The following is a 57,671-nucleotide window of genomic DNA, read 5'->3' on the forward strand; positions in this document are numbered from 1 at the left end:
AGATTAATTTGATTCCCTCAGTTATCTATTAAAAATAATTTTTTATTTAAAACAGCTCTCTTAAATAGCCTTAGAAGTTTTATATCTAATAATCAGATCTTATATTATTAAAATTAATACCCTCCCTAATTACACCTATTAGAAGCTCATTAAATTTTGTTTTGATGAAAAAAAGCTAATAATCCAGCTATCAGTAAGATGAAAGCAATATTTTCAACTTACATATGAATTCAGTAGCACTACTTTTTTAATAATGAATTTTAAGCTTATAGAAATGGCGCCATAAAAAGCTCCAAAACAAAATGATTGACAAATTTTAAAACATTTTGTTTTATATAGTCAATCATTTTGTTTCACACAAGATGTTTTTAATTTGAGAAAATTCTACTAATTGTTTTATGGTTGTTTTGTTATGAGTGATAAAAAGCTACACCCAACTATGCAGCGCATTTATGATGAAACAGGGTTAAATGCCAATTCATTAGCCTCATTACTCGATGTAGATTCACAAAAAGTTTATAATTGGGACAAGCGTGGTATTTCAAAACAAGGTGGGCTGCAGGTCGCTCAAAAATTGAAATTAGACTATGCATGGATACTTACAGGTGAAGGTCAGTCTAAAATTGAAAAAATTTATAATGAGAAAAATTTAAAAACATATTCAAAATCAGGAGGCTGGATTCCTGTGAAATCTTATTCAAAGATGGGCTATGACGGTTATTATACTGAGATGGGATATGGCGGCAATAGTGGCGATGGTTATGTCCCCTCTTTAACCGCAGGTATTCATGCTTATGCTGTTAAAGGTACAGGCGATTCAATGTACCCAGCAATTCGTAATGGTTGGTATATCGTATGTGATCCAGATGCAACACCTACCGCAACAGAATTTGTGGAGGTCCAATTAAAAGATGGCCGAAGAACTGTTAAAGAGTTTATTGGGATTGTAAATGATGTTTTACATCTACTTGCTGTTAATGGTGAAAAAAGAACTACCTTTGACATGGATGAAGTTGAAGCTATTGTAGCTGTAACTGATATTGTCCCTCCAAGTCGCCATGTTCAAGAGTATCCGACTATTCCATTACAAGATGTCCATTATGACTAATTCAAAAACAATGCTGTCGTTAAGCACTCTTACCAACAAAACATTATGTTTTAATACAAAGGTATTAACAATAAACATTTTGTTTAAAAATTTAACATAAAACAAATCTATATGAAATTAAAATTGATTATTTAAGAACTTTATCAACAGACTGAAGACACTCACTGATTCAAATTATCTGAGTCTAATCAAACCTCTAAGTAATGTCCTTTTTTACCAATTAAAAGTATAATGTCCTGTCAGCAGAAAATTTCCGAAGTTGTTCTGAATTCCTTATTTTAGGAACCTCAATTTCAAACTTAATTTCTGATTTGATCAAAACCCGTAGAAATTCTAGGCATTTTAAGTTTTATGGCATGTATAGGTTTGAAAAAATATTTTAATTTTATAAATCAATATCTTAAAAGCAATCTCAAACATAGAGTGACTATCAACTACTCAGTTGTCTCATACATTTACCCCAATTTCATAAAATTCCGACTATTTTACTTGGTTTATTGATCATTATCGCTCAAAATATACCCCTCTTTCATAATGTGAGAATTTCATGACTGATGCTTTGGTATTAAAAGATTTGTCCAAAACATATCGTAATGGTTTTCAGGCGTTAAAAGGTATTCACCTCACTGTGCCTGAAGGTGAATTTTATGCGTTGTTAGGCCCAAATGGTGCCGGCAAATCAACAACCATTGGTATTATCAGCTCCCTCACAAAAAAGACCTCAGGAACAGTTGAGATTTTTGGGCATAATCTCGATACACACCCGTCCTTGGCAAAACAACAGCTTGGCGTCGTTCCTCAAGAATTTAATTTTGGCCAGTTCGAAAAAGCATTCGATATTTTAGTCACTCAAGCTGGCTATTACGGCATTCACAAAAAGATTGCCGAAAAACGTGCCGAACATTATTTAGAAAAACTTGGCTTGTGGGAAAAACGCAATATACAAGCACGTATGCTGTCTGGTGGTATGAAGCGCCGTCTAATGATTGCCCGCGCCATGATGCATGAGCCTAAACTTCTTATTTTAGATGAACCTACTGCGGGTGTAGATATTGAATTACGCCGTTCTATGTGGGATTTTCTAACCGAAATGAACGAAAGTGGCACTTCTATTATTTTAACGACACACTATTTAGAAGAAGCGGAAATGCTCTGTCGCCAAATTGCCATCATTGACCGTGGCGTTATTAAAGAAGACACCAGCATGAAAAGTTTCTTAAACCAGTTGAGTGAAGAATCTTTTATTTTTGATTTAGCAGAACCAATTGCCCCACTCCAGTTAAATATTATTGGTGTGAAATTCAACTTAATTGATAGCAGCACTTTAGAAGTAACAATGGATAAGGCTCATACATTAAATGACTTATTCCAACTTTTAGAGTCACAAGGTATTCGTGTCCGTAGTATGCGTAACAAATCAAATCGCCTTGAAGAGTTATTTGTCAAAATGGTTGAGAAAAATCTTGAAGGAGAGGCAAAATGAACTTTAACCAACTGCAAATTGCCCTCTGGACTTTAGTTCGTAAAGAAGTACGCCGATTTCTTCGCATTTGGCCCCAAACCTTATTACCACCTGCAATTACCATGAGCTTGTATTTTGTCATTTTTGGTAATTTGGTTGGCTCACGTATTGGGCAAATGGGCGGTGTAAGCTACATGCAGTTTATTGTGCCCGGCCTAATCATGATGGCTGTTATTACCAACAGTTATGCAAACGTCTCTTCCAGTTTCTTTAGTGTGAAATTCCAAAAAAGTATTGAAGAACTTATTATGAGCCCTGTGCCATTACATATTATTTTATGGGGCTATGTCATTGGTGGTATCTGTCGTGGTGTATTAGTGGGTGCCATTGTTACTGCGATGAGTATGTTCTTTACTGACCTTTTTATACATAACTGGTTCGTAACTATATATACAGTATTAATTACATCTGTTTTATTTTCCTTAGGTGGCTTCATTAATGCAGTCTATGCGAAATCATTTGATGATATTTCTATTATTCCAACATTTGTACTTACTCCTCTCACCTACTTAGGTGGTGTGTTTTATGCCATTAGTGCACTTGGTCCTTTTTGGCAAAAACTTTCTTTAATTAATCCTATTGTGTATATGGTTAATGCTTTCCGTTTCGGCATTTTAGGTCATAGTGACGTGAACGTTACGTTCTCTTTAATCGTTGTGACATTATGTTGTGTTGTACTTTACGGAGTTGCTTACTATTTACTTGCTCGTGGTTCAGGAATGCGTGAATGAGTGTCGAACAGTCTTTATTGGGTAAAGAAACCCAGTATCCAACTAGCTATCAACCCGATGTGTTATTTCCAATCGCTCGTGCTCAATCTCGTGAAAACTATTCACATATTGAAGGCATTACCCAAGGTAAAGATTGGTGGCATGTTTTTGAAATATCTTGGTTAAACTCGCACGGTATTCCGCAGGTTGCTATTGGCAGAATTACATTGCCAGCTTCTTCACCAAATTTGATTGAATCAAAGTCATTAAAACTTTACTTCAATAGTCTTAATTTCACTCAGTTTGACTCTAAAGCGTTATTCATTGAAACAGTTGAAAAAGATTTATCTGCTGCAGCAGGTGCAAAAGTTGAGCTAACGCTATTTCAAGTAGATGATCTCGATATTTCCAAGCCACAAGGCATTTGTATTGATGATCTAACACCTGAACGTTTAGAACAACATCCCGATGCATCGCTTTTAAAATTGGATGAGTCTGGTGAAGAAGTTGAAATTGAGCTGTATTCTCATCTTTTGAGAAGTAACTGCCCAGTCACGGGACAACCGGATTGGGGTACAGTTTTTATCCGTTTTAAGGGTAAAAAACCTTGTTATCGTAGTCTTTTAGCTTATATTATCTCGTACCGTCAGCATAACGGTTTCCACGAACAGTGTGTTGAGCAAATCTTTGCAGATGTTTGGCAAAATTTGCAGCCTGAAAAGCTGATGGTTTATGCAACTTATACTCGCCGCGGTGGACTTGATATCAATCCTTGCCGAGTATCGGATCTATCATGGATGCCAAAACCGATTCGATTGGCACGACAATAAAACGAATAATTTGAGGATACATCATGCCGTTTTTTGGTTTTACCCCTTCTGAAGGCTTATTGAACGATATGCAGACTGGAATTGCGAATAAAAATTCTAGTGAACCGCTATATCCACTTCGAGACAAAATTGCTTTACAACTCAATGAAGAAATTATTGATAATGTACTGATTCAGTTAGTACAACATTTCCCAGCGAGTGAAAAAAGAGATACTGCCGAAAAACTTGCTGGTTATGTCAAATCTACAGTTGCCGTACTTTTAAAGCAATTACTCAGTAAAGCACAAAATGACGTTGTTAAACAGTCAGTTGAGTTTTCAGAGAAAAGCTTATTTAAAGATCCACAAGGTCAATATAAAGTTGGCGTAGCTTTAGATGCGGGCTTAGTGACTAATTTGAAGCATAATTTTGCTGAGCTTCAAGCAGGTAATGACATTAATAAAGCAGCATTAGCTGAACTCTATAAACAGTTTGGCGATGCTATGGTTAGACACTTTATGTCTGATTTTAACAAGACATTAGATTTAGGCATGATTAAGCGTAAAGCAGCCGATATTGGTGCTGCTGCTGTGACTAAAGCGGTTCATATCGCGATTGATAAACTCATTCCAAGTTTAAATCGCACTGAACTAAAAGCGATGGCTGAATATCATGATGGTCTATTCTTTAACTAACAGAAAATAGACTATCGGAAACCTGGCGAGAGCCAGGTTTTTTTATTGCAAAATATTGATATACATTGCCATAAATCAGGTTTATGTTAGCATGCGCCAAGCACTGATTGACCTAGTTAAAGCCGCATGTCTCCTAGTCCACAATATAAATTTTTACGCCAAGCTCCTCGAGATGGTCTTAGTACTGCCATGCAACCATCACGCTGGCAGCAACTTCATATTGACCCTTGGTTATGCCTATTTTTATTCCTAAATGCTCTGTTAGGTTTAACGGTACTATATAGTGCATCTGCACAAGATGTAGGCTTAGTCAGTAAACAGGCCATGAGCTTTGGTATTGGCTTTTTAGTCATGATTGGTCTGGCTCAAATTCCCCCTAAGGTTTATCAAGCTTTTTCACCCTACTTTTATTTATTTGCACTATTTTCCTTAATTGGGGTTATGGTCTTTGGTGAAGTTCGTATGGGGGCTAAACGCTGGATTGATATTCCGGGTTTCGGAAGTGTGCAACCCAGTGAGTTCATGAAAATTGGTATGCCAATGATGATTTCATGGTTTTTAGCACGCAAACCACTTCCTCCCAGCTTTTCTCAAGTTGTTTTATCATTAATGTTAATTGGTGTTCCTTTTTTACTCATTGCGGAACAACCTGATTTAGGAACATCCCTACTCGTATTAGCGAGTGGTATTTTCGTACTATTTTTAAGTGGTCTATCTTGGCGTATGATCGGCGCAGCAGCAGCCTGTGCTGCTATTGTTATTCCAATTGCATGGGAATTCCTTTTACACGACTATCAACGTCAACGGGTTCTAACGCTACTTGACCCAGAAGCAGATGCATTAGGAACAGGCTGGAACATTATTCAATCTAAAACAGCTATTGGTTCTGGTGGTTTCTCAGGTAAAGGTTTTCTTGAAGGGACACAGTCACATTTACACTTTTTACCAGAAGGTCATACTGACTTTATTATTGCGGCTTATTCCGAAGAATTTGGCCTGATTGGCGTACTTATATTAGTTATTCTTTATTCAGCTATTATTTTTAGAACATTCCAAATTGGTTTACAAAGCTTTCATAATTATGGCCGCTTGGTTGCTGGCGCCTTTGGTTTGTCTTTTTTTGTTTATGTATTTGTAAACGCAGGAATGGTCAGTGGTATTTTACCTGTAGTGGGTGTTCCTTTGCCTTTTATGAGTTATGGCGGTACCGCTATTATTACTTTAATGGCCACTTTTGGTTTAGTCATGTCTATTCATACACATCGATAATTTGGAATTTAAAAAAGATATGTTGTCTCAATTTGTTAATAAAACTTTAAAAGTACTCGCTTTGTGTACTGGTCTAGTGAGCACAAGTCATTTTGCTCAGGCCAATGATTTTGTAAATGATCCTAATTATTTAAATTTTAAACAAAAAGCCATGAATACTTATGGTTTAAGCAGTGTACAAGTCGATGCCGCGATGAGCGGTGCAAAAAATTTACCAAACATTATAAATATTATGACTCGCCCAGGTGAAAGTAAGCCTTGGTACGACTATCGCTCTATGTTTTTGGTTGAAGGTACTATTCAGCGTGGTGTCCGCTTTAAAAACCAATATGCAGATGCACTTAACCGAGCTGAGCAGCAATTTGGTGTCTCTCAAGCTGTCATTTTAGGTATTTTAGGTGTTGAAACAGGATATGGAGCCAATAAAGGTTCTTTCATCACTCGTGACGCGCTTGCGACATTAGCATTTGGTTACCCGCGCCGTGCTGATTATTTCAGTGATGAGTTAGCTGCTCTGATTGCATGGACCTATAAAGAAGGCTATCCAACCAATAGTATTGTTGGCTCTTATGCTGGAGCAATTGGCTACCCACAGTTTATGCCAAGCAATATCAGTAAATATGGAGTCGATTTTGACGGTAATGGGCACATTGATCTTCGTAACTCTGCGGAAGATGCAATTGGTTCAATCGCAAACTACTTAGCAAAACAAGGATGGCAACGCGATCAACCGATTGGCTTCATGGCTCGTTATGTTGGCTCAAATCCAGAAAATATCATTGCCAAAGACCTAACTCAGCCCTCTCCATATGGCGTACTCAAAACTCAAGGGATTTCACCATTAAATCCTTTAGTTAAAATTGATGATCTAGATATGGTAAATGTTATTCAATTACAAGACTATAACGGTCCAATTTACTATTTAACCTATCCGAATTTTCAAGTAATTACGACTTATAATAAAAGCCGAATGTATGCGACTGCTGTATGGTTGTTAGGCACAGAAGTAGCTAGCCGATAGGCTAGCTTTTTGATGAGTTTATGTAAAAGTCAATAAATATTTTTGTTAAATCGATCACAATACACACATTTTAAATACCTTGTTACATATTTGGTTATTTTTTAATCTAAAACTGTAAGTTTTTGCCCTTTTTGTAACTATTTCTCGTTAAAGACTAGACACTCTCCGTAAGCGATGAATATTATCCACCCCAATCAAGCAATTGCAAAAGTGAATAATTAGGCATGTTCACTTCAATTTTTAGCCTGCCGGCTAAAAGAAAAAGAGCATGTTCTCAGGAGTTTATATAAATGCAGTTATCGCTGAAATACATTCTTGCACTGACGGCTAGTTTAAGTATGGCCCCGCTGCACGCTGAAATGATGCAGTCATCGTCATTAAACAGTGATGTAGATGGTCTAAATGCTAATTTAGCTGCCCGTGTGTTGAGTAAAGATACTCAAAGCTTTAATTCTCGTTTTTCTAACATTAACAGTCTTTCAATCACTGAACGTTCTGGCGATCAAATTCGTCGTCAAGCTATCGCAGCTAAAATTGAAATCCCTGAAGATGAGCCTTCAGTGATTGAAAAACTTAACACAGTAGCTTCAAATACTGTTCGTAAGTTTAGCCAAACTGGCATGGCATCTTGGTATGGTCGTCAATTTCACGGTCGTAAAACTGCAAGTGGTGAAACATTCGACATGAATGCACTTACTGCTGCTCACCGTAGTCTGCCATTGAACTGTTATATCCGTGTTACAAACAAAGACAATGGTAAAAGTGTGGTTGTAAAAGTAAACGACCGTGGTCCATTCCATGCAAATCGTGTACTTGATTTATCATACGGTGCAGCAAAACGCCTTGGTATTACCAATGCTGGTACTGCTAAAGTAAGTATTGAACGTGTAGACGGTCCTACTTCATAAGCGATTACTCCTAGAGTTCATGAAAAAGCCACAATTTAATTTGTGGCTTTTTTAATTTTTGGAGTTCACGATAAAAAAATTATGTTCAAAAATTTTATGTTTCTACTCATTTTCCAATTACAAAATTGATTATTTTTTAACCCAAAAACACATCATTTTCTTACCCATCTTTTTTTGCTTATATTTTTCGATTACAGCTATTTTAAAAAAATTACGCTACCCTAGTACCACTTTAGTCTAAAAAGAGCTATTTATCGCGTTTTAAGACAAGTTGAGTTGAGTCTTTTTCTATTATTTTCCCACTTCTCATAAAAAAGTGCTTTTCTGAGTCATTTCCTCACTTCAAAATCCAAAAATAACTAACCTGATTTTCCTTAAATAAATCTCGCTCTTTTTTAAGTCCAACTTTGAACTTTTTCCCTCCTGTTTTTCCAAACAATGAGTCATTAAATTTTTAAAGATACATAAATGAACGATAAGGAAGATTTGCGACTTTCTTGTCTACCCACCTAACAACAGGATAAAATATAGACATAAAAAGAATGACTCAAAATTAGACACGGAGAACAAGATCTATGAAATCTATTGGTGAATGGTTTGATGAATATAGTGAAAGTCATCAAAATCCAACAAATAAAAAAATCCACTGGGTATGCGTTCCCGCTATTTTATTTTCTATTATCGGAATCATTGCCCACTTTAGCGCCTTACTCACTGCTTTACTCATTGTACTGACTCTAATTTTCTATGCTCGACTCGATCTCGTACTTGCAGTAGCAATGGCTGCACTTCTCGTTGTGATGGCTTGGCTTATTTATGTCTTACCTGTAGGCGTGGGATTTTATATTGCTCTTTTTGTAATTGCTTGGATTGGACAATTTTACGGACATAAAGTTGAAGGGAAAAAACCTTCCTTCTTTAAAGATTTACAATTTTTATTGATTGGTCCAGTCTGGTGTATGGATGCCTATCTTGCAAAAATATTACCTAAGTGGAAAAGTCGGCAGAACAAACTGATTACTCAATAATTTTTAAAAAGCTGAATCTTTTTTTAGATTCAGCTTAAATTTACTGATTTATTAGAAAATTTATAAAATAGAAAAATGCTAGGCTGAGCAGAACACTGGGCAAAACTTTTTTGAAATAGAAAGCAATTACAATACAAAATACTGTCGCATATAAATATGGATTAACTAAAGTCCCTCTCAATTCATTTCTTTCAAAAAAGATTACCGGTATACAAATAGCACTCAATAAACAAGGCGCTGAATAATTCAGCATTTTATTCATCAGTGCTGGTAATTTTACTTTTACAGTAGGTTCTAAAAAATAATAACGATTAAAAAAGACAATTACTGCCACACCTAAAATCATGAACCATGACATTTCATGTTTCTCCTACTCTATTTTCCACAATAACGGCAATAAGCATTCCCAATAAACCAGAAATCAGAATGGCGCCTTCAATGTGAAAAAATTTGAGAACAAAACCACTAACACAAGTTGTTAAAACTCCTGCTATGACAGGTTTTCCTTTACACATAGGAACAATCATGGCCACAAAAATAGCAACAATCGAAAAGTCTAAGTGATAAGACAATAAATTAGGAATCGCCGTAGCCAACAAAATTCCAACTAGACTAAAAACTACCCAGAATAAATAAAAACTTATACCGGCCCCTAATAAATAGTGGGGGTGTCTTTTTTCGTTCGGAGCACTTAGCGCAAATAATTCATCTGTTAATAGAAAGCCTAAACTTAATCGTTTGGGTAAAGACAAAATAGAAATATCATTTCTTAAAGTTAATGCATAAATAAAATGCTGTGCAGTAAGAAAGAAAATCGTGACATAGATCGTTAATAATGATGCACCTTCCATCACCATACTCAAACTGACCAATTGTGCAGCACCAGCAAATACAATTCCTGACATTGCTAATGCTTTATAAAATGATAAACCTGCATGAATTGCCATTGAACCAGCCAAAATAGCCCACGGAATAACCGAAATAGACAATGGCAATATATCTACCGCCCCTCGAAAAAAAAGATACGAAGGTTGGTTTTTAGAAAATCTAATAGATTGATTTAAACGAGTATTCATCTCTAGACATCTATAACATTAAATATTTATAGATTTTCTTATATGCAGGTTAGCTTCTCTTGAACAAAATTGCGTTTAGAAATGAAAATAAATCTTAGAGATTAAGACTAGCTACATACTGGGTAGGTGTAACGCCCATCGCCTTTTTAAAGTGGCGGTTAAAATGACTTTGATCAGAAAATCCGCATTGCTGTGCAACCATTACAATTTGAATACCCTGTTTTAATAACTGCCTCGCCTTTTGCAAACGTGCCTGCACTAGCCAAGCATGTGGTGGTAAACCCACATGTTTTTTAAATTGTCTTAAAAAATGCCAAGCACTTAATCCAACCATGTCAGCCAATTCCTGCAAAGAAAAATTATTTTCAGGTATATCTGCCAACAAATCTTTAACTTTTAAGATTTTCGAATAAGCTTCTGGTAGCTCGCAAAAGGCGTGCCGTGATTTACCATGACGCATCATCAAACATGCTAATGTTGATAAATACATGGTTTCTTTAAGCAGAAAATTATCTTTTTGTTCTAATAAATCAAATAATAAGCAAAGTTATTGAGATAATCCCAAATCTTGAATAACTGCTTGAGGGAACCAAGGCGCACCATGAAAATTTTCAAAAAAATCCTGACTCACCTCAGCGAGCATTTCAGGTGTAGGATAAATTGCCCGATAGCGCCAACCAGATTCGACAGCAGATGAACCTGTGTGAATTTCATCTGCGTTCACCAAAATAATGTCACCTTTAGGAGCAACGTGTAGTTGACCCGTCCTAAAAAAAGACTGTGCACCTTCTTCAATCACACCAATACAATACCCTTCATGGGTATGCTTTGAAAATTGCGTTTGGTGATAATGTGCTTTTAATAGTTCTAAACCGCCTAACTCTCGCAAATGCACGTAGTCAGCCTGTTCCCGGTGCATATATACATCTCATCTATTTATCTGAAAAAAAACATACCATGTTTTAAAAAGATGCATAGAACAAAATTGCTGTTGGGCCGAAATGAATACCCCTTTTTCTATTGGTAAATACGTCCATTATGTTTCAACCAGCCATTCTCATGACGGTTTTGTGGGTCATGATGCGTCCAATGCAATACACCACCTTTCTCGTTATATTCATATTCACCATTAAATTCGACTATATCCCCTTTATGCAAATCGTCAATTTTTGGTGCTAAATCAATATTATGAGCCACTAAAATTGAAAGGCCATTTTTTAATACAAGAATAAATTTCTGATGTTTTGTCCCATCATTATCTTCTTTTAAAATTGCTTTTACTCGACCACTTCCCTGCACTTGAACATTACTTTGTCTGCGGTCATAGGCAGTTTTTATAGTATCTATCCCATCATTTGAAAACGTAGTTTCAGTATGCTGAGTTACAGGACTTGATGATGGCGATTGATTTTTTTTATGCCCAGATAAATCTAGACCGAAATATGCAGCAATCAATAAAACAATAATGCCGCCAATACTCAGATTTTTTTTATTTGTCATCTTTATATTCCGATTTCAATAGGGATAAAAAAAGCCCCATAGGGGCTTTTTTTATTGTGATACGAATTACTTCGCAGCAGCTTGAGCAGCAGCAACTTCTTCAGCGAAGCTCATTTCTGCTTTTTTCTCAATACCTTCACCAACTTCGAAACGTACGAAGTTAGCAACAGTTGTACCAGTCGCTTTTAATACGTCAGCAACTTTTTTGTCGTTGTCGATAACGTACATTTGACGATCAAGAGCAACTTCGTTTAAGTATTTCTCAACAGAACCAGTTACCATTTTCTCAACGATGTTCGCTGGCTTACCAGATTCTAACGCTTTCGCTTCAGCAATTTCTTTCTCTTTAGCGATAAGGTCAGCTGGAACAGCTTCAGCACTTACTGCTACTGGGTTGAATGCAGCAACGTGCATTGCAATACCTTTACCAGTCTCAGCATCACCTGTGTAAGAAACTACAACACCGATTTTTAAACCGTGTTTATAGATAGCCAAGTTTTCGCCTTCAACGATTTTCGCGCGACGAACCTGGATGTTTTCACCGATTTTTTGAACAAGCGCAATACGAGCTTCTTCAACTGATTGGCCATCAGCCAATTTTAATTCAGCGATTTTAGCAGCATCAGTTTCGCCAGCAGCTAAAGCAGCAGCAGCAACTGCGTGTGCAAAGTTAGAGAAGTTTTCGTCTTTAGCAACGAAGTCAGTTTGACAGTTTACTTCAACTAAGATCGCTTTATTACCGTCTTGAACGATAGTGATTGCACCGTCAGCAGCAATGTTGCCAGCTTTTTTAGCAGCTTTAGCTTGACCAGATTTACGAAGGTTATCAATAGCAAGTTCGATGTCACCGTTCGCTTCTGTTAATGCTTTTTTGCATTCCATCATTGCAAGACCAGTACGGTCACGTAATTCTTTTACCATGCTTGCAGTAATTGCAGTCATGTTGATCTCCTAAAATCGGTAGAAAATAAATCTGTTCAACAAAAACGGCCCAAAGAAACTCTGGGCCGTTTGCACTCTCGACGCTTAATTTGCCACCATTACATGTCGCAAAAATGACAAGCCTGCGTCAAAAAACGCATTAAGCCTCAGAAGCGTCTTTCGCAGCGTCATCGCCTTTTGCTTGAGCGTTCGCTTGAGATTGAGCGTATTCTTTACCAGCAAGAATTGCGTCAGCCATAGCTGAAGCATATAAAGTTACTGCACGGATCGCATCATCGTTACCAGGAATAACGTAATCAACGTTGTCTGGGTTAGAGTTTGTATCAACGATACCGATAACTGGAATACCTAAGTTCTTAGCTTCTTTAATTGCAATCGCTTCGTGATCAACGTCGATTACAAATAATGCGTCAGGTAAACCACCCATGTTTTTAACGCCGCCTAAAGAGCGCTCAAGTTTTTCCATCTCACGAGTACGTTCTAAAGCTTCACGTTTAGTAAGCTTAGCAAAAGTACCGTCTTGAGATTGAGTTTGAAGATCTTTTAAACGGTTGATAGATTGGCGAAGTGTTTTCCAGTTCGTCAACATACCACCTAACCAACGGTGGTCTACATATGGTTGACCAGCGCGTTGAGCTTGTTCACGGATGATGTTAGAAGCAGCACGTTTTGTACCAACGAACAAAACTTTGTTCTTTTTGCTTGCTAATTGGTTAGCGAAGTTCAAAGCATCATTTAACGCAGGAACAGTGTGCTCAAGGTTGATGATGTGAATTTTGTTGCGCGCGCCAAAAATGTATTGACGCATTTTTGGGTTCCAGAAACGAGTTTGGTGACCAAAGTGCGCACCTGCTTGAAGAAGGTCGCGCATGCTTACGTTGTAATCTGCCATTTTCTTTACCTTAAAAGTTGGGTTAGGCCTCCATATATCCGCATTCTCCACCTTTTTACGGGCACCCAGAGTAATGTGACGATATATGTGCGGATTTTTTACTCCATCTATCAATATTCTTCGTAAAAGATATTCACGAAAAGCATTTGATAAAATGGGCGGCTATTTATACCATATACACTTATAAATTACCAAAAGTTTTTAGAGATCATGAACAGTACTTATACAGCTCCACGTCGATTAATCAAAACTCCAGATGAAATTGAAAAAATGCGCATTGCAGGACGACTGGCGGCTGAAGTTCTAGAGATGATCAAGCCGTATATTAAGGCCGGTGTAAGCACACTCGAGCTTGATACGATTTGTCGTAATCATATTGAAAATGTACAGCATGCTATTCCGGCTTGCGTAGGTTACGGTGGTGCTCCAGGACGCCCTGCTTTTCAACACTCTATCTGTACTTCGGTTAACCATGTCGTGTGTCATGGTATTCCTTCTGAAAATAAAATCTTAAAAAACGGCGATATCCTTAACATTGATGTGACCGTAATTAAAGATGGTTATCACGGTGACACCAACATGATGTATGTCGTAGGAGGTGAAACTTCTATTTTGGCAAACCGTTTATGTAAAGTTGCTCAAGAAGCAATGTATCGTGGAATGGCTACAGTTAAAGATGGTTCATATTTAGGTGACATTGGCCACGCCATTCAAAAATATGTTGAGTCAGAACGTTTTAGCGTAGTACGTGAATATTGCGGTCACGGTATTGGTACTGTGTTCCATGATGAACCTCAAGTATTGCACTATGGACAACCTGGTACTGGTATGCGCTTAGAAGCCGGGATGACTTTTACGATTGAACCAATGGTCAATGCTGGTGTTTGGCAAACTAAATTGCTTGGTGACAAATGGACTGTTGTAACCAAAGACCATAAACTCTCAGCTCAATATGAACATACTATTTTGGTCACTCAAACAGGTATTGAAGTGTTAACCGCTCGTCCTGAAGAGGACCTTTCTCGCTTCAATTAATAATTTAATCAAATTTAATAAAAGGCTACTTTATGTAGCCTTTTATTTTTTATTTTGTACTTTTTATTAATAATTTTTTCTAAATATAAACAAATATTTCAAAAAAATTACAATTATTAATTTTTATTACACAATCATTTTAATAAAACGCGTTATGGTGGGCTCAATAAAAATCAGTAAACAAATGTCCGGACATGGAGTCCTTTATGATGAAAAAGTCATTATTTTGTATGACAGCTGCCTTTTTTGCTCTGCCTACAGTCACTTTCGCTGCTTCACCCTATTTTAGTTTAAAAGATGGTGATGGTTTCAAACGTTTTTCGGTCTCGGCTGGTTGGCTCCATGCTATGCCTCAAGGCTCAGGAAATCCTGTTAATATCAATACTAGCGTTGCAGAAGGTACAACATCTAAAGTTGGAGATGTATCTACAAAAGCCGTTTTAGATGCAATCGATCAAAGTAAAACTTCAGGAAAATTCTGGTATAGCACTATTAGCCTTCTTGATAAGTTTACAGACACTCTTCCCTCATCACTTGCAGGTACAGCAGAAGTTAATGGTCTTTCTCAATGGCAACAACAAGGTTCTGGCTTAGAAGCTGCTGATGTTGATACTGTTGGCCTTATGTTTAACTACAACTTTACGGACAATTTATCTTTAGAAATTAAAGGCGGTATTCCTCCTAAAGTAGATATTAATGGAAAAGGTAATATTTACGCTCCCCTTTCTGGAAAAGCGACTCCACTAAAAGATGGATCTTCAATTGGAGAAATCATAGGGGGTGGAATTTCCGGGGCGGGTGGAGATATTCCTTTAAAACAAGATCTTCATATTACTGATCTTTCTCAAGGTGGTAAGGCTGCGACTGCACGTGCATGGTTACCAGCAGTTGAACTACACTATCAATTTGGTAAATCTGGGGTAAATAAATTCCGCCCATATGTAGGTGCTGGGGTCATGTATGCCTATTTTAATGATTTAAAAATGAATTCTGGTATTGAAGCAGATTTAATTCAAGCGGGACACATGATCCAGAATATCCATGATAATAAGGCAGGTGCAGCATTAGATCGCAAAACATCTTCAGCAAATCCTATTGTGAAACTAGAAGCGACTGATACTTTTGCACCTATTGTTACTGTCGGTGCAACTTATGACTTTAACCCAAACTGGTTTGCTGTCGGTTCCGTTTCTTATTCAAAAATGAATAGTGAAGCAAAAATTTATGTTACTGACCAAAATACAGGTAAAGAGCTCATTAAAGCGAATACCAAAATTGATATTGATCCACTCATTACCTATGTAGGTGTAGGTTACCGCTTCTAATTTTTAAAAGAACCTAAGCTATAAAAGCTTTACTGAAGCTTTTATAGCTTTTTTATTAAGCAGACTAAGCCTGCTTCTTTTTAAACCAATATGCTAAAAAAATGAGCACTTTTTATGAATGCTCTAGCAAAATTTAGCTTCTATCATTCTTATGAACATTTTTCATTTCATGCTTATTTTATGATTCATTTTCTTAGCCTCTAACTAATTTAATAAAATTAAAAACTAAGGTTTTCCTTTTAGTAAAAATTATTTTTTGGCACGTCGTTTGCTTTATTTATATCATGATGAATCAATGGCGATTCAATGGATAAACCAAGACGGCCAAAGATGTCCGCTCTGATCGGTATGCAAATAGACAATTCATTTTGTCGTGCAAATTAAAATTTCGTTCAGTTCAGGGGGACCGCGTATGTCTTCAAATATTAATTTAGATGCAAAAAAAGCGACTGAAATTAAATTATTCAGTTTTTCAACTCCAGCCATGCGTGCTTTCCACATGACTTGGCTTGCGTTCTTTGTCTGCTTCTTCGCATGGTTTGCTTGCGCTCCATTAATGCCCGTTATTAAAGGTGAGTTCGGTTTAACCAAAGATCAAATTGCCAATATTAATATTGCCGCCGTTGCAATTACAATTTTAGTGCGGCTTGCTGTCGGACCACTTTGTGATAAATATGGTCCGCGTATTACTTACACCACCCTTCTCTTACTTGGCAGTATTCCTGTATTTGGTGTTGCCGCTGCCAACAGCTATGAATCTTTTCTTTTCTTCCGTTTACTCATCGGTGCAATTGGAGCAAGCTTTGTCATTACGCAATATCATACCAGTATCATGTTTGCGCCAAATGTCGTAGGCACAGCAAATGCAGCTGCTGCGGGTTGGGGTAATGCTGGCGGTGGTGCAACACAAGCTCTAATGCCTTTATTACTCGGTGCAATTGTCATGTTCGGTGTCGAGCAAACTATGGGTTGGCGCGTTGCATTAATCGTACCAGGCGTAATGATGGTAATTGTTGGGGTTCTTTACTGGAAACTCACCCAAGACTGTCCTCAAGGAAACTTTAAAGAAGTTCGTGCACAAGGTATTGAGGTGGGTAGTGGTAAAAAAGGTGGCATGGCAATCTTAATGCAAGCGGCTCGTAACTACCGTGTCTGGATTTTATTCCTCGCTTATGGTGCTTGCTTTGGTATTGAAATTTTCATCCATAATGTTGCCGCAATGTACTATGTTGACCAATTCAAAATGGATTTAAAAACAGCAGGGTTAACCGCAGGTATATTTGGACTTCTTGCCTTATTTGCACGTGCATTGGGCGGTATTATTTCCGATAAAGTCGCACTCAAAAAAGGTTTAGACGGACGTACTAAAGTACTTGTACTGATGATTTTAGGCGAAGGTTTATTCTTAATACTCTTCTCTCAAATGAACGTTGTAGCTCTTGCAATTATTTCCATGACAATTTTTGCATTGTTTACCCATATGGCTTGCGGAGCAACATATGCACTGGTCCCTTTTATTGACCGAAATGCATTAGGCGGTGTTGCTGGAATTATTGGTGCAGGTGGTAATGCAGGTGCAGTTGCAGCAGGATTCTTGTTAAAAGGTGTACTTGATGTTCAAACCTGTCTATTTATTTTAGGTGGACTGGTTATGGTTGCAGGTTGTAGCGTAATTTTGATTCGCTTCACAACCGAGCATAAAGAAAAGGAAAAAGTACTTTTTGAACAGGCTTTACTTGAACGTAATTCCGCAGCTTAATTTCCATAAGAAGCAGAAATCAAAATGATGTCTGCTTCTTTAATTTTCTTCTCATAAAATACGATTCTTAAGAACTTTTTAATTCTTCTTAAATATTTTTATAGATATATCGATATTATTCGATATATCTTCTACAATGACTCATCATATTCTTATAACTTTCCACTCACAATGACTAAAACAAGCAACCAGTTTTCTCAATCACTTATTTATATGCTCATTGGCAGTGCCATTATTTTGGCCCTTTCATTAGGTGTCCGTCATGGTTTCGGTCTCTACCTTGTACCCATGAGCCATGAATTTGGCTGGGGACAGCATGTTTTTAGTCTTGCAATCGCCATGCAGAACCTGATCTGGGGTGCGGTTCAACCTTTTACTGGTGCAATCGCAGATAAATATGGCAGTAAAATTGTGGTTACTGTTGGCGGATTGCTTTACGCCCTTGGTTTACTGTTAATGGCTTTTAGCTCAAGTGTACTCATTTTGAATTTAAGCTTAGGATTGATTATTGGTTTAGCTTTATCAGCAACTTCTTTCACAGTTTTACTTAGTGCAGTAGGCAGAGCTGCTCCACCAGAAAAAAGAAGTATGGCAATGGGCATTGCCAGTGCAGCTGGTTCTTTTGGCCAATTTATTATGCTGCCTTCCACCCTTCTCTTACTTAAAACAGTGGGATGGTCTTCAGCTTTAATGGTAAGTGCGCTGTTAATCTCTCTTATTATTCCTCTAGCATGGATGTTAAAAGGGCCAAGCAACCAAACACCAAAAGCTATTGCACAACCTCAGCTCACCTTTAAACAAGTACTAAATATTGCTAGAAAACACAAGCCGTTCTGGTGGTTAGCTTTAGGTTTTTTAGTGTGCGGATTCCAGGTTGTTTTCTTAGGTGTACATTTACCAGGCTATTTAATCGATCACGGCTTTGATGCAGCCACAGGTACAGTATTTCTTGCTTTGGTCGGGTTATTTAATATTGTAGGAACTTACGGTGCAGGTTGGTTGGGAGACCGTTTCTCGAAACCTAAATTATTAATGGCACTTTACGGAAGCCGTGGCATCGCAATCATTGCCTTTCTATTATTACCTTTAAGCACTTATACGGTATATGCTTTTGGCATCATTATGGGGCTACTATGGCTCTCTACTGTTCCACTTACCAATGGTATTGTCGCGAATATGTTTGGTGTTAAATATCTTTCAATGTTAAGCGGTATTGTATTTTTCACCCATCAAGTTGGTTCTTTCTTTGGCGGTTGGCTTGGCGGTGTTAACCATGACTTAACAGGTAATTACAATGCGATTTGGCTATGTTCAATAGCTTTGAGTATATTAGGGGTAATTGTACATTTCTTTGTAAATGAGGAGGCTGTTATTCATGACGCATAATGCCTTACTTTTGAAAACAATTATGACTTTCTTCATTGTAGCTCTTCTGGTTCTTTCTATCGTTTTATGGAAACAGACACCTGATTTATTTGAATATTTTAATCAAGCATTTTGTGCACACTAGAGATATGAGGCGCTAAAATCACTCTGTACATTGTCATAAAAATATAAAAATCGTATGGTCTAATGAAAATAAAAAAGCCCGCAAGTTTGCGGGCTTTTTTATGAAAAAATTATTTAAAATCAAAACAAGCGATTCATACCATTCAGTGCAGCTACACGGTAAGCTTCAGCCATGGTTGGATAGTTAAACGTTGTTTCGACAAAATATTTCAAGGTATTGTTTGGGCTGTGCATAACTGCTTGCCCAATGTGGATAATTTCGGCAGCGTTATTGCCAAAACAGTGAATACCTAAAATTTCTAAAGTGTCGCGGTGGAAAAGAATCTTCAATTCACCCACTGTATCACCCGTAATTTGTGCACGAGCCAAATGACGGAAAGAAGCTTGACCTACTTCATACGGAATTTTCTCTTCCGTTAATTCCTGTTCATTTTTACCAATTGATGAGATTTCCGGAATGGTATAAATACCCGTTGGGATATCACGTACTGGCTTCGCATCTTCACCACTCATGTTTGCGCCAGCACAGCGCCCTTGGTCATAAGCAGCAGAAGCAAGGGATGGCCAACCAATCACGTCACCAGCAGCATAGATATTTTCAACTTCAGTTTGGTATTGATCATTTACAGAAAGCTGACCGCGGTTGTTTGGAACTAGCCCAACGTTCTCAAGACCTAAGCCTTCTGTGTTACCTGAACGGCCATTACACCAAAGAATGGCATCAGCTTTAATCTTTTTACCACTTTGTAAATGTAGTACAACGTGGTCATCAAACGTTTCAAGATGATCCATTTGTTCGTTGTGACGAATTAGCACGCCCTGTTCACGTAAGTGATAAGACAAAGCATCGGCGATTTCATCATCTAAATAGCTTAAGAGTTTTTGCTGAGTATTAATCAAGTCAACTTTATGGTCTAAACCAATAAAGATCGAAGCATATTCACAGCCAATAACGCCTGCGCCGTAAATAATGATTTTTTGAATTGAGTAATCAAGATCAAGAATTTTGTCCGAATCAAATACACGAGGATGGTCAAAGTCGAGACCTTGTGGATGATAAGGACGACTACCTGTCGCAATCACGATTTGCTTACAGATGATTGTTTCTTTAATGCCTTCATGGCTAAAAACTAAAACTGTATTTTTATCTTGAATATATGCACGGCCATGAAATACGCCGATTTTGTTGCGGTCATAAAAGCGTGTATGCGTATCAACCTGTTGTTGAATCACTTTGTGAGCATTACGCAACACCTGTTTCATGGTGAACTGTTTCCATTCACCTACTTTTTGAAACATTGGATCACGTTGATAGCGAATAATACTAGAAACTGTTTGACGCAATGCTTTACTTGGAATCGTTCCTACGTGGGCACAGTTACCACCGAGTTGATCACGTACATCTACAATTGCAACACGCTTACCCGCTTTTGCAAGCTTCATTGCCGCGCCTTCACCTGCAGGTCCAGAACCGAGAACTACCGCATCGTACTTAACGAAATTCCCACTAACGACCTCTTTTTTACGTGGCATTGAAAGCTCCTTCCTCTCTTGAATGACCATATTTTATAATAGATTATGACTAATATGCGGTGAATTTATGTATTTCTCAACCCTATATTTCTGAATAACCACATTTATTATATGAATAGTTATTTTCCGCTATTAACCAAAGAACTCCGCTATAATACAATGTCAATGTCTCTATAAACGAGTGGAAAAGTTAAATATGTCAGAACACCGTAAACCTGAACAGGGTGTAAAACTTCGTGGCGCAGAAAAAGTCGCAAGAATTCCTGTAAAAGTTGTACCTACGGTTGAAGTGCCGCGTAAACCTGACTGGATTCGTGTCAAGATGACGGCACCAGAAGAAGTTCAGCGTATTAAAACCACTTTACGTACTCAAAAACTCCATACCGTTTGTGAAGAAGCAGCTTGCCCTAACCTACCAGAATGTTTTGGTGGTGGTACAGCAACATTTATGATTATGGGTGATATTTGTACACGTCGTTGCCCGTTCTGTGATGTAGCACATGGTCGTCCAAATGCGTTAGACCCTGATGAACCTCGTCACATGGCAGAGACCATTGCCAATCTTAAACTCAAATACGCAGTAATTACTTCGGTTGACCGTGACGACCTGCTTGACGGCGGTGCACAACATTTTGTGGATTGTATTAAAGAAGCTCGTGCGCTTAGTCCAAATACATTACTCGAAATTTTAGTGCCAGACTTCCGTGGACGTATGGATATTGCTTTACGCATTATGACTGAATGTCCACCAGATGTTTTCAACCACAATATTGAGACTGTACCTCGTCTATATAAAGCGATGCGTCCAGGTTCAGATTACCAACATTCTTTAAACTTATTGAAAATGTTTAAAGAATACTGCCCTGACATCCCAACCAAATGTGGTTTGATGGTCGGTATTGGTGAAACTGAAGAAGAAGTGATTGCATTACTTGATGACTTACGTGCTCACGATGTTGACTATGTGACGATTGGTCAATACTTGCAACCTTCTAAACAACACGCGCCAATTGACCGTTTTGTAACGCCAGAAGAGTTTGAACGTTATGCAGAGCATGGCCGTAAACTTGGCTTTAGAAATATCTGGTCTGCGCCAATGGTTCGTTCAAGTTACTTTGCTGATCGTCAATATCACGGTGAGCCAGTTCCAGAAGTTCGTCGTAAAGTAGATCCTGCTAAAAAAATCGCGGTTCAGGTCGTCGAAGCCTAATAAAATGAATATCTCTAAAAGCCCTCTAATACAGAGGGCTTTTTATTTGTATAAGAAAATCAATAACATTTCTTGACAAATCGATAAAACAAGCCATTACACATTCATTGAAAAATATCTTATATCTAAAAGCACGATATATCCCTGCTCTAGCATATACATCAATTGCGACATAAAAAATTAAATTTAAACAGCATTAAAAAATTAGCTAGTTAAGCCTTAAATCTCTCCTCGCTTTTTTGTAACTTCCAACTTGAGGGCTTATCTAGCAAGGAGCAAGTATGATTTTCCTACTCTTTGTTTTAAGTATTGTGATTCAGCTCGCTGCAATATGGGCAATTTTCTTTTTTAACCTAAACAGAGTCATTGGTAGCATTCTTATGATTGCGGTAGCCATACTTACCGCAATCATTTTAACGCCATGGTCACTGCTTTTAGGGATTCCTCTTATTGCTCTTAGCATTATTATTTTGTTTAAGCCTTTACGGTTTAGCTTAATTACAAAACCTGCTTATAAAACTCTGGCAAATTCAATGCCAAGTATCAGTACAACCGAACAAGAAGCATTGGAAGCAGGAACAAGCTGGTGGGAAAAAGAATTATTTATGGGAGCACCAGATTGGTCGCAATTTGAAAAGTATCCTTATCCTACACTTTCATCAGAAGAACAAAGTTTTATCGATAATGAAGTTGAAGTGCTATGCAGCATGCTAAATGAATGGGAAATTCACCATCACTTAAAAGACCTTCCACCTGAAGTTTGGCAGTTCATTAAAGATAAAGGTTTCTTAGGCCTGATTATCCCCAAGTCCTTTGGCGGTAAAGAATTTAGCTCATTTGCTCAAAGCCGTATTATGAGCAAAATTGCGTCACGCTCATTAACTGCAGCAGTAAGTTGTATGGTTCCGAACTCTTTAGGACCTGGTGAACTACTCATGCACTACGGTACTGATGCGCAAAAGCAACAATACTTACCGGGTCTTGCCAAAGGTGAAGAAATTCCATGTTTTGGTTTAACCAGTCCTGAAGCTGGTTCAGATGCGGGTGCCATTCCAGATTCCGGTGTGGTGTGTTACGGCGAATATGAAGGCGCTCAAGTCCTTGGCCTACGCATGAATTTCTCTAAACGCTGGATTACGCTTGCTCCAATTGCCACAGTAGTTGGCCTAGCATTTAAGCTTTATGACCCTGAAGGTCTACTCGGCGATAAAAATAAAACCGAATACGGTATTACCTGTGCCCTCATTCCTGCAAGCCATGCAGGTGTAAAAATTGGAGCACGCCATTATCCCGGCTCTCCATTTATGAATGGAACAGTAGAGGGTGAAGATGTTTTCATTCCTATCGACTGGATTATTGGCGGGCAAGAAAATGCTGGTAAAGGCTGGCGTATGCTCATGGAGTGTTTAGGTGTTGGGCGTGGTATTTCACTTCCAGCATTAGCTACAGCCGCAGGCGAAATGAGCTATTTAACTGTAGGGGCTTTTGCGAGAATTCGTCAACAGTTCAATATTTCTGTTGGTAAATTTGAAGGTGTGCAAGAAGCAAGTAGTGAAATTGCCAGTGATGCCTATATGCTTGAAGCATTTCGTTATTTAGTCACATGTGGCCTAAATCAAGGCGGAACTCCTGCCGTGATGACCGCCATGGCAAAATACTATGCAACTGAAACCATGCGCAAAGTGATTAATCACGGCATGGATATTGCCGGTGGACGTGGTATTCAGCTTGGACCTCGTAACTTCCTTGCACTCACCTATCAAGCCATCCCGATTGCAATTACCGTCGAAGGTGCAAACATTTTAACCCGCTCACTCATGATTTTTGGTCAGGGTTCAATGCGCTGTCACCCTTATCTTTTTGAAGAGCTACAATTACTTCAGTCTGAAGACAAAGCCAATGCAGTTCAAAAATTCGATGATCTGTTATTTAAACACTTAGCCTATACCTTTAATCGCGGTGCAAAATCATTTGCTTATGGCTGGACAGGTGGCTCAAGCGATGCACCGCAATCATCAGATCAGTTCACTGCAAGTTACTATAAAACGATTAACCGTTTTAGTGCTAACTTCGCGCTTGTGTCTGATATGTCACTAGGTTTACTTGCAGGCGATTTAAAACGCAAAGAAATGCTATCAGGACGTTTAGCTGATATACATGCAAACTTATTTATTTCTACTGCGATTTTAAAATTTTATGAGGCTGGGCAAAAAACTGAAGCTGAACAATTGCACGCAAAACTAGCACTACAAAAAGCGTTCTTAAATATTCAGGAAGCATTTTGGGGGCTATTTGACAACTTCCCAGCCAAGCTTCCAGCAGCATTTGTAAAATGGATATGTTTCCCGCTAGGTCGTGTGATTTCAAAACCTGACGATGAGTTAAAACAGCAAGTTGCTGAACTCATGATGGAAGAACATCCGTTTAGAGAGCAGCTCAAACGCCATGTGTACTATTCAACTGAACCTAATGATGTTACTGGCCGTCTAGAGCATACATTCCAGATTTTAAGAACCATTGAACCGCTTTGGGATAAGTTTAAGAAAGCTGAATCCAAAGGCAAGTTTACGGGTCTTACTTTTGAAGAGAATATTACACAAGCGATAAAAGAAGGTTTTATTTCTGAAAGCGAAGCTCAACAATTATTGCAATACAACGCAATTCGATTTGACAGCATGCTTACCGATGTTTTTGATGAAAAACTCGATAAGGACCTACCTTTGTCAAACCCTCATCAAATAGTGTGACTGGTGCCTCCACCAATTCACTATTGCAATCATTTTTGATTCGCATTAATTAATAAATAGCCATAAAAGCGTCACTCGACGCTTTTATTTTAGGAGAAATTAATGTCTAAGCAAGATTACGAAAATGGATTAAAAGTACGCACAGAAGTGATGGGAGAAGCTTTTGTAAAACGTGCCCAAGAAAATACCGTACCCTTTACCCAACCTTTACAAGATTGGATTAATGAACATGCATGGGGATCAACTTGGCAACGTGAAGGTGTGCTTCCACGTAAATATCGCTCATTAATTACTTTGGCTATGCTAACCGCACTTAAATCGCCAACTGAACTTAAAGGCCATGTCCGTGGTGCACTCAACAATGGTTGTACAGTCGAAGAGATTCAAGAAACTTTATTGCATAGTCTGCCATATTGCGGCGCTCCCGCTACTCAAGAAGCTTTTCGTGCTGCTTTAGAAGTGATTCAAGAATATCAACAACAATAACTTCAATCTGAGCCAGAACTCTACTGGCTCACTTTGACCTAATTTAATGTAGTCGAATAAATATTTAAATTACGATCACCAATTACAATAGCCTGTCGACAAATTCCTTCTGCTTTACGCTGATTCTCAAAAACTGCAGCTGACATTGGTTCGAAACTATCAAAAAAGCAAATTTCATTTGAATCTATAGAATAAACAAGAGACTGATTACCGACCCCATCTAAAGTGTCGTAGTACACGATTACCATTTGCCCATTTTGAATTGCGACTTGAGTGTCTTGATAGCTCAGTGCTGGCCCCGTTGGTATTTTTAATACCTTTGCTTCTTTATAACTCATGCGTTCACTGGGGCTAATGTTAGGGTCTTTATCTGAGTGAAATGAAACATCAAAACCAAACTTTTTTAAAGCAACAGCTAAAGCAATGGTATAGGTACCATCTTGCTCATATCGGCAAACTTTAATCAATTCAGCAACATCAACCTGAACCCCATAATGCTTTAGCACCATCCAAACTGCAAAAACACCACTGTTTGCCTCGAGGTTTGCCAAAGATTCGGGAATGTTTAAGGCCATAATTTAAATCTAAAGTCGTAATTAAGCAGATAATAAACAAAACTGGATTGGCACTAAAAGCTTTTCCAAGTACAATGTTTCGCTAGTCGAGGGATGCTGCGACAAATGATCGGCACTAAAGATCATTTTGCCAGGCTCGACGATCGGTTAAACACTCGTTTTAACCAACAACGGCATCCGCGAACAGAATGATCAATACTATTTTTTTCCTAGGAGATCCTGATGAACGCGGTTAATGCTTCATTTACAGATTACAAAGTTGCTGACATCTCACTTGCTGACTACGGTCGTAAAGAAATCAAACTTGCTGAAGCAGAAATGCCAGCTTTGATTGGCTTACGTAAACGCTATGCAGCATCTAAACCACTTGCTGGCGCAAAAATTCTTGGTTGTATTCACATGACCATTCAAACAGCGGTTCTAATTGAAACGCTTGTTGAATTAGGTGCTGAAGTTCGCTGGACATCATGTAACATTTTCTCAACTCAAGACCACGCTGCTGCTGCAATTGCTGCTCGCGGTATTCCAGTTTTTGCTTGGAAAGGTGAAACTGAAGAAGAATATGTATGGTGCCTAGAGCAACAAATCAATGTAAATGGTCAACCTTGGGATGCCAACATGATTTTGGACGATGGCGGTGACTTAACTGCTCTTGTTCATGAAAAATATCCTGCTCTTTTAGAGCGCATTCACGGTATTACCGAAGAAACCACAACAGGTGTTCAACGTCTTATCGAAATGTGGAAAGACGGCACTTTAAAAGTACCGGCAATCAACGTAAATGACTCTGTTACTAAGTCTAAAAACGACAACAAATATGGTTGCCGTCACTCATTAAATGACGCAATCAAACGTGCAACAGATATGCTTTTATCTGGCCGCCGTGCGCTTGTGATCGGTTACGGTGACGTAGGTAAAGGTTCTGCTCAATCTTTACGTCAAGAAGGCATGATCGTTCGTGTAACTGAAGTCGACCCAATTTGTGCAATGCAAGCATGTATGGACGGCTATGAAGTTGTATCTCCATACAAAAACGGCGTACAAACAGGCAAAAAAGAAGATATTAACCACGACCTTCTTGGCAACACTGACCTTGTTGTAACAACAACCGGTAACTACCACGTGTGTGATGCAGCAATGTTAGACAGCTTAAAAGCTGGTGCAGTTGTATGTAATATCGGTCACTTCGATACAGAAATCGACACTGCGTATTTACGTGGTTACAAGTGGGTTGAAGTTAAGCCACAAGTTCACCAAGTTTATCGTTCAGAAGACGAAAACAACTACCTTATCCTTCTTTCTGAAGGTCGCCTTGTAAACCTAGGTAATGCAACTGGTCACCCATCACGTGTAATGGATGGTTCTTTTGCTAACCAAGTTTTAGGTCAAATTCACTTATTCCAAGAGAAATTTGCTGACCTTCCTGCAAGTGAAAAAGCTGCAAAAATTCGTGTAGAAGTTCTTCCTAAGAAACTTGACGAAGAAGTTGCTGCGGCAATGGTTGCAGGTTTCGGTGGTGTACTTACTCAGTTAACTCAAGAGCAAGCCGATTACTTAGGTGTTGCTGTTGAGGGACCATTCAAGTCTGACGCTTACAAATACTAAGAATTTAAGGGCAGACGGTGAACCGACTGCCCTTTTTTCTAAATAATGTTTCGCTGTTTACAAGGATTTGACATGACTAAACGTACACCTATTTCTTTTGAGTTTTTCCCGCCAAAAACTGATGCTGGTGCTGAAAAACTTCGTATTGTTCATCAAGAATTACAGCTATTAAACCCTGAGTTTTTCTCAATTACTTATGGTGCTGGTGGTTCTACTCGTGAGCGTACGCTTGCTGCCATTGATGATTTCAACGGTAAAGGCACGCCTGTTGCTCCTCACCTCTCTTGTATTGGCGATGATAAGACACGTATTGCTGAACTACTCGATTTGTACAAGGCACAAGGCATTGACCGTATTGTCGCTTTACGTGGCGACTTACCATCTGGTCAGGTTGGACTTGGCGAGCTTCCTTATGCTCAAGATTTAGTACGTTTTATTCGTGAGCACTCAGGTGATCATTTTCATATTGAAGTTGCAGCTTATCCAGAAATGCATCCTCAAGCTGAAAATCTTGATTCAGATATTCAACGTTTTATTGAAAAAGTACAAGCTGGCGCTAATGCAGGAATTACCCAATTCTTTTTTAATCCAGATTCGTACTTTTACTTTATAGAGCGCTTGGAGAGTGCAGGAATTAACATTCCGGTAGCTCCTGGTATCATGCCAATTACCAATGCAAGTAACTTAATTCGCTTTGCAGATGGTACTGGTGCTGAAATTCCTCGTTGGATTCGTAAGCAATTACAAGCCTACGGCGATGACAGTGAAAGTATTAAAGCTTTCGGTCATGAAGTTGTTGTTAAGCTATGCGAGCGCCTGATTGCAGGTGGTGCACCAAGCTTACACTTCTATTCAATGAATCAAGTCGAACCAACCCGTCAACTTGTTGTTGATCTTGGTTTAAATTAATTTTGTAAGGCGTACCCAATGAATCGTTTTTTTATCGAAACTGAACTTACAGTTGGCTCAACAATTCAACTGACTGAATCGGTATTCCATCATTGGGTACGTGTTTTACGCGCAAAACTACAAGAACAAGCGACGCTATTTAATGGGCAAGGTGGTGAATATCTCGCGACACTCACCGAAATTAATAAAAAAAATGCATTTGTCACCATTGAGAATTTTAATCCTGCAAACCGTGATGCCCCTTTTAAAGCTGTTCTTGGTCAGGTCATGAGTAAAGGTGACCGAATGGATTACGCCATTCAGAAAGCCACCGAACTTGGTGTAAGCAAAATTCAGCTTTTAACCAGTGAACGTTGTGAAATGCGTTTAAAATATGACAGAGATCAAAAAAAATTAGAGCACTGGCAAGCCGTTGCAATTGCAGCATGCGAACAATGTGGGCTTAACTTAGTCCCAGAAGTTTTAGCGCCAGTTTCTCTTCATGAATGGTTAAGTTCTTCTGATCTTCCTGCATCTAAATTTATTTTAGCTCCTGAAAAAGAACAAAAAGATGTATTGGCAGGGATCCAACCCGAACTTGCTCTCTTAATTGGTCCAGAGGGTGGTTTAAGTGAAAATGAAATTACGCAAGCCAATCAAGCAGGTTTCATGAACTGGTGCATTGGAGACCGTGTATTACGCACTGAAACTGCCCCAGTTGTTGCATTATCTATTTTAAATTATCGGTTTTTATCCATATAAACTAATTGAACATTGATTAAATCAACAATTAAAGTTAACTTACTTTTACTGTATGAATATTAATTTAAATTTTTTTCCACTGATAAATCAGATTCTTTCTGTATAAATGTAAAAAAATAGGATAGAAAAATCTTATGTCTGGCCTTCAGGAAGAATATTTACAGCATCAAACCAAAATTGAACAGCTCCGGCTCTCAATTCAATATATTCGCTGGTATCTGATTAGCTTAATATTACTTTGTCTGATTTCAGCCATTATTTTCTCTTGTTACTTTATTTCTTACATTACTAAATTTATTTGGTCAATTGGCTTTACTGTTTTAACTTTTACTTGTCTATTATTTATTCCAAAACTTTTAACCCAGTATCGTGATATTAATTTTATTAAGAAAACTGATTTAACGCTGCAAGGTATTTGTTTGCTCTCTGGAATTTTAATGGGAATAAATATAATTGTTCTTCATTTTTCGCTTCCAGCTACATTAATATCCGTCTCTGATGTTCATATCCTCATTGCCCTATTTATTACCTCAGCACACATTATTGGCCTGACTTTTCTGACTCAGCAGCCCCGATATTTTTATTTGCTGTTTATTCCAAGTACAGTTCCACTCATTATTAGTCAATTTACCCATTCTCAAATCACGCAACTTCCTTTTTACTTTGCTTATAACTTAGCCTTTGTAGCAACTTTGCTTTGTGCTTATGCAACTCAACGTAACTATCAAAAAATCTCTCAACTACTATTTAAAAATAAACAACTCGTACAAGTCGCAGAACAGCATACACAATGGGCTGAAGAATTATGTGTACAGCTTCAGCAAGAAGTAAATAAATCCAAAGATATCGAGGCACAGCTTCAATTTAATAATCATTTACTCGAACAAAAAGTACGTGAAAGAACATATGACTTAACTAAAATGAATGAGAGGCTTGAAAGCAATCATCATAATTTAGCATTTGCTCATGAAACCGCAGGTATTCGACCGTGGGACTGGGATATTGAAAAACAAAAACTAGAAATCACTTTCTTTGATCAGCAAAAACAAACGCAAAATACCTCTTTACATCTCAAGACCATATTAGAGCGTATCCATCCCAATGACCGACAATTATTTGATGAGCGTTTAAAAGAACACTTGGAAGGAAAATCTGATCATTTCAATATTACTTTCCGTATCTTACGTCGTAATGGCTCTTGGCGTTGGATTCATGATGTAGGCCGTGTCATTAGCCGTGATCCTAAAACCAATAAAGCTTTACGCATGGTCGGAATGACCAGAGATATTCATCAGGAAAAAAAAGATCAAGAGCATCTAAGACTCTGCGCTATTGTGCTTGAACAAGCTGCTGAAGGAATTTTTATTCTAGATGAAAAACTTAATTATATTGATGTTAACCCCTATTATGAAAAATTAACTGGTTTTTCAAAGTCTGAATTATTAAATCAGCAGCTATTTAACATCGCAATAAATCAGAAATTACAGCAACAACAGTTTCATGACTCAATTACTCAACAACTTCTAAAAACTGGCGAATATATGGGCCAATTTGATGAAAAGTTTGCATCGGGTAAGAGTGTTTATTTATGGCTTCATATTAATGCAGTGAAAGATGAACACAGCCAAGTTATTAATTATATTGGTTTTGCACGTGATTTAACTGAGCAAAAGCGCCAAGAGCAACATTTATCTTATTTAAAAAATTATGATAGTTTAACTCATCTTCCTAACCGTTTTTATTATTACAATCAATTACATCAGTATTTAGTCAATCCCTCTTATAGTTTTAAAAATTTGGCATTAATACGTATTAATATTGATAGATTTAGAGCATTTAATGAATTTCTAAATAATGATAGTGGTGATGAACTGCTAAAACAATTTGCACAACGTCTACGACTTACCAATATTAATGCCATTTTAGTTGCTTATTTAAATGGGGATGATTTTGCAATCATTTATGAAATATCACCGATTCACCCAAATATTGAGCAATATTGCCAAAATATATTACAAGCATTAAATGCCCCTTTTTATATTGATCAGCAAGAATATTTTATTACAGCCTCTATTGGAGTTGCTTGTTTTCCTGAGCACGGCAGACAAATTGACCATCTCAACAACCACGCAGAACAAGCATTGTCCGAAGCAAAACGTTTGGGCGGCAATACTATTAGCTACTATTGTAATAAAACAACGAATCCCTATAAGACAGCAGATTTAGAACAAGAGCTACGTAAAGCCATTCAAAATGATGAATTTGTGGTTTATTACCAACCGAAAATTAATTTAAATGATAAATCGGTTAAGGGCTTTGAAGCTTTAATTCGCTGGCAGCATCCTGAAAAAGGACTAGTTATGCCAAATATGTTCATTCCTTTTGCCGAGCGTAGTAGTCTTATTTCTGATATTGGTAAAGTTGTTTTAGATAAAGTCGGCAAACAATTACAAGAATGGAAAAATGCAGGTTATACAGATATTCAAGTATCGGTAAATATTGTTGCCCAACAAATTCATCGAGGCCTATTACTTAATGATTTAGATGAATTCTTAGAGCAATATCAGCTAGATGGTTCAAATATAGAACTAGAAATTACTGAATCAGCTTTATTGGACAATACCGATAATGTGAAGAAACTATTACACTCAATTAAAGAACGCAATATTTCCATTGCACTCGATGATTTTGGTACTGGCTATTCATCTTTAGCTTATCTAACCGAATACCCAATTGATGTTTTGAAAATTGATCGAGCCTTTATTTCGAAAATCGGTGATCAAAAACAAGAAGCTATCGTCAATGCCATGATTGCAATGGGCAAAAGTATGGGGCTTAAACTGGTTGCTGAAGGTGTTGAAACTGAAGAACAAGTTATTTATCTACAAAAACAACAATGTGATTTTTTACAAGGCTATTTCTTTAGTCGCCCGCTTCATCCAAATCAGATTATTCAATATCTACAATCAAATACGTATGTTTCATAATTGTTTTAACAGTCTATTTTACATGCGCTGGTTTTTCCAAAAATGAGCGTTTTTGACTGTGAGAAATAAAGAAGTAGTGTTATATTCTTTAGCATTTAGCTCACTACGGGGCTATTGGCAATTCGTCTACTATTCTCTTAATTGGTAAAAATTAAAGCATAGTAAAAGAACTGAGTTGCCTCCCCCTAAATGAGTGATTTGACTAGTTTGCTTTTTTGTATCAAATAGAGACTCAGATGGACGATCAATCTTTAAAACAGGCCGCTTTAAATTACCACGAATATCCAAATCCAGGGAAAATCAGCGTCACGCCTAGTAAGCAACTCGTCAACCAACGAGATTTGGCTCTAGCTTATTCACCAGGGGTTGCTGCTCCATGTTTAGAGATTGAACGTGATCCTTCAGCTGCTGCAAAATACACTGCACGTGGCAACTTAGTGGCTGTTGTAAGTAACGGTACTGCGGTTCTTGGTTTAGGTAACATCGGTCCATTAGCTTCTAAACCAGTAATGGAAGGTAAAGGCGTTCTGTTCAAAAAGTTCGCTGGTGTTGACGTATTTGATATTGAAATTGCTGAAAACGATCCAGATAAAATCGTTGATATTGTTGCTTCATTAGAACCAACTTTCGGCGGTATTAACCTTGAAGATATCAAAGCGCCAGAATGTTTCTATATCGAGAAGAAACTTCGTGAACGCATGAAAATTCCTGTGTTCCATGATGACCAACACGGTACAAGTATTATTGTAGGTTCAGCATTATTAAATGCTCTACAACTAGTTAACAAGAAAATTGAAGAAATCAAAATTGTTGCTTCAGGCGCAGGTGCTGCTGCCCTTTCTTGTTTAGATTTACTTTGCGCTCTAGGCGTAAATAAAGAAAATATCATTGTTGCCGACTCTCGTGGTCTACTTACGACTTCACGTGAAGGCTTAGATGAATCTAAAAAACGTTATGTACAAGACATTAAAGCGACGCAATTACATGAAGTAATGGCTGATGCAGATATGTTCTTGGGGCTTTCAGCTGCGGGTATTCTCACCAAAGATATGGTGAAACAAATGGCTGAAAATCCAATTATCTTTGCTTTGGCAAACCCAGATCCAGAAATTCTGCCTGAACACGCACATGAAGTACGTCCTGATGTCATTATGGCAACTGGTCGTTCGGACTACCCGAACCAAGTAAACAACGCTTTATGTTTCCCTTATATCTTCCGTGGTGCACTTGACGTAGGTGCGACAACTATTAACGAAGATATGAAAATTGCATGTGTACACGCAATTGCACGTATGGCTCATGTAGAAGCTGATGCAGCAACTTATGGTGAAAAATCTGCTTCATTTGGTCGTGACTACTTAATTCCACGCCCACTTGACCAACGCTTGATTTTAGAAATTGCACCTGCTGTTGCTAAAGCTGCAATGGACTCAGGTGTTGCAACTCGTCCTATCGAAGATTTCTCTGCATATCGTCAAAAACTTTCTGAGTTTGTTTATAACTCAGCATTCTTGATGAAACCAATCTTTGCTCAAGCAAAAACTGATCCTAAACGTATTGCATACGCTGAAGGTGAAGATGAGCGCGTATTACGTGCTGTTCAAATTGCAGTTGATGAAGATTTAGCTAAACCAATTTTAGTTGGTCGTACTGCAGTCATTGAAGCAAACATCAAAAAATTGGGTCTACGCTTACAACATGGCGTGAACATTGAGATTGTAGATCAAGAACAAAACCCGATGTATGAAGAGTTTTGGAAAGACTACTATCAAACAATGCAACGTAAAGGCATTACTGTTGAATATGCTCAACGTGAAGCTCGCCGTCGTTCAACTTTAATCGCATCTCTTCTGGTTAAATTTGGTAAAGCAGACGGTATGTTATGTGGTACTTACAGTAGCTATAACATTCACCTTGATTTCGTACGTAACGTTATTGGCCTTAAAGAAGGTATGAACAACTTCTTCACGCTCAATGCATTAATGCTTGAAGATCGTAATTTGTTTATTGCTGATACGTATGTAAACACTAACCCGACTGCTGAACAACTTGCTGAAATGACAATTTTAGCAGCTGAAGAAGTACGTCGCTTTGGTATTACACCACGTGTAGCTTTACTTTCTCACTCAAGTTTCGGTAGCGACCAGACTGATTCAAGCGCTCAAAAAATGCGTGAAGTTTATCGTATTTTATCTGAGCAAGCTCCTGAGCTTGAAGTTGAAGGTGAAATGCATGGTGATGCAGCATTAGACGAAAGCATTCGTCAATATGCTTTCCCAGGTTCACGTTTTAAAGGTTCTGCAAACTTGCTTATTATGCCGAACCTAGATGCAGCAAACATTTCATTTAACTTGTTAAAAGCAACTTCTGGTAACAACGTTACAATTGGTCCAATTTTGCTAGGTGCTGCTAAACCAGTTCATATTTTGACACCTACAGCGACAACTCGCCGTCTTATCAATATGACTGCTTTAACAGTTGCTGAGATTCAACAACAAGAAAAGTAATTTAGAAACCGCTTTTTACGAAAAGCCTTTCTAATGACTTGAGAAAACCTCTATTCTGTAGCATGATTGCTTGAAGAATAGAGGTTTTTTCATGCAAGTGTATTTAGTAGGCGGTGCTGTTCGAGATTATTTACTTGGGCATCCCTATCAAGAAAAAGACTATGTTGTGGTCGGTGCAACGCCGGAACACATGCTCGCCCAAGGTTTCCAACCTGTAGGCAAAGATTTCCCTGTGTTTCTTCATCCCCAAACCAAAGAAGAATATGCACTTGCACGAACCGAACGAAAGTCTGGTCAGGGATACCACGGATTTCAATTTTTTACTGATACAACTGTAAGTTTAGAAGACGACTTAATTCGTCGTGACTTAACTATTAATGCAATAGCCATGGATCAAGACGGCAAAATATACGATCCATATGGTGGCCAAAGCGACTTAGAAAATAAAATTTTGCGTCATGTTTCGGAAGCATTTGCTGAAGATCCTTTACGGGTTTTACGTGTCGCTCGTTTTGCAGCTCGATATTTCCCATATGGTTTTCAAATTGCTCCTGAGACCTTGCAGCTTATGCACACCATGGCAGAGTCAGGTGAACTAGATGCATTAACACCAGAGCGTGTATGGAAAGAAACTTCTCGCGCTTTAATGGAAACTCATGCTGATATTTACTTCCAAACTTTGCGTGATTGCGGCGCATTAAAACATCTTTTCCCAGAGATTGATGCTTTATTCGGTGTACCTCAACGTCCTGAATATCATCCTGAGGTAGATTGTGGCGTTCATACCCTTATGTCTCTGCAACAAGCTTGTAAATCTAATTATTCACTCGATGTACGTTTTGCTGTTTTAGTACATGATTTGGGTAAAGCGCTTACTCCAGCCGATGAGCTTCCTCGTCATATCATGCATGAAGAACGTGGAATTAAACCGGTTACTCAATTATGTGAGCGTTTAAGAGTTCCAACACAAACTAAGCAATTGGCATTATCAGTGTGTAAAGAACATTTAAAATGCCACCAGATTATGTCATTAAAACCAGGCACTTTATGGCGTCTATTACAACGCCTAGATGTTTTACGTCGCCCAGAAAGAGTCGAGGCTTTTGTCCAAGCCTGTGAGTGTGATGCAAAAGGAAGATTAGGACTAGAAGATCGTCCGTATCCTCAAGCTCAATATATGCGTGAAGCCATGCAGATTGTTCGCTCTATTAAAGTTCAGGATTTACCAGAGAACATTAAAGGTGCGGAAATTGGTGAAATGCTCATTCAATATCGAATTGAGGCTTTAGCTGAGTTTAAAAACCAACATCAAAGTCTTAGCCATTCTTAATCAGTAGTCATAAAAAAAAAAGCCTCATCGTGAGGCTTTTTTTTATGAGGTTTTAACGTTTAGGAAGCGGGATATACTGAGATTGAGTATTTTGCGCTTTTCGCTCGCCCACAGTCACAACAAAGTTTTGTTGTTTCCCATCTCGTTCAACCAACACATTAATTTCGCTATTTGGCGCTTGTAAAGCCACGTAATTAATCAAATGAGAAGCCGAAGTAATCGGTTCATTATTTACCTGAACAATTTTATCGCCAACTTTAATCCCAGCTGAAGCCGCTGGACCACTTTTTAATACATCAGCAACAACTACACCTACTGGTGGTTTTGGTGCCAATACATCATCTTGTGTAGGTGGAAGTAAACTAATACCTAACCAGCCACGAACTACACGACCATCTTTTAAAATTGAGTTGAGTACTTGTTGACAAACCTTAGCAGGAATTGCGAAGCCAATACCTAAAGAGCCACCTGATTGTGAAAAAATAGCCGTATTCACACCAATCAAGTTACCAGCCACATCAATTAAAGCCCCACCTGAATTCCCAGGGTTAATTGCTGCATCAGTTTGAATAAAGTCTTCATAGGTATTAATACCTAAATCTGAGCGACCTGTTGCTGAAACAATACCTTGGGTTACCGTTTGCCCAACACCAAATGGGTTACCAATTGCTAAAACAACATCGCCTACCTCATTACCACTTAACTTAAATGGCAATACTGGCAGTTTATCTAAATCGATTTTAATGACTGCCAAATCGGTATCTGGGTCAGTTCCAACAATTGTAGCTTCTGCACGACGTCCGTCATGTAAAGCAACTACAATCTGATCAGCTTGAGCAATCACATGGTTATTGGTAAGAATATAACCATCAGCACGAACAATAACCCCTGAACCTAAGCTATTTTCATTTTGCTGTTGTTGTTCGGGAACCTGATTTCCAAAAAATTCACGGAAAACCGGATCACTTAATAAAGGATGATTTTGTTTAACTTTCTGGGTCGTAAAAATATTAACAACTGCTGGCGCTGCAACTTTTACCGCAGCACTATAAGACACCACCCCACCCGTTCGAGAAGTATCCACCAGTGGCTCAACTTTCTCAGCAGGCATTTGCACCCCATCAACTGCAACAGTTGGTTTCGGCTGATGGTATTTTTGCCATGCAATAAAACTGGCAATTACAATAATAAGTAACACCCAAGGTAACCATGTAAAGGTGCGGCGCACGTTCATATCCTCTACGCAAAGAAGTTTTTAATTAAATTAATATATTGAACAAAAAGAGTTTTCAGTTAAGCATTTTAAATTAAATATGTCGATATACATAAAAAAGTCAAAAAAGATTTGTCTAGCTTTAGTTACACAACAAAATATGTTTCTATAGCTTTAGCAACTATTTACTACTCAATTCAGGAAATATCATGGCGAATTTGCATGAAATTATTCAGTGGTGCGACCAAACCTTAAAAGCAGCAGAGTTTAAAGATTACGCACCAAATGGCCTGCAAATTGAAGGTTCAACTGAAGTAAAACGTATTCTGTGTGCAGTTACTGCTTCTGAAGATGCGATTGATGCAGCCATTGCTCAAAATGCAGACTTATTACTCGTACACCACGGTTATTTTTGGAAGGGCGAACCGTATCCAATCACTGGTATGCGAGGCAATCGCATTAAAAAACTTATTCAAAATAATATTTCATTGGTGGCTTATCATCTACCTTTAGACGCGCATCCAAGTTTAGGCAATAATATCGCTATTGCAGAAAAACTAAACTTACAAAATTTAGAACCCCTTGATTTAACCGAGAAACATCCGATTAGTAATATTGGTTATTTAGAACAAGCGCTTTCTGTAGATGAATTTAAAGCAAAACTACAAAACAGTTTTGATTTTAAGGTGATTCACTTACCAGCTGAAAAACAAAGCATTCAAAAAGTAGGCTTCTGTACAGGGGGCGCTCAAGATTTTATTGCTAAAGCTGCTTTGCAAAACTGCGATGCTTACATTTCAGGTGAAGTCAGTGAACGAACTTTTTATGAAGCAAAAGAATTAGGTGTTCATTATTTTGCCTGTGGTCACCATGCAACCGAACGTTATGGTGTTCAACGTTTGGCACAAGCTATTTCAAAACAGTTCTCTGTTGAAAGTGAATATTTTGAATTGAATAATCCGATTTAATTAAGTCTTTTTTTCAATCTGTGTTATGCGTATTAATTAGATCTTTATTGTGTATAGTTCTTTAAAACGATGCCCTATTGTGAACAGAATCATTTACAATAGAGCCACTTAATATTGTATAACCCAGCAAATGCAAGGAATAGGAACATGACAACCATTACTTTACCTGCACTTCCATATGGCTATGATGATTTAGCGCCACATATCAGTAAAGAAACTTTAGAATACCATCACGACAAACACCACAATACCTATGTTGTTAACTTAAACAACTTAATCAAAGGTACTGACCTTGAAGGTAAAACTTTAGAAGAAATCATTAAAGCAACTGCTGGTGATGCATCTAAAGCTGGTATTTTCAACAACGCTGCTCAAGTTTGGAACCACACGTTCTACTGGAACAGCATGAAGCCAAACGGTGGTGGTAAGCCTACTGGCGCAATCGCTGCTAAAATTGACGAAGCTTTTGGTAGCTACGAAAAATTTGCAGAAGAATTTACTGCTGCTGCAACAACTCAATTCGGTTCAGGTTGGGCTTGGTTAGTTGCTGATGAAGTAAACGGTAAACTTTCTATTACTAAAACTTCTAATGCAGACACTCCACTTGCACATGGTCAAATTGCTGTATTAACAATTGACGTATGGGAACATGCTTACTACATCGATTTCCGTAACTTACGTCCTAAATACATCGCAACTTTCTTAGAAAGCCTTGTGAACTGGGACTATGCAAATGCAAAACTTGCAGGTCAACCAGCTGGTGTAGAGAAATAAGTTTATTTCTTTATAAAAAACCACCCTCTTTAGGGTGGTTTTTTTATTTTTAGTACAACAAAAGCATATTAATCAAGCAAACGATTCATTTTCTTTAATATTCTTATTGACGCTTTTAGATTTCATCCATAAAATGCGCATCAGATTCTCCAATAGCTCAGTCGGTAGAGCGACGGACTGTTAATCCGCAGGTCCCTGGTTCGAGCCCAGGTTGGAGAGCCATCTACTAATCTCCCATAGCTCAGTCGGTAGAGCGACGGACTGTTAATCCGCAGGTCCCTGGTTCGAGCCCAGGTGGGAGAGCCAAGATTCTAAAAGCCCGCATTTATTGCGGGCTTTTTCTTTTCTAATCATTTAATAATTTTCTATTATTTTGAATAAAATCAATGTTTCGAGTATTTTTAAGCCAATCAGTTACATATTCTCTTTAATTCTCTTATTAACCCTTGACCTAGCCCCCTTTCCTGCCTAAAATCCTTTTCCAGATTCTCCCATAGCTCAGTCGGTAGAGCGACGGACTGTTAATCCGCAGGTCCCTGGTTCGAGCCCAGGTGGGAGAGCCAAGATTCTTAAAAACCCACTCATTACGAGTGGGTTTTTATTTGTATGATGTTATCCCATGTTCGAATCGAGTCATTTATTTTTTATCATTTTAGGTTGCTTAAGCACCTGCATTTTTCTTGTTGTTTGTTTACGTCCCTATTTATTTCCAAAACAAAAATTCTTTGCCCGTCCTGTCATTACTAATTTTGAAACTCAAATGTTTATACGTTTAAAACAGAGTTTCCCAAGTTACCATGTTTTAGCTCAAGTGGCCTTTAGCGCATTAATTACCAGTAATGATTATAAAATTCGTAGTCAGTTCAACCGCAAAGTTACCGACTTTGTCGTGCTAAACGACAAAATGGAAGTCATCGCAATTATTGAACTTGATGACCCCTCTCATCTTGAGAAAGCAGAAGAAGACCGTATCCGTGATCAAATGCTTACCGAAGCAGGTTATATCGTAAAACGATATACAAGCATTCCTAGCGTACGCCAACTACAAAGAGATATTCATTAAATAGCTAATACTATTTTTTATTCGAATTTGCAGCTTCTTTCTCAGCTATTCTTTTTTCCATTTCTAAACGTTGCTGCTCATATTGCTTTTTATTCTCAGCATCACTCTTTGCAGCAAAGAAAAGTATTCCAATAATCAAAAAAGGAATAAGCAACCCTAATCCCATTAATAACCAAGGAACAGACTTTTTTTCAACAGGTTGCTGGCTCATAAGTGATCTAAACTCTAATATCATCAATTTTAAGATATGTAACAATATAACAAAAAGGGCCTACTTTAGGGCCCTTTTAATTTGAATATTTTAAATACAAAAATTATTGTGCTAATCCTGTACATTCGAAATTCTTACTTGCATCTATTACCGATGGATCGAGCACAATATTGGTTTTAGCTGGCATCTTAGATTGTACAAATTGATAAATTTCAGCATTTCTACATACAATCGCTTGAGTATGGGCAGCCCCACTAACAGGTACAAACGTCACGTCAGTTCCCATGTTTTTAAGACTCTTTTGCAGGGCATCTGTGACTGGATATGGTACAGCCATATCAGCAGTACCCTGAACGATCATGACTGGTGAATTAATTTTTTTAGTAGCAGGTTGGTTATCTACCAAGAATTTTTTCACAGTTGGGTTTTCTTGGAAATTACCCGCTAAACCAGGATAATCAGTAACTATTTTACCTGCATTAGTCGCAAGATAATCACGAATATCAGCCGCAAATTTATTATGTAAATCGGTTAAGCACATACCATTTTCGCCTGTGGTGCCCTCTGCGAACTCAGCTATACTTTGTGAACGTTGTTGGAAAATTTCACGATAATTAAATTTAGGCTCATAAGCGGTAATACCTACCGTAGTATATGCAGCATATGCAAGTAGCTCAGCATAAACTTCTACAGCCGTACCAATAGGTGCTGTACCAGCTTGCTCTTTTTTAAGAATATCTTGGATTGCTTGTGGTGCAACTGTAGAAATAATATAGCCAAGGCTAGAAGCTGGTGCTGTTGCAACTGCACCTTTATAGTTGGTGTCGTTATTTGCAAACTCTGCAGTACCTAGTGAAGCATGCCCACCTTGAGACTGTCCAATCGACATCCACGCACCGTTTAGCTGATTACCATAATGATCTTTTGCAGCCTTAACCGCTGCAATTGCAGATTTAGCTTCACTTCCCAAATTAAGGTATGGATGCATTCCTCGCGTACCTAAACCTTCATAGTCTGGGGCAATCACAACATAGCCAGCTGCCAATAAAGTATCTGCTAAAATTTTGAAACGTGGATTAATTGTATTATTGCTTGGTGCACAACCATCCCCTACACCTACTGTTCCATGTTCCCAGACCACGACCCGATAACCATCTTTAGGCTGAGCAATTTTAGGGAACATGACAAGTGCCGTTGCTTGAGCTGTTTTCCCTTGTACATTCTCCATGTTATAGGTCATCACTTTGATAGATGCAGCGCCACTTAAACTGTCCTGAGAATAGTTTTTTTCTGAAATATAAGTTTTATCAGGGTTTACACCAATATAGTCATCATCATTGTCATCACAGGCTGCAAGAAAAAAAGTTGAAGCTGTTAATGTTATAGCTAAAGCAATGTTTGACCGTTTCATACAATATCCTTTTTATGTTATGTGTTATTTATTCGCATATTTCTTATGCACAAATATTAAGACATAAAAAAAGTGCTCTGCATAGAACACTTTTCAACCTCACGGTCATTTTTACTATATGAAATTTAAAAATATTCCTAGAAAAATGATTAATCCAACCCAGCGATTGTGACGAAATGCCCAGAAACAAACCTGAGGGTTGCGGTCTTTGGTTTTAATTGTTTGATATATAAAATCGAATGCAACAACAATTAAAGCAATGATCGCCCATGGAAATAAGATATTTTCTAAATATAACGCCGTTCCTATCAAAACAAGACTGGTTGCTTGTAAAAGGGCAATAATTTGGATGTCATACCGACCAAAAAGAATAGCTGTAGATTTCACACCAATTTTTAAATCATATTCACGATCGGTAATTGCATATTGAGTGTCATAAGCCACTGTCCAAGCCAAATTACCAAAATAGAGCAACCAACAAGTCAAATCTGGAGTTTTACCTACAGCGGTAAAAGCCATAGGAATAGACCATGAAAATGCTGCACCTAAAAAAACTTGCGGTAAGTTGGTATAGCGTTTCATAAATGGATAAATAAACGCTAAAAATAATGCGCCAAATGACCAGTAGAAAGTTTCTATAGGTAAAAAGAACAAAAGACATGCGCTTGCTAAAACAAGGCCCAAGAATACGTATACGGCTTCCCTTGCGCGAATAACTCCCGTTGCTAAAGGACGAGTTTTTGTACGCTCTACATGACCATCTACTTTACGATCAGCAAAGTCATTAATCGCACATCCGGCAGCGCGCATAAAAATAACGCCTAAAATCATGACGAATAAAATACCTAAATCAGGTATTCCTTTTGATGCAACCCAAAGTGCCCACATGGTTGGCCAAAACACCAGCTCAGTACCAATTGGCTTATCAAATCGGCATAGATAATAATAAGCTTCTAAACGCTGACGCCATGTTGTGCCTGTTGCAGTCGTCATAGTAATTCCTTGTCGTGCTGCTGATATAAAAAAGCTTCAAAAGCCGGTAAGAATGTTTCTTGAACAATAAATTTACATCCATGCCAAGTATAGCAACTTTGTCGCGTCCAGCCTTCTGGTAAGCGAATAACACGGCGGTCACACAGAGGTGTTGTTCTTTGAAATAAAAAACGGCCTATCGGTTTAGAACCAATATGCTGAAATATACGGGCTTTTTTTTGTAAACTTTGAATTGGAAAAATACTTTTTGCTTTTACCCATGGCTCAACTTCACAGCCATATAAATAAGTTTCCCTCACCCATGAAGTGTGGGTATGAGGCATACTCATCCATTGACTGTCTGCAAAAGTTAAACGTTGAAAGTGTTCTTTAAAAGGCTTTACGCTGAACTGTCCACCGCCAAGTTCAGTCAATTGTTGGGTCAGAGAACCAGACGCATACAACCATGTTTTCAATGCAGGATTTAAAACTTGTTCCTGTTTAAGTACTGGTTGTCGTTTACGCATAATCTGCTCACATGAAAACTCGCACCTAGTTTACCCCAATTTTTTGATAAAAAACGTAGAGAATTCAATCAACATTCCAAGCAATAAAAAAGCCTGCATAAGCAGGCTTTTTTAAGAAATACGTATTACAAGCTGTAGTACATATCGAATTCAACTGGGTGAGTAGTCGTGTTAAGACGACGTACATCTTCAGTTTTAAGTTCGATGTATGCATCAAGCATTTCTTTAGTGAACACGCCACCTTTTAACAAGAATTCGTGATCTGCTTGAAGTGCTTCAAGAGCCATATCTAAGCTATGAGCAACTGTTGGGATTTTTGCTTCTTCTTCTGGAGGAAGGTCATACAAGTTCTTGTCAGCAGCTTCGCCCGGATGGATCTTGTTTTGGATACCGTCGATACCAGCCATTAACAATGCAGCGAAACCTAAGTATGGGTTCATCATTGGGTCTGGGAAACGAGCTTCGATACGCTTACCTTTAGGGCTAGAAACGTATGGAATACGGATAGACGCAGAACGGTTACGCGCTGAGTAAGCAAGCATAATTGGTGCTTCGAAGTGAGGAACCAAACGCTTGTATGAGTTTGTAGATGGGTTTGTGATTGCATTCAATGCACGAGCGTGCTTGATGATACCACCGATGAAGTACAACGCCATTTCTGAAAGGCCAGCATATTCATCACCAGCAAACAAGTTCTTGCCATCTTTAGAGATAGACATGTGAACGTGCATACCAGAACCGTTATCACCTACCATTGGTTTAGGCATAAACGTAGCTGTTTTTGCATATTGATGTGCAACGTTCCAAACAGCATATTTGAACTGTTGAACTTCGTCAGCTTTACGAACAAGAGTGTTGAAGCTCACACCAATTTCTAACTGGCAAGAAGCAACTTCGTGGTGATGTACTTCTACACGACCTGGGCCCATGATGTCTTCGATTTTTGCACACATTTCTGCACGCATATCTTGTGAAGAATCCACTGGAGGAACTGGGAAGTAACCGCCTTTAACACGTGGACGGTGACCAGAGTTACCAGACTCATAGCTGTTACCAGTAGACCAAGCAGCTTCTTCAGCGATTAATGTATGACGAGCGCCAGACATATCGATGTCCCATTTCACTTCGTCAAATACAAAGAATTCTGGTTCTGGACCGAAGAATGCAGTATCACCGATACCTGTAGATTTTAAGTATTCTTCTGCACGGCGAGCAATCGAACGTGGGTCACGCTCATAACCTTGACCAGTTGAAGGTTCAATAACGTCACAAGTCACAACTACAGTTGGTTCAGCAAAGAACGGGTCGATGAAACCAGTTTCTGCATCTGGACGTAAGATCATGTCAGATGCTTCAATACCTTTCCAACCAGCGATTGAAGAACCATCAAACATTTTACCGTCTTCAAAAGTATCTTCATCAATAGAATCAGCTGGGTAAGTTACGTGCTGTTCTTTACCCTTAGTATCAGTAAAGCGAAAATCGACCCATTTTGCGCCACTTTCTTGTATGAGTTGAAGGACCTTGTTCGCCATGCTCATTTTGCTCCAATGAAATTTTGTTGCACTTGTTAAGTGCGTGTTAGTTGCTGGTATTTATTAAGCAATTCTCATACCAACTTTATAAGACTTACCTAAAACATTGAATTACTTATAAGTATTCATGATTTAGGCCCCTTGTCTTGAACCCATTATACTGTTTGCTTGTACAAATGCACCATATTCACACATTTTCAAATTATGGCATATTTAAACAGCTCATTATTGCCCTAATTTAGTGCAAAATTGTTGCACTGATATAATCCGCTGCATCAATTTCTAACAGTCGTTCCTGATCATAATACTTTCTTATATATAATGTTGAGATTGTTATGAGATTACACAAAAATATTTATACCTCTTAAAGCTACAGATCTCTCCCCTTTTTTACGCTTCTTAAAAGACTCAAGTTTCTTGGCTAAGCAAGTTTGAAAGTTCTTTATTGCTTATTCACAATCTACCAAATACTTTTCATTTTTATGAATTCTTATAGATCATTTCAGCACTCAACAGTTCTTTGATTTATCAAATGAACGCACCTTACTGTTATTTATCTAATAACAAACTCTACTATTCATGTTCTTTTTCATTCACTGTTTTTATACAAGGTAAATTTGCTTTTATTGTTAAAAATAACTAAAAAATAAAAACATAAATTTTGGTTATAAATAAACAAACTAAAAGTTATGTTTATAAAAAAACATAAAATCATTCAAGGATTTGAATAATGAAACATGAACTTGAGCAGTCCGATAAAGCGTTTTTCGGTCATCCAAAACCACTAAAAACTTTATTTTTTACAGAACTTTGGGAAAGATTTTCTTATTATGGAATTCGACCCTTACTCGTTCTTTATATGGTTGCTATGGTCAATGACGGTGGGCTAGCACTTGATCGACCAACTGCCGCCGCCATTGTGGGATTATTTGCAGGCTCCATGTATTTAATGACCGTCTTTGGTGGATGGATTGCAGATAACTGGTTAGGTCAGGCGCGCGCTGTCTGGTACGGTTCAATTATTATTGCTTTAGGTCACTTATCAATTGCCCTCACCACCATTTTTGATCAATTCTTTTTTTATTTCGGTCTAGTTCTGATTGTTTTAGGTACTGGGTTATTTAAAACTTGTATTTCAGTCATTGTAGGAACTTTATACAAAGCTCAAGATAGTAGACGAGATGCCGGATTCTCCATTTTTTATATGGGAATTAATACGGGCTCGTTTATTGCCCCGCTCATTACAGGTCTATTAGCTCGCGATTATGGCTGGCACTTAGGCTTTGGTATTGGCGGCATTGGGATGCTCATTGCTTTATTAATTTTCCGCTTTTTGGCTATCCCGCAGCTCCAAACTTTTAATGAATTGCGACAAGAAGCCAATAGCTGTAGCAAACCTGTCGTAGAAAATAAAAATGCGCCTAAAATTGTATTTAGCTTTTTATTCGCTGTTGCGATGGTTATTGGATTAACTTTCTTTGGGATTATTCATATCAACCCAGTCGTTGTTTCTACCTACTTAACTGTAGGAATTAGCATTGGGATTATTGCTTATTTTGCATACTTACTACTTTTCCTTAATTTAGAGCAACATGAAAAATTTAAAATCGTTATTTGCTTCGTTTTATTAGCAGCATCAGCTTTATTCTGGTCAGCTTTCGAACAAAAACCCACAACTTTTACTTTATTTGCGCAAGATTATACGGACCGTATTGTTTTCGGATTTGAGATTCCAACTGTATGGTTTGAATCAATCAATGCTCTTTTTATTATTATCTTTGCTCCAGTAGCAGCTTGGCTATGGGCTAAACTAGGTAAAGCAAATAAAGATCCGAGCTATATCAGCAAATTTATTATTGCATTGTTATTCGCAGCAGGTGGCTTTTTGCTTATGACTTTAGCCAGTCATTTTGCTATTCATGGCGGAGTAGTTTCACCATTTTGGTTAGTCGGTACTTTATTTCTTCTTACCATAGGTGAACTTTGCTTAAGCCCGATTGGCTTATCAACCATGACCAAACTTGCACCTGATGTTATACGCAGTCAAATTATGGGTTTATGGTTCACTGGTACAGCCCTAGGCAACCTCATGGCAGGTTTAATTGGTGGGCAAGTCTCGGCAGATGGTATTAATCATTTACCTAGCCTATTTATGCGCTGTGTATTGGCCTTGGTTATTGGCGCAATCGTGTTATTTTTATTAAAGAAACCAATGAATAAATTAATGGGCAAAAGCACCAACAAAGTTCAACCTGATTTGGAAACCATATGAACGACTTAACTGTTCCAGAAAAACTAGCAAAACTTCATGAACTCATGACCAATCAACACGTTGATGCTTTGGTTGTGATGAGTGCAGACCCCCATATGTCTGAATATTTACCAGACTATTGGAAAGCAAGGCAGTGGTTAAGCGGTTTTAGTGGCTCTGTTGGCACTCTAGTCGTGACCAAAAACTTTGCAGGACTCTGGGCTGATGGCCGCTATTGGGTACAAGCTGAACAACAACTTGTTGGAACTGGCTTTCAATTACAAAAACTGACCAGTGATGAATCTTCTACACATCTCGCATGGATTGAGAAAAATTTATCAACTGGTTCGGTCATTTCAGTAAATGGACAAACGCTTTCAATCCAGCAATTTAAAGCTTTGGAAAATACGGCAAAACAACGTGGCTTTAAGCTTGAAACACAGCAAGATTTAATTGGTTCAATCTGGTCTAATCGTCCAGAACTTCCTTTAGAGCAGATTCATTTAATGCCTGAAGGGTTAAATGCCCTATCTCGTAAAGAGAAAATACAAGCAATTCGCGAAACGTTAAAAACTAAAGCGATTGAAGGACATTTCATTTCATCTTTAGATGATATTGCTTGGGTCTTAAATGCACGTGGACAAGATGTAGAATACAACCCTGTATTCCTTTCGCATTTATATATCAGTGCTCAACAGGCTGTTTTATTCATTGATAGCAACAAAGTTGATTTAGCCACCCAACAGGCTTTCAAAGCAGATGGCATTGAAATTCGTAACTACCAAGATACAGCTAAGTTTTTATCGAATATCTCTGATGCTTCTGTGCTGTTAGATCCCGCCAAAGTCTCGATTTTTCATGAACAAGCCATCGCAAAAGATATTCGGGTTGTCTACGACATCAACCCAAGTACACTTTTTAAATCGCGTAAACATGAAAGTGAAATAGCTCATATCCGTCATGCCATGCTTAAAGACGGTGTTGCACTTTGTCACTTTTTTCACTGGTTAGAAAAAACGCTTCATCATGGTGAAAGCATTTCAGAATTGACTATTGATGAGAAAATTACAGCTTTCCGTGCTCAGCAAGAGGGTTTTATAGGCCCAAGTTTTTCAACGATTGCTGGCTTTAATGCGAATGGTGCTCTACCCCATTACCGTGCAACTGAAGAGCACTACTCGTTCATTGAAGATGATGGTCTGTTACTGATTGACTCAGGTGGACAATATGTAGATGGCACTACCGACATTACTCGTGTTGTTCCTGTAGGCACGCCAACAGAGCAACAAAAACGTGACTACACCTTGGTTTTAAAATGTCATATTGCTTTGGCAGAAACGATTTATCCAGAAGGTTTAGCTGCTCCTCTACTCGATTCAATTTGTCGCCATACTTTATGGCAACATGGTTTAGATTATCGACATGGAACAGGCCACGGCGTAGGCTTTGCGCTTAATGTTCATGAAGGGCCGCAAGTACTTTCTTATTACGCGCCTATACATGCCTATAGCAAGTTGCGTGAAGGAATGATTATTTCTAACGAGCCGGGTCTGTACCATGAAGGACAATACGGTATTCGCATTGAAAATCTGGTGGCAAACAAACTTCACTCTGGATTTGAAAAAACTTACGGTGAATTTTTAGAGTTTGAAACGCTGACCCTTTGCCCGATTCATTTAGATTGTATTGTTGTTGATATGCTAACGAATGAAGAGAAAGACTGGTTAAATCGTTATCATCAAATTGTCCAAGAAAGACTCGCTGAACATTTATCTGGCGATGTTCTAGATTGGTTGATTTATAACACACGTAAGATTTAATCTACTTTTGTGAACAAGGCAGAATAATTTTTATTTTCAATAGATGCTTATTTTGCCTTAAGTATATTTATCTCTATTCTTAAATAGATTTAATACCGACCAAAACTCAATTTTTCTTTAAATTTCTAACGAAAGAAATAGTTAAACTGGTTACTTCATTTTTTGTTATATTAGCCGCTTAGAAAGCGGCTTCTTATTTTTCAAACCTAAAAAGTCTTTTCTAAAAAGTGAGTATGAATATGAGTAATACTCTAAATACTCATTAAATATATTTTAATTATCATGAGGTTAAGTTCATCATGCTTCTAATGATCGACAATTACGACTCTTTTACCTACAACATCGTCCAGTATTTTGGCGAGTTGGATCAGGAAGTAAAAGTTGTTCGCAATGATCAAGTCACATTAGAGGATATTGAACGATGGCAACCAAAATATCTCGTGATTGGTCCTGGCCCTTGCTCTCCAAGCGAAGCAGGCATTTCAATTCCAGCAATCAATCACTTTGCTGGGAAAATTCCTTTGCTTGGCGTGTGTTTAGGGCATCAAAGTATTGGGCAAGCTTTTGGCGGAAAAATTGTAAGAGCCAAAACGGTTATGCACGGACGTTTATCTGATATGTACCACAGCAATAAAGGTATTTTCAGTAATCTTCCTAGCCCATTCTCGGCAACTCGTTATCACTCATTGGTGATTGATCAGGAAACACTGCCTGATTGCCTTGAAGTAACGTGCTGGACCAATGAAGCGGATGGCTCAATGGAAGAAATTATGGGTGTTAAACATAAGACATTACCTGTTGAAGGTGTGCAGTTCCATCCTGAATCAATCTTGAGTCAACATGGCCATCAAATCTTTAAAAACTTTCTAGATATCTACGCATAAGGCTGCCTTAAATAGATTATTTTAAAAGTAATGTGATAAGAACCCTGAATAAAAAAAGCCAACTACGATCAGTTGGCTTTTTTCATGCTTGAATCAATTACAACTTTAACTGTTGCACAATTGATCCATCTTGTTTTGCCACCAAAGATTCGCAGAGTTGAATACGTTCTTTGGTCTGTTTCAATCCTCGTTCTACCCCGACCAATTCTTTAGTTCGTGGTGCAAAAAAGTCATTTAACTGGACTGCTTGTTGTTGGGTACATGCTGCCCCACTGAACATTGCAGGAAAACGCCCAGCCGAAGATTTACCTAAACGATCAAACACGGCGTCATGATTTACCTTAAACCAAGACCATAAGCCACCTTGTTCATCTCCATAATTATTGATTGAGTTGACCACAGTACGAACTTCACCGACTTTAACACGCGGGTTCAAAATCAACTGTCGTGCTTGTTGGCGTGTTGCTTCTTGATTTGCTGAACCCAAGGCAGTAAGAATCGCAAGACGTTGTGTCGGTTGAGTCACGTGTTGTAGCTCTCCAGATAAACGATCAAAAGCAGGTTGGCCCTTTTCTTGTACACGTACAGCTAAAATGGTTGGTAATAATTCAGGGGTTACTTGCGCAAAGTTAAGCTGTTTTTGAGCAAAGAGAGCATCTGACTGTTTTAACAGTTGTGTACGGACTTCGGGCACTTGAATATCTAAAGCAAGAAACTTAACTAACTCACTACGCCATAAACTGTCTTCGGCTGATTCACCTGTTTTGCTGACATAACCCAACTGATTTAATTTAGGTAAATATAAATTGGCCAAGACTTTTCTAAAATGTTCACGTTCAGCATCTGTTTTCAATACATGTCGATGAATGGTACTTAACTGAGAAAACAGCGCTGTACTAATTTGTCGGCTATTCGAATTGGCAAATTTCTTCGCAGCATCTACGACAGCCAATAAATTAATATCACCGTGGTTAAATGCCGCTGAAATCGCGTAGGCATAGGCCAACTGTTCACTGTTAGAAAGCTTTTCTGTGGCAGCAGTCAGACGAGTAAATTCTTTTTGAGGCAAACTAAATTGGTAGTATCCTGCCGCATTTGCATTTGGAATATACCAACTGCCAAGGCTGGCACCTTTGAGTTCAATCTTGGCTTCTGCTTGGTCTACCAGTTCACACTGAACTTTACTGCCTGCATTTGGAACTTCATAACGGACACATAATGGTACCCCCCACAGGCTTCTTGCATCTCCTTTTGAGCCCACCGGTAAATAACGGCTTTGCTTCACATTTAAAAAGACTTTATTGCCTTCTCGCTGTAGTGAAGTATTGAGTAAAGGTACACCTGGTTGATCAAGGAAACTTTTCATCGCTTTGGCAAAGCGCTCACTTTGCTCAGACTGCTCTGCTAAAGCGCTAATTAAATCATTGGCTGTCGCATTACCATATTGGTGCTTATTAATATAATTGCGTACGCCTTGTTTGAATTTTTCTTCGCCTAAATAGCTCTCAAACATATTTAAAACAGCCGCACCTTTTTGGTAAGTGATGCCATCAAAAGCAGTTTGAATATCGGCATTGCTTAAAATAGGCTGACGAATACGACGTACACTTACCAAGCTGTCACTTTTCATCGCATCAGCAGTATCTGCAATACGTTCTAGGTCAGCATTAAATTCGGGATGTAGTTTTTGAGTGATTTTACTTTGCATCCATGTGGCAAAAGATTCATTAAGCCACAGATCATCCCACCATGGCATCGTGACCACATCACCAAACCATTGATGTGCCAACTCATGTGCATTGACATTAAATGAATTCTGTACAAAAGAGACTGGCGAGTCCTTATCTAGCAACATTAGATAGTCTCTAAAAGTAATTAGCCCTGGGTTTTCCATTGCCCCAGCAGCAAAGTCTGGTGCTGCAAGTAAGTCGAGCTTGTCAAATGGATAACCAAAGGCAAAATAATCTTCTAAAGTTTTTAAAATGGCTGGCGTTTCAGATAAGGCATGCTGCATTTTTTCAGCTTTAGCATCGGGCGCAATACCACGTAACTGGATCGGCTGCTTACGCCATGAAGTTGCCCCAATATCTGGTCCTTTTTGTAATTGCCACGGCCCGACAGCCAATGCAAGTAAATATGTTGGTAGTGGTTTGGTTTGTGCAAAACTGAGTGTTTTCCAACCCGACTTCTCTATTTGCTCAGATGCTTGTTGGGTATTGGCAAAACCTGAATATTTGCTTGGAATCGTCAAACGAATATTAAACGGCGTTTTAAAACGTGGTTCATCAAATGATGGGAATGACTGGCGTGCACTAATTGCTTCCATTTGAGTCATCACATAAGGTTTACCCTCAAACTCAATTTTATAAATACCGTCAAGTTGCTGGTCATACGCTGCATTAAAATCTAGAACGAGTTGATACTGTCCTGCGGGCAAGGTTTTGGCAAATTTAATTTTACTCACCCCATCTACCTCGGAGGCTTGCTCATATTTTGCTTTGGTTTTGACGCCCTCTGCCGATGTGATATTCACATCTTTCACCGTCAAAGATTTACCATGAATCCAGATGTGATCTGTAGCTTGAGCCAGCTTTAAATGAATAGTGGTTTTACCGGTATAGCCTTTTTGTGCGGGATCAATCTTGAAATCTAAATCATAAGATTCGGGTATAACCCACTCGGGTAATTTACCAATCGGGATTTGTTCACTGTTATTCGATGCAAAAATTTGAGTTGCCGATAAAGATAATAATGTTGTAAGTAGCAATCTTTTTTTAAATGAAGGCTTGACCAGCATAAGGGGTTTTATCCTCTGTAGTTTTAAATAAAAAGATGCAGCAAATGCTGTACCACTTCGCTGCATCCATACATCATTCTTAGAATTTATAGTTAAACTCCAACCAACCTTGACGGCCAAATGGTGAATATGATCCTACCGGATAATACGGCCAACCGCCTGTGTCATCTCGTTTCACTTTGTCAAACAAATTATTAATAATGATTGAAGCAGAAGCTTTTGGAGAGATTTGATAAGTACCGCTCCAGTTCACTAAATACGTTGGGCTTAAATAGGCAGTTTGGTCGCCGTTTGGAATTTTGCCATAACGATTAACTAATACTGTTGACGCCCAATCACCAAAGCTCCAGCTAAGACTGGTATTAAAACGGTCACGCCAATCAGGAATGGTTAAATCTTTTAAGTAGTCATCTTTCTCGCCATCTTTTGATTGTTGATATTCATGTTCTAGTACACGGCTATAGTTCACTGTCCAGAGAAAGTTACCAAAACTGTCTGTTTTCCAGCGCCATCTACTAGTGAAATCAATCCCGCGGGTATGGTCTGATGCTGCATTAATCGGCACAATATTAATATTCTTAATGACATTTGGATCGACAACTGCATTTGCAGGGTTACGCTCTACACGTGCTAAAGCATCAATACAGGCCGCAGAGTTAATATCTTGGTTGCCTAAACGACAATCTGCTTCCAAACGTAGAATTTTGTCCGCACTTAAATTGGTCACAAGATTATCAATTTTGATATCCCAGTAATCGACGCTGATATCAAATTTATTGGTTGGTGACCAAACAAAACCTGCACCATAAGATTTACCCTCTTCAGGTTTTAGCTCTTTGTTTCCAGTTAAAGTGTAGTTCGCCCCAGGTGCGTAATCTTTAAAGCTACATTTATCTAAAGGTTGTCCCGTTTGGCTACAACGTAAATAGTCAGTCGTACTTGCGAAATAACCTTTTTGCTTATTTAAGAACAGATAGTTCATATCTGGTGCACGAAAACTAGTCGCGTAGTTACCACGCACCAACAAAGTCGGATGTGGTCTAAACTCAAGGCCTGAACCGAAAGTTAGCTTATCAATACTGTTATCTGACAAAGCATAACGGTCATAACGTCCGGACAAGGTTAAATTTAATGGCTTTGCTAAAGGTAAGAATAATTCTGCACCAAGTGCTTGGCGTGTACGAGTACCGCCATATTCGCCACTAGAACTCGTATTATAAAACTCACCATTTTCAACTGCCTGATCTGGCTTAATCGAAAAGCCTTGACGCCCAATTTCAGCCACTGCTGCAAGTTTGGCAGTTCCCGCAGGTAACTTAAACACATCACCATTCGCACTTAAGGTTAAACTTTGTGCCCACGATTTATCTTTTTCTTTTGTTGTGCCCGAAATACTTTCAAATTCACTTGCTGTTAGTGGTCGACTTAAACGATCTAAGTGAGGTGAATAAATAGGAATACCATCTGCATCTGTACCAAGTTGCTGACCTAAGAAATATTCATCTACATTCGAACGTAATAAGCCTTGGCGGTTTAGCTGACTAGTATAAATGGAACCATTATAGGCTGCTTCATAACTCCAGCTCGTCTCTCCAATATCGCCTCGAATTCCGAAGTTTAAGTTCGAAGAAAGTTCTTTCCATTTTTTATTTATTCGTTCTACTCCGCCTAATTCTTCAGGTGCAAAGCGGCGATTCCAAATTTCATAATTTCCCGAATCTTGATTTAGAAAATAACCACTCGATGCACCTAAAGAGGTCCATATCGGACTACGGGTATTGTTTTCAATTTGATTTGCCCCAATCAAAAAATCTGCAAATAATTGAGTTTTATCATTTAACTCATAATCTAAACCGAGATAACCATTTTGACTGCGATTTTGAGTTTGAACAGTCCAATAAGTTGGTCGCGCCAAACCACTGGCACAATTGTCTGCACCTGCTTGCCCTATATTATTGACTGAACCCTTAAATAAACCATTAAAGGCCTGACACCCACCAATTGAAAGATATTTACCAGTATCAGCATTTTTACGACCCACAATAGTGTCGGGTTTTTCTCCTAAACGCGTTCGGCTCGACATAAAATCTCGATCGGCTGCCCATATCGGCTCACGGCCGCTGAGTTCAACCCCATAAACGAGACTAAGCTTGTCTAAAGTTTTACTACCACTTAGTTGTAAACGTAAATTTTCACCGCCTTCTTTGGTTCCGCCTGCCTTGATATTAAATTGTGTGCCGTCTGTTTTCTTTTTCAGAATAATATTCACCACGCCTGCAATTGCATCTGAACCATAAATTGCAGAAGCGCCACCGTTTAATATTTCAATACGGTCAATAATAGCAGTTGGAATATTGGCTAAATTTACGAAATTGACAGAACCGTCGTACGGTACAGGATAGTCTGCAACCCGATGTCCATTAATTAAAGTTAAAGTATGATTCGGTCCTAAGCCTCGCAAGCTAATGGCATTAGCCGCAGGTGTAAAAGTATTTCCATAATCGGCGCCTTGTACAAAACCCGTGTTCTGCGTCAGGTTATTGAGTGCATCAAATGCATTACTAAAACCTTGTTTTTCAATATCGGCTGCGGTAATGACGGTCACACTGGTCGGGCCATCTTTTTGTGCTTTTGAAATTCTTGAGCCTGTTACTGCAACACGGACTACTTTATCTGGTTTAGTTTGGTTTTGTGGTTGCTCTACAGCTTCTTGCGCATAGCTTTCTAATGGATAAAAAAGTGCAACAAATACAAAAATAAATGAGCGCTTATTTTTTAACGTCCCTAGATATTTCAAGTTATTTAAATACATATTTATTAGTAGACAAAATAAAGATCGCCCTACTATATCCACTTTTATTTGGTTGATTTATACACATTTTTTCTAGATATATTTATGTTTAAGATATACCAAATGGTTAATTATTTATCATAAAAACTCACAACAAACTAAAACCTTTTTCAATAAATAAATTTTGTTTATGAATAGATTCAAAATCTTCACTGAGCAAAATTTCTAATTCTCTTATCGAACAGCAAAAATCTTTGGTTATTTTCTGCTAACATAGCTCCCCGTAGCTAGTGAAACATGGAACGCAATAGGCCGAACCTCCTACTCTTGATCAACTTCACCTAAAAATTTTAATCATTAATGCTGTAAATCATGACTATGAATATCCAACAGGCGCTTAACCACATTACCAAGAACATTCATTTGACTCAGCCTCAAATGGAAGAAATTATGCGCAGCATCATGCAAGGTGAGGCAACCGAGGCACAAATTGGTGCTTTAATGATGGGCCTACGCATGAAAGGTGAAAGCATTGACGAAATGACGGCAGCCGCACGTGTCATGCGTGAATTTGCGATTAAAATTGATGTGAGTGATATCAAACATTTAGTTGATATCGTGGGAACTGGTGGTGATGGACAAAATTTATTTAATGTGTCTACAGCGTCTAGCTTTGTGATTGCAGCAGCAGGTGCGACCATTGCAAAACATGGTAACCGCGGCGTTTCAAGTAAATCGGGTTCATCAGACCTACTTGAGCAAGCAGGTATTCATCTTGATCTAGATATGCAACAAACCGAACGTTGCATCCGTGAAATGGGTGTGGGTTTCTTGTTTGCACCAAACCATCATAAAGCCATGAAATACGCTGCTGGCCCACGTCGTGAACTTGGTATTCGTAGTATTTTTAATTTACTCGGCCCACTAACCAATCCAGCTGGGGTAAAGCGCTTTGTGATTGGTGTGTTTTCAGATGAACTATGCCGTCCAATTGCCGAGGTAATGAAACAACTTGGTGCCGAACATGTCATGGTTGTTCATTCAAAAGATGGTCTTGATGAAATTAGTCTTGCAGCGCCTACCACTGTTGCCGAACTCAAAGATGGCGAAGTTACTGAGTGGACACTTAACCCTGAAGATGTCGGAATTGAGTCACAAACTTTAAATGGTTTAGTGGTTGCTGATGCATCGGCGAGTCTAAAGCTCATTAAAGATGCTTTAAGCAAAAATAAATCTGATATTGGTGAAAAAGCTGCAAACATGATTGCGCTTAATGCAGGCGCTGGTATTTATGTAGCAGGCATTACCAAGACTTATGCTCAGGCTGTTACATTCGCGCAAGATATTATTTACGGCGGACAAGCATTAGAAAAAATGAGTGTTTTGGCTGAATTTACCAAAACATTAAAACAATCTCAGGCAGATTAAGGAATTCTCATGATTAATATTCAAAATACCATTTTAGGTAAAATTGTTGACCGTAAACATGAGGAACTTGCTGCACGTTTAAAACAACGTAATTTGCAAGACGTTGAAGAATTAGCAAAAGCTGCGACTCCAGTGCGTGGCTTTGCCAATGCTTTAAAACATAAACGTCCAGGTGTGATTGCTGAAATTAAAAAAGCATCTCCATCAAAAGGGATTATTCGCGCGGACTTTAATCCTGCTGAAATTGCCCAGCAATATGAACAAGCTGGAGCAGCATGTTTATCGGTACTGACCGATGTTGATTTCTTTCAGGGTGCAGATGAAAATATTGCGATTGCTCGCAATCATTGTGCCCTACCAGCTTTACGTAAAGACTTTCTGATCGATCCATATAATGTAGTTGAAGCTCGTGCTTTACATGCTGACTGTATTTTATTAATTGTTGCTTGTTTGTCTGACCAGCAACTTGAAGAAATGTCTAAAACTGCGTTTGAACATCAACTTGATGTATTGGTTGAAGTTCATGACGAAGAAGAAATGGAACGTGCATTAAAGCTTTCTGAACAATGTTTATTAGGTGTGAATAACCGTAATTTAAAAACGTTTGATGTAGATTTAAATACATCTATCCGATTGAAAAAGTTACTTCCGGCCTCACGTTTATTAATTACTGAAAGCGGTATTGCGACACCAGATGATGTGCATATGATGCAAGAACATGATATTCACAGCTTCTTGGTTGGCGAGAGTTTTATGAAACAACCACGTCCAGATCAAGCTTTTACTGCTCTTTTTGGACAACCTCAAACGGTTTAATGAAGATATATGAGTAATAAAGATTCATCGCTTTCTAAAGAGCAACAAAAGTTATTGAAGCAATTTAAAAAGCAAATCTCCAATCCTCATTCAAGCAAAATCGCAAATCAGCCTGAGACTAAAAAATCCCAGGTTGAGACTGAAGAATTGGAAGATACACACCTGTTTCAACAGGCTGTTGCAGGTGTTAAACGCATCAACAATAGTAATGTGGCTGATGTAAAACCACCTCGGGCTAAAAAAGTCGATGCACAAACACTAGCAAAACGCGCAGCCGCTGAAGGTGGACGTGATACTGAACATGCCGAGTTATCAGATACTCAAGCAGCGTTAAATCCGGTCGCAAGCCAAGCCGCTTTAAGCTATCGCATAGCTACCCTTCAGCATAAAGTTTTTGAAGACTTAAAAGCTGGTAAAATGCGCTGGTTTGAAGCAGTGGATTTACACGGCTGTACCATTGAACAAGCACGTG

General features: G+C 38.4%; 45 protein-coding genes, 3 tRNA genes and 2 pseudogenes (1 of these 50 running past the window's edge). 34 read left to right on the plus strand and 16 right to left on the minus strand.

Annotated features, from left to right (window positions below):
- The first annotated feature begins 412 nt into the window (after window positions 1–412).
- The 9 genes from ACH63V_RS06500 to ACH63V_RS06540 all read left to right on the plus strand — a co-directional run bounded on the left by ACH63V_RS06500 (window position 413) and on the right by ACH63V_RS06540 (window position 9,070).
- Window positions 413–1,108 (plus strand): S24 family peptidase, encoded by a 696-nt coding sequence (locus tag ACH63V_RS06500; protein WP_396463029.1) that lies wholly within the window; start codon window positions 413–415, stop codon window positions 1,106–1,108.
- 547 nt (window positions 1,109–1,655) lie between these two features.
- Complete coding sequence (locus ACH63V_RS06505) at window positions 1,656–2,591, plus strand: ABC transporter ATP-binding protein (protein ID WP_396463030.1); 936 nt, start codon at window positions 1,656–1,658, stop codon at window positions 2,589–2,591.
- Entirely contained in the window at window positions 2,588–3,361 is a 774-nt protein-coding gene (locus tag ACH63V_RS06510; RefSeq protein WP_077165428.1) for an ABC transporter permease, read from the plus strand. The genes ACH63V_RS06505 and ACH63V_RS06510 overlap by 4 nt, the downstream gene beginning before the upstream one ends.
- Complete coding sequence (gene queF, locus ACH63V_RS06515) at window positions 3,358–4,170, plus strand: NADPH-dependent 7-cyano-7-deazaguanine reductase QueF (RefSeq protein WP_311069324.1); 813 nt, start codon at window positions 3,358–3,360, stop codon at window positions 4,168–4,170. The genes ACH63V_RS06510 and queF overlap by 4 nt, the downstream gene beginning before the upstream one ends.
- 23 nt (window positions 4,171–4,193) lie before the next feature.
- On the plus strand, window positions 4,194–4,844 hold the full coding sequence (locus ACH63V_RS06520; RefSeq protein ID WP_396463031.1) for a hypothetical protein: 651 nt from the start codon (window positions 4,194–4,196) through the stop codon (window positions 4,842–4,844).
- 126 nt (window positions 4,845–4,970) lie between these two features.
- The gene (gene rodA, locus ACH63V_RS06525; RefSeq protein WP_019457155.1) at window positions 4,971–6,113 is read left to right on the plus strand and encodes a rod shape-determining protein RodA; all 1,143 of its coding nucleotides are present in this window, start codon (window positions 4,971–4,973) and stop codon (window positions 6,111–6,113) included.
- 19 nt (window positions 6,114–6,132) lie between these two features.
- Complete coding sequence (gene mltB / locus ACH63V_RS06530; protein ID WP_019457156.1) at window positions 6,133–7,134, plus strand: lytic murein transglycosylase B; 1,002 nt, start codon at window positions 6,133–6,135, stop codon at window positions 7,132–7,134.
- 290 nt (window positions 7,135–7,424) lie between these two features.
- The gene (locus ACH63V_RS06535; protein WP_396463032.1) at window positions 7,425–8,042 is read left to right on the plus strand and encodes a septal ring lytic transglycosylase RlpA family protein; all 618 of its coding nucleotides are present in this window, start codon (window positions 7,425–7,427) and stop codon (window positions 8,040–8,042) included.
- A 575-nt stretch (window positions 8,043–8,617) separates the two neighbouring features.
- Window positions 8,618–9,070, plus strand: coding sequence for a DUF962 domain-containing protein (locus tag ACH63V_RS06540; RefSeq protein WP_077163000.1), 453 nt, complete (start codon window positions 8,618–8,620; stop codon window positions 9,068–9,070).
- 40 nt (window positions 9,071–9,110) lie between these two features.
- Here the strand turns inward: ACH63V_RS06540 and ACH63V_RS06545 are convergent, their stop codons facing one another.
- From ACH63V_RS06545 to rpsB, 6 genes and pseudogenes are all read right to left on the minus strand, one after another.
- Window positions 9,111–9,428, minus strand: a complete 318-nt coding sequence (locus tag ACH63V_RS06545; protein WP_396463033.1) for an AzlD domain-containing protein — start codon at window positions 9,426–9,428, stop codon at window positions 9,111–9,113.
- A 1-nt stretch (window position 9,429) separates the two neighbouring features.
- Window positions 9,430–10,146 (minus strand): AzlC family ABC transporter permease, encoded by a 717-nt coding sequence (locus ACH63V_RS06550; RefSeq protein WP_396463034.1) that lies wholly within the window; start codon window positions 10,144–10,146, stop codon window positions 9,430–9,432.
- 94 nt (window positions 10,147–10,240) lie between these two features.
- A pseudogene (locus ACH63V_RS06555) lies at window positions 10,241–11,065 on the minus strand (AraC family transcriptional regulator).
- A gap of 98 nt (window positions 11,066–11,163) precedes the next feature.
- Window positions 11,164–11,646, minus strand: a complete 483-nt coding sequence (locus tag ACH63V_RS06560) for a DUF3465 domain-containing protein (RefSeq protein WP_396463035.1) — start codon at window positions 11,644–11,646, stop codon at window positions 11,164–11,166.
- 66 nt (window positions 11,647–11,712) lie between these two features.
- On the minus strand, window positions 11,713–12,588 hold the full coding sequence (tsf, locus tag ACH63V_RS06565) for a translation elongation factor Ts (RefSeq protein ID WP_311069331.1): 876 nt from the start codon (window positions 12,586–12,588) through the stop codon (window positions 11,713–11,715).
- 139 nt (window positions 12,589–12,727) lie between these two features.
- A complete protein-coding gene (gene rpsB, locus ACH63V_RS06570; protein WP_001982118.1) occupies window positions 12,728–13,480 on the minus strand; it encodes a 30S ribosomal protein S2 in 753 nt (250 codons plus the stop codon).
- A gap of 210 nt (window positions 13,481–13,690) precedes the next feature.
- On the opposite strand from rpsB, the gene map reads away from it, so the two are divergent.
- From map to ACH63V_RS06590, 4 genes are all read left to right on the plus strand, one after another.
- A complete protein-coding gene (gene map / locus ACH63V_RS06575) occupies window positions 13,691–14,515 on the plus strand; it encodes a type I methionyl aminopeptidase (protein WP_396463036.1) in 825 nt (274 codons plus the stop codon).
- A 206-nt stretch (window positions 14,516–14,721) separates the two neighbouring features.
- Window positions 14,722–15,840, plus strand: coding sequence for an OmpW family protein (locus tag ACH63V_RS06580; protein WP_396463037.1), 1,119 nt, complete (start codon window positions 14,722–14,724; stop codon window positions 15,838–15,840).
- A gap of 412 nt (window positions 15,841–16,252) precedes the next feature.
- A complete protein-coding gene (locus ACH63V_RS06585) occupies window positions 16,253–17,599 on the plus strand; it encodes an MFS transporter (protein WP_396463038.1) in 1,347 nt (448 codons plus the stop codon).
- A gap of 171 nt (window positions 17,600–17,770) precedes the next feature.
- Complete coding sequence (locus ACH63V_RS06590) at window positions 17,771–18,985, plus strand: MFS transporter (RefSeq protein ID WP_396463039.1); 1,215 nt, start codon at window positions 17,771–17,773, stop codon at window positions 18,983–18,985.
- A gap of 243 nt (window positions 18,986–19,228) precedes the next feature.
- On the opposite strand, the gene sthA is transcribed toward ACH63V_RS06590, so the two are convergent.
- The gene (gene sthA / locus ACH63V_RS06595) at window positions 19,229–20,641 is read right to left on the minus strand and encodes a Si-specific NAD(P)(+) transhydrogenase (RefSeq protein ID WP_004700414.1); all 1,413 of its coding nucleotides are present in this window, start codon (window positions 20,639–20,641) and stop codon (window positions 19,229–19,231) included.
- Between the two features lie 196 nt (window positions 20,642–20,837).
- Between sthA and lipA the strand changes: the two genes are divergently transcribed.
- From lipA to ACH63V_RS06610, 3 genes are all read left to right on the plus strand, one after another.
- Complete coding sequence (gene lipA / locus ACH63V_RS06600; RefSeq protein ID WP_396463040.1) at window positions 20,838–21,851, plus strand: lipoyl synthase; 1,014 nt, start codon at window positions 20,838–20,840, stop codon at window positions 21,849–21,851.
- Window positions 21,852–22,132: 281 nt separating this feature from the next.
- A complete protein-coding gene (locus tag ACH63V_RS06605; protein ID WP_396463041.1) occupies window positions 22,133–24,598 on the plus strand; it encodes an acyl-CoA dehydrogenase in 2,466 nt (821 codons plus the stop codon).
- 102 nt (window positions 24,599–24,700) lie between these two features.
- Window positions 24,701–25,084, plus strand: a complete 384-nt coding sequence (locus ACH63V_RS06610) for a carboxymuconolactone decarboxylase family protein (RefSeq protein ID WP_000043121.1) — start codon at window positions 24,701–24,703, stop codon at window positions 25,082–25,084.
- A 38-nt stretch (window positions 25,085–25,122) separates the two neighbouring features.
- On the opposite strand, the gene ACH63V_RS06615 is transcribed toward ACH63V_RS06610, so the two are convergent.
- Window positions 25,123–25,659, minus strand: a complete 537-nt coding sequence (locus ACH63V_RS06615; RefSeq protein ID WP_396463042.1) for a cysteine peptidase family C39 domain-containing protein — start codon at window positions 25,657–25,659, stop codon at window positions 25,123–25,125.
- A gap of 222 nt (window positions 25,660–25,881) precedes the next feature.
- Here ACH63V_RS06615 and ahcY point away from each other — a divergent pair, with 222 nt between their 5' ends.
- From ahcY to ACH63V_RS06645, 6 genes are all read left to right on the plus strand, one after another.
- Entirely contained in the window at window positions 25,882–27,264 is a 1,383-nt protein-coding gene (gene ahcY / locus ACH63V_RS06620; protein WP_000994845.1) for an adenosylhomocysteinase, read from the plus strand.
- Between the two features lie 72 nt (window positions 27,265–27,336).
- Complete coding sequence (gene metF / locus ACH63V_RS06625) at window positions 27,337–28,173, plus strand: methylenetetrahydrofolate reductase [NAD(P)H] (RefSeq protein ID WP_396463043.1); 837 nt, start codon at window positions 27,337–27,339, stop codon at window positions 28,171–28,173.
- Between the two features lie 18 nt (window positions 28,174–28,191).
- Window positions 28,192–28,914: a 16S rRNA (uracil(1498)-N(3))-methyltransferase gene (locus ACH63V_RS06630; RefSeq protein WP_396463044.1), complete on the plus strand. Its 723-nt coding sequence runs from the start codon at window positions 28,192–28,194 to the stop codon at window positions 28,912–28,914.
- A gap of 134 nt (window positions 28,915–29,048) precedes the next feature.
- Complete coding sequence (locus ACH63V_RS06635) at window positions 29,049–31,901, plus strand: putative bifunctional diguanylate cyclase/phosphodiesterase (RefSeq protein WP_396463045.1); 2,853 nt, start codon at window positions 29,049–29,051, stop codon at window positions 31,899–31,901.
- 236 nt (window positions 31,902–32,137) lie between these two features.
- Window positions 32,138–34,408 (plus strand): NADP-dependent malic enzyme, encoded by a 2,271-nt coding sequence (locus tag ACH63V_RS06640; RefSeq protein ID WP_396463046.1) that lies wholly within the window; start codon window positions 32,138–32,140, stop codon window positions 34,406–34,408.
- Between the two features lie 91 nt (window positions 34,409–34,499).
- Window positions 34,500–35,738: a multifunctional CCA addition/repair protein gene (locus tag ACH63V_RS06645; RefSeq protein WP_396463047.1), complete on the plus strand. Its 1,239-nt coding sequence runs from the start codon at window positions 34,500–34,502 to the stop codon at window positions 35,736–35,738.
- Between the two features lie 52 nt (window positions 35,739–35,790).
- Here the strand turns inward: ACH63V_RS06645 and ACH63V_RS06650 are convergent, their stop codons facing one another.
- Window positions 35,791–36,966: a S1C family serine protease gene (locus ACH63V_RS06650; protein WP_151817802.1), complete on the minus strand. Its 1,176-nt coding sequence runs from the start codon at window positions 36,964–36,966 to the stop codon at window positions 35,791–35,793.
- Window positions 36,967–37,160: 194 nt separating this feature from the next.
- Between ACH63V_RS06650 and ACH63V_RS06655 the strand changes: the two genes are divergently transcribed.
- The 6 genes from ACH63V_RS06655 to ACH63V_RS06680 all read left to right on the plus strand — a co-directional run bounded on the left by ACH63V_RS06655 (window position 37,161) and on the right by ACH63V_RS06680 (window position 39,756).
- The gene (locus ACH63V_RS06655; protein WP_396463048.1) at window positions 37,161–37,919 is read left to right on the plus strand and encodes a Nif3-like dinuclear metal center hexameric protein; all 759 of its coding nucleotides are present in this window, start codon (window positions 37,161–37,163) and stop codon (window positions 37,917–37,919) included.
- 147 nt (window positions 37,920–38,066) lie between these two features.
- A complete protein-coding gene (locus ACH63V_RS06660) occupies window positions 38,067–38,693 on the plus strand; it encodes a superoxide dismutase (RefSeq protein ID WP_000208083.1) in 627 nt (208 codons plus the stop codon).
- A 146-nt stretch (window positions 38,694–38,839) separates the two neighbouring features.
- Window positions 38,840–38,915: transfer RNA gene (locus ACH63V_RS06665), tRNA-Asn, on the plus strand.
- An 8-nt stretch (window positions 38,916–38,923) separates the two neighbouring features.
- Window positions 38,924–38,999, plus strand: a tRNA-Asn gene (locus tag ACH63V_RS06670).
- A 181-nt stretch (window positions 39,000–39,180) separates the two neighbouring features.
- Window positions 39,181–39,256, plus strand: a tRNA-Asn gene (locus ACH63V_RS06675).
- Between the two features lie 56 nt (window positions 39,257–39,312).
- A complete protein-coding gene (locus ACH63V_RS06680; RefSeq protein WP_311069505.1) occupies window positions 39,313–39,756 on the plus strand; it encodes a DUF2726 domain-containing protein in 444 nt (147 codons plus the stop codon).
- 10 nt (window positions 39,757–39,766) lie between these two features.
- On the opposite strand, the gene ACH63V_RS06685 is transcribed toward ACH63V_RS06680, so the two are convergent.
- The 5 genes from ACH63V_RS06685 to glnA all read right to left on the minus strand — a co-directional run bounded on the left by ACH63V_RS06685 (window position 39,767) and on the right by glnA (window position 44,418).
- Window positions 39,767–39,967, minus strand: a complete 201-nt coding sequence (locus tag ACH63V_RS06685) for a hypothetical protein (RefSeq protein ID WP_396463049.1) — start codon at window positions 39,965–39,967, stop codon at window positions 39,767–39,769.
- A gap of 103 nt (window positions 39,968–40,070) precedes the next feature.
- On the minus strand, window positions 40,071–41,378 hold the full coding sequence (locus tag ACH63V_RS06690) for an alpha/beta hydrolase family protein (RefSeq protein ID WP_396463050.1): 1,308 nt from the start codon (window positions 41,376–41,378) through the stop codon (window positions 40,071–40,073).
- Between the two features lie 114 nt (window positions 41,379–41,492).
- Window positions 41,493–42,371, minus strand: a complete 879-nt coding sequence (gene ubiA, locus ACH63V_RS06695) for a 4-hydroxybenzoate octaprenyltransferase (protein ID WP_396463051.1) — start codon at window positions 42,369–42,371, stop codon at window positions 41,493–41,495.
- On the minus strand, window positions 42,368–42,877 hold the full coding sequence (locus ACH63V_RS06700) for a chorismate lyase (RefSeq protein WP_198072309.1): 510 nt from the start codon (window positions 42,875–42,877) through the stop codon (window positions 42,368–42,370). Before ACH63V_RS06700 ends, ubiA begins: the two co-directional genes overlap by 4 nt.
- A gap of 125 nt (window positions 42,878–43,002) precedes the next feature.
- Complete coding sequence (gene glnA / locus ACH63V_RS06705; RefSeq protein ID WP_171057781.1) at window positions 43,003–44,418, minus strand: type I glutamate--ammonia ligase; 1,416 nt, start codon at window positions 44,416–44,418, stop codon at window positions 43,003–43,005.
- 704 nt (window positions 44,419–45,122) lie between these two features.
- Between glnA and ACH63V_RS06710 the strand changes: the two are divergent.
- The 3 genes and pseudogenes from ACH63V_RS06710 (at window position 45,123) to ACH63V_RS06720 (ending at window position 49,367) form a co-directional block, all read left to right on the plus strand.
- Window positions 45,123–46,684, plus strand: a pseudogene (locus ACH63V_RS06710) (peptide MFS transporter).
- Window positions 46,681–48,483, plus strand: a complete 1,803-nt coding sequence (locus ACH63V_RS06715; protein WP_396463052.1) for an aminopeptidase P family protein — start codon at window positions 46,681–46,683, stop codon at window positions 48,481–48,483. The pseudogene ACH63V_RS06710 and the gene ACH63V_RS06715 overlap by 4 nt, the downstream one beginning before the upstream one ends.
- A gap of 299 nt (window positions 48,484–48,782) precedes the next feature.
- Window positions 48,783–49,367 (plus strand): aminodeoxychorismate/anthranilate synthase component II, encoded by a 585-nt coding sequence (locus ACH63V_RS06720; RefSeq protein WP_224970566.1) that lies wholly within the window; start codon window positions 48,783–48,785, stop codon window positions 49,365–49,367.
- A 97-nt stretch (window positions 49,368–49,464) separates the two neighbouring features.
- Here the strand turns inward: ACH63V_RS06720 and ACH63V_RS06725 are convergent, their stop codons facing one another.
- Both ACH63V_RS06725 and ACH63V_RS06730 read right to left on the minus strand, forming a co-directional pair.
- On the minus strand, window positions 49,465–52,230 hold the full coding sequence (locus ACH63V_RS06725) for a M1 family metallopeptidase (protein ID WP_396463053.1): 2,766 nt from the start codon (window positions 52,228–52,230) through the stop codon (window positions 49,465–49,467).
- A 13-nt stretch (window positions 52,231–52,243) separates the two neighbouring features.
- Window positions 52,244–54,976 carry a TonB-dependent receptor plug domain-containing protein gene (locus ACH63V_RS06730; protein WP_396463054.1) on the minus strand — a complete coding sequence of 911 codons (2,733 nt, stop codon included), beginning with the start codon at window positions 54,974–54,976 and terminating at the stop codon, window positions 52,244–52,246.
- Window positions 54,977–55,333: 357 nt separating this feature from the next.
- Here ACH63V_RS06730 and trpD point away from each other — a divergent pair, with 357 nt between their 5' ends.
- The 3 genes in view from trpD to ACH63V_RS06745 are tightly spaced (at most 9 nt apart) and all read left to right on the plus strand, a layout consistent with a single transcriptional unit that may run on beyond the window.
- Window positions 55,334–56,383 (plus strand): anthranilate phosphoribosyltransferase, encoded by a 1,050-nt coding sequence (gene trpD / locus ACH63V_RS06735; protein WP_396463062.1) that lies wholly within the window; start codon window positions 55,334–55,336, stop codon window positions 56,381–56,383.
- A 9-nt stretch (window positions 56,384–56,392) separates the two neighbouring features.
- Window positions 56,393–57,199 carry an indole-3-glycerol phosphate synthase TrpC gene (gene trpC, locus ACH63V_RS06740; RefSeq protein ID WP_199942815.1) on the plus strand — a complete coding sequence of 269 codons (807 nt, stop codon included), beginning with the start codon at window positions 56,393–56,395 and terminating at the stop codon, window positions 57,197–57,199.
- Between the two features lie 9 nt (window positions 57,200–57,208).
- A protein-coding gene (locus ACH63V_RS06745; RefSeq protein ID WP_311069351.1) for a Smr/MutS family protein crosses the window boundary here: on the plus strand, window positions 57,209–57,671 show its 5' portion. The gene runs 227 nt beyond the window's last position; 463 of the gene's 690 nt are visible here — the first part of the coding sequence; it begins with the start codon at window positions 57,209–57,211; its stop codon lies off the right edge, out of view.

It is taken from the genome of Acinetobacter sp. ABJ-A23_2, from assembly GCF_044538765.1.
Taxonomy (GTDB): domain Bacteria; phylum Pseudomonadota; class Gammaproteobacteria; order Pseudomonadales; family Moraxellaceae; genus Acinetobacter; species Acinetobacter nosocomialis_A.

What these genes read in the sequence shown, in the direction of transcription:
- ACH63V_RS06500 (WP_396463029.1), top strand. Translation starts at nt 413, where the DNA reads ATGAGTGATAAAAAGCTACACCCAACTATGCAGCGCATTTATGATGAA.
- ACH63V_RS06505 (WP_396463030.1), top strand. Translation starts at nt 1,656, where the DNA reads ATGACTGATGCTTTGGTATTAAAAGATTTGTCCAAAACATATCGTAAT.
- ACH63V_RS06510 (WP_077165428.1), top strand. Translation starts at nt 2,588, where the DNA reads ATGAACTTTAACCAACTGCAAATTGCCCTCTGGACTTTAGTTCGTAAA.
- queF (WP_311069324.1), top strand. Translation starts at nt 3,358, where the DNA reads ATGAGTGTCGAACAGTCTTTATTGGGTAAAGAAACCCAGTATCCAACT.
- ACH63V_RS06520 (WP_396463031.1), top strand. Translation starts at nt 4,194, where the DNA reads ATGCCGTTTTTTGGTTTTACCCCTTCTGAAGGCTTATTGAACGATATG.
- rodA (WP_019457155.1), top strand. Translation starts at nt 4,971, where the DNA reads ATGTCTCCTAGTCCACAATATAAATTTTTACGCCAAGCTCCTCGAGAT.
- mltB (WP_019457156.1), top strand. Translation starts at nt 6,133, where the DNA reads ATGTTGTCTCAATTTGTTAATAAAACTTTAAAAGTACTCGCTTTGTGT.
- ACH63V_RS06535 (WP_396463032.1), top strand. Translation starts at nt 7,425, where the DNA reads ATGCAGTTATCGCTGAAATACATTCTTGCACTGACGGCTAGTTTAAGT.
- ACH63V_RS06540 (WP_077163000.1), top strand. Translation starts at nt 8,618, where the DNA reads ATGAAATCTATTGGTGAATGGTTTGATGAATATAGTGAAAGTCATCAA.
- ACH63V_RS06545 (WP_396463033.1), bottom strand. Translation starts at nt 9,428, where the DNA reads ATGTCATGGTTCATGATTTTAGGTGTGGCAGTAATTGTCTTTTTTAAT.
- ACH63V_RS06550 (WP_396463034.1), bottom strand. Translation starts at nt 10,146, where the DNA reads ATGAATACTCGTTTAAATCAATCTATTAGATTTTCTAAAAACCAACCT.
- ACH63V_RS06560 (WP_396463035.1), bottom strand. Translation starts at nt 11,646, where the DNA reads ATGACAAATAAAAAAAATCTGAGTATTGGCGGCATTATTGTTTTATTG.
- tsf (WP_311069331.1), bottom strand. Translation starts at nt 12,588, where the DNA reads ATGACTGCAATTACTGCAAGCATGGTAAAAGAATTACGTGACCGTACT.
- rpsB (WP_001982118.1), bottom strand. Translation starts at nt 13,480, where the DNA reads ATGGCAGATTACAACGTAAGCATGCGCGACCTTCTTCAAGCAGGTGCG.
- map (WP_396463036.1), top strand. Translation starts at nt 13,691, where the DNA reads ATGAACAGTACTTATACAGCTCCACGTCGATTAATCAAAACTCCAGAT.
- ACH63V_RS06580 (WP_396463037.1), top strand. Translation starts at nt 14,722, where the DNA reads ATGATGAAAAAGTCATTATTTTGTATGACAGCTGCCTTTTTTGCTCTG.
- ACH63V_RS06585 (WP_396463038.1), top strand. Translation starts at nt 16,253, where the DNA reads ATGTCTTCAAATATTAATTTAGATGCAAAAAAAGCGACTGAAATTAAA.
- ACH63V_RS06590 (WP_396463039.1), top strand. Translation starts at nt 17,771, where the DNA reads ATGACTAAAACAAGCAACCAGTTTTCTCAATCACTTATTTATATGCTC.
- sthA (WP_004700414.1), bottom strand. Translation starts at nt 20,641, where the DNA reads ATGCCACGTAAAAAAGAGGTCGTTAGTGGGAATTTCGTTAAGTACGAT.
- lipA (WP_396463040.1), top strand. Translation starts at nt 20,838, where the DNA reads ATGTCAGAACACCGTAAACCTGAACAGGGTGTAAAACTTCGTGGCGCA.
- ACH63V_RS06605 (WP_396463041.1), top strand. Translation starts at nt 22,133, where the DNA reads ATGATTTTCCTACTCTTTGTTTTAAGTATTGTGATTCAGCTCGCTGCA.
- ACH63V_RS06610 (WP_000043121.1), top strand. Translation starts at nt 24,701, where the DNA reads ATGTCTAAGCAAGATTACGAAAATGGATTAAAAGTACGCACAGAAGTG.
- ACH63V_RS06615 (WP_396463042.1), bottom strand. Translation starts at nt 25,659, where the DNA reads ATGGCCTTAAACATTCCCGAATCTTTGGCAAACCTCGAGGCAAACAGT.
- ahcY (WP_000994845.1), top strand. Translation starts at nt 25,882, where the DNA reads ATGAACGCGGTTAATGCTTCATTTACAGATTACAAAGTTGCTGACATC.
- metF (WP_396463043.1), top strand. Translation starts at nt 27,337, where the DNA reads ATGACTAAACGTACACCTATTTCTTTTGAGTTTTTCCCGCCAAAAACT.
- ACH63V_RS06630 (WP_396463044.1), top strand. Translation starts at nt 28,192, where the DNA reads ATGAATCGTTTTTTTATCGAAACTGAACTTACAGTTGGCTCAACAATT.
- ACH63V_RS06635 (WP_396463045.1), top strand. Translation starts at nt 29,049, where the DNA reads ATGTCTGGCCTTCAGGAAGAATATTTACAGCATCAAACCAAAATTGAA.
- ACH63V_RS06640 (WP_396463046.1), top strand. Translation starts at nt 32,138, where the DNA reads ATGGACGATCAATCTTTAAAACAGGCCGCTTTAAATTACCACGAATAT.
- ACH63V_RS06645 (WP_396463047.1), top strand. Translation starts at nt 34,500, where the DNA reads ATGCAAGTGTATTTAGTAGGCGGTGCTGTTCGAGATTATTTACTTGGG.
- ACH63V_RS06655 (WP_396463048.1), top strand. Translation starts at nt 37,161, where the DNA reads ATGGCGAATTTGCATGAAATTATTCAGTGGTGCGACCAAACCTTAAAA.
- ACH63V_RS06660 (WP_000208083.1), top strand. Translation starts at nt 38,067, where the DNA reads ATGACAACCATTACTTTACCTGCACTTCCATATGGCTATGATGATTTA.
- ACH63V_RS06680 (WP_311069505.1), top strand. Translation starts at nt 39,313, where the DNA reads ATGTTCGAATCGAGTCATTTATTTTTTATCATTTTAGGTTGCTTAAGC.
- ACH63V_RS06685 (WP_396463049.1), bottom strand. Translation starts at nt 39,967, where the DNA reads ATGAGCCAGCAACCTGTTGAAAAAAAGTCTGTTCCTTGGTTATTAATG.
- ACH63V_RS06690 (WP_396463050.1), bottom strand. Translation starts at nt 41,378, where the DNA reads ATGAAACGGTCAAACATTGCTTTAGCTATAACATTAACAGCTTCAACT.
- ubiA (WP_396463051.1), bottom strand. Translation starts at nt 42,371, where the DNA reads ATGACGACTGCAACAGGCACAACATGGCGTCAGCGTTTAGAAGCTTAT.
- ACH63V_RS06700 (WP_198072309.1), bottom strand. Translation starts at nt 42,877, where the DNA reads ATGCGTAAACGACAACCAGTACTTAAACAGGAACAAGTTTTAAATCCT.
- glnA (WP_171057781.1), bottom strand. Translation starts at nt 44,418, where the DNA reads ATGAGCATGGCGAACAAGGTCCTTCAACTCATACAAGAAAGTGGCGCA.
- ACH63V_RS06715 (WP_396463052.1), top strand. Translation starts at nt 46,681, where the DNA reads ATGAACGACTTAACTGTTCCAGAAAAACTAGCAAAACTTCATGAACTC.
- ACH63V_RS06720 (WP_224970566.1), top strand. Translation starts at nt 48,783, where the DNA reads ATGCTTCTAATGATCGACAATTACGACTCTTTTACCTACAACATCGTC.
- ACH63V_RS06725 (WP_396463053.1), bottom strand. Translation starts at nt 52,230, where the DNA reads ATGCAGCGAAGTGGTACAGCATTTGCTGCATCTTTTTATTTAAAACTA.
- ACH63V_RS06730 (WP_396463054.1), bottom strand. Translation starts at nt 54,976, where the DNA reads ATGTATTTAAATAACTTGAAATATCTAGGGACGTTAAAAAATAAGCGC.
- trpD (WP_396463062.1), top strand. Translation starts at nt 55,334, where the DNA reads ATGAATATCCAACAGGCGCTTAACCACATTACCAAGAACATTCATTTG.
- trpC (WP_199942815.1), top strand. Translation starts at nt 56,393, where the DNA reads ATGATTAATATTCAAAATACCATTTTAGGTAAAATTGTTGACCGTAAA.